44 protein-coding genes and 1 pseudogene (1 of these 45 cut by a window edge) are annotated in these 44,352 nt (G+C 66.0%); 19 read left to right on the top strand and 26 right to left on the bottom strand.

Features of this window, described 5'->3' with window-relative positions; all coding sequences use genetic code 11:
• The 15 genes from HCU76_RS09330 to HCU76_RS09260 all read right to left on the bottom strand — a co-directional run.
• Nucleotides 1–1,230, bottom strand: a 1,230-nt coding sequence (locus tag HCU76_RS09330; protein WP_305729947.1) for a FimV family protein, incomplete at its 3' end; no start/stop codon positions are given.
• 146 nt (nt 1,231–1,376) lie between these two features.
• Nucleotides 1,377–2,549 carry an aspartate-semialdehyde dehydrogenase gene (gene asd, locus HCU76_RS09325; protein ID WP_213955494.1) on the bottom strand — a complete coding sequence of 391 codons (1,173 nt, stop codon included), beginning with the start codon at nt 2,547–2,549 and terminating at the stop codon, nt 1,377–1,379.
• Between the two features lie 88 nt (nt 2,550–2,637).
• Entirely contained in the window at nt 2,638–3,726 is a 1,089-nt protein-coding gene (leuB, locus tag HCU76_RS09320; protein ID WP_213955495.1) for a 3-isopropylmalate dehydrogenase, read from the bottom strand.
• 30 nt (nt 3,727–3,756) lie between these two features.
• A complete protein-coding gene (locus HCU76_RS09315) occupies nt 3,757–4,038 on the bottom strand; it encodes a hypothetical protein (protein WP_213955496.1) in 282 nt (93 codons plus the stop codon).
• A gap of 13 nt (nt 4,039–4,051) precedes the next feature.
• The gene (gene leuD / locus HCU76_RS09310) at nt 4,052–4,702 is read right to left on the bottom strand and encodes a 3-isopropylmalate dehydratase small subunit (protein WP_213955497.1); all 651 of its coding nucleotides are present in this window, start codon (nt 4,700–4,702) and stop codon (nt 4,052–4,054) included.
• 150 nt (nt 4,703–4,852) lie between these two features.
• The gene (gene leuC, locus HCU76_RS09305; protein ID WP_213955498.1) at nt 4,853–6,274 is read right to left on the bottom strand and encodes a 3-isopropylmalate dehydratase large subunit; all 1,422 of its coding nucleotides are present in this window, start codon (nt 6,272–6,274) and stop codon (nt 4,853–4,855) included.
• A 33-nt stretch (nt 6,275–6,307) separates the two neighbouring features.
• Entirely contained in the window at nt 6,308–7,264 is a 957-nt protein-coding gene (locus tag HCU76_RS09300; protein WP_213955499.1) for a LysR family transcriptional regulator, read from the bottom strand.
• A 163-nt stretch (nt 7,265–7,427) separates the two neighbouring features.
• On the bottom strand, nt 7,428–7,568 hold the full coding sequence (locus HCU76_RS09295) for an entericidin A/B family lipoprotein (protein ID WP_213955500.1): 141 nt from the start codon (nt 7,566–7,568) through the stop codon (nt 7,428–7,430).
• A gap of 162 nt (nt 7,569–7,730) precedes the next feature.
• The gene (gene gltA / locus HCU76_RS09290) at nt 7,731–9,041 is read right to left on the bottom strand and encodes a citrate synthase (protein ID WP_213955501.1); all 1,311 of its coding nucleotides are present in this window, start codon (nt 9,039–9,041) and stop codon (nt 7,731–7,733) included.
• A 47-nt stretch (nt 9,042–9,088) separates the two neighbouring features.
• Nucleotides 9,089–9,367 (bottom strand): succinate dehydrogenase assembly factor 2, encoded by a 279-nt coding sequence (locus tag HCU76_RS09285; RefSeq protein ID WP_213955502.1) that lies wholly within the window; start codon nt 9,365–9,367, stop codon nt 9,089–9,091.
• Nucleotides 9,368–9,378: 11 nt separating this feature from the next.
• On the bottom strand, nt 9,379–10,080 hold the full coding sequence (locus tag HCU76_RS09280; protein ID WP_213955503.1) for a succinate dehydrogenase iron-sulfur subunit: 702 nt from the start codon (nt 10,078–10,080) through the stop codon (nt 9,379–9,381).
• A 24-nt stretch (nt 10,081–10,104) separates the two neighbouring features.
• Entirely contained in the window at nt 10,105–11,913 is a 1,809-nt protein-coding gene (gene sdhA / locus HCU76_RS09275) for a succinate dehydrogenase flavoprotein subunit (protein ID WP_213955504.1), read from the bottom strand.
• A gap of 42 nt (nt 11,914–11,955) precedes the next feature.
• Nucleotides 11,956–12,321: a succinate dehydrogenase, hydrophobic membrane anchor protein gene (gene sdhD / locus HCU76_RS09270; protein ID WP_213955505.1), complete on the bottom strand. Its 366-nt coding sequence runs from the start codon at nt 12,319–12,321 to the stop codon at nt 11,956–11,958.
• Nucleotides 12,322–12,335: 14 nt separating this feature from the next.
• Nucleotides 12,336–12,782 (bottom strand): succinate dehydrogenase, cytochrome b556 subunit, encoded by a 447-nt coding sequence (sdhC, locus tag HCU76_RS09265; RefSeq protein ID WP_213955506.1) that lies wholly within the window; start codon nt 12,780–12,782, stop codon nt 12,336–12,338.
• A gap of 238 nt (nt 12,783–13,020) precedes the next feature.
• Nucleotides 13,021–13,782, bottom strand: coding sequence for a GntR family transcriptional regulator (locus tag HCU76_RS09260; RefSeq protein ID WP_218509064.1), 762 nt, complete (start codon nt 13,780–13,782; stop codon nt 13,021–13,023).
• A 200-nt stretch (nt 13,783–13,982) separates the two neighbouring features.
• Between HCU76_RS09260 and HCU76_RS09255 the strand changes: the two genes are divergently transcribed.
• The 5 genes from HCU76_RS09255 (at nt 13,983) to acnB (ending at nt 20,007) form a co-directional block, all read left to right on the top strand.
• Nucleotides 13,983–14,969 (top strand): malate dehydrogenase, encoded by a 987-nt coding sequence (locus HCU76_RS09255; RefSeq protein ID WP_213955508.1) that lies wholly within the window; start codon nt 13,983–13,985, stop codon nt 14,967–14,969.
• 8 nt (nt 14,970–14,977) lie between these two features.
• Entirely contained in the window at nt 14,978–15,757 is a 780-nt protein-coding gene (gene tam / locus HCU76_RS09250) for a trans-aconitate 2-methyltransferase (protein ID WP_213955509.1), read from the top strand.
• On the top strand, nt 15,754–16,773 hold the full coding sequence (locus HCU76_RS09245) for a CoA ester lyase (RefSeq protein WP_218509063.1): 1,020 nt from the start codon (nt 15,754–15,756) through the stop codon (nt 16,771–16,773). Before tam ends, HCU76_RS09245 begins: the two co-directional genes overlap by 4 nt.
• 34 nt (nt 16,774–16,807) lie before the next feature.
• A complete protein-coding gene (locus HCU76_RS09240; RefSeq protein WP_213955511.1) occupies nt 16,808–17,353 on the top strand; it encodes a hypothetical protein in 546 nt (181 codons plus the stop codon).
• Between the two features lie 68 nt (nt 17,354–17,421).
• Nucleotides 17,422–20,007: a bifunctional aconitate hydratase 2/2-methylisocitrate dehydratase gene (acnB, locus tag HCU76_RS09235; protein ID WP_218509062.1), complete on the top strand. Its 2,586-nt coding sequence runs from the start codon at nt 17,422–17,424 to the stop codon at nt 20,005–20,007.
• A 63-nt stretch (nt 20,008–20,070) separates the two neighbouring features.
• Here acnB and HCU76_RS09230 read toward each other — a convergent pair whose 3' ends face one another.
• Nucleotides 20,071–20,577, bottom strand: coding sequence for a pyridoxamine 5'-phosphate oxidase family protein (locus HCU76_RS09230; RefSeq protein WP_213955513.1), 507 nt, complete (start codon nt 20,575–20,577; stop codon nt 20,071–20,073).
• A 108-nt stretch (nt 20,578–20,685) separates the two neighbouring features.
• Entirely contained in the window at nt 20,686–20,913 is a 228-nt protein-coding gene (locus HCU76_RS09225; RefSeq protein WP_371319783.1) for a DUF2827 family protein, read from the bottom strand.
• 4 nt (nt 20,914–20,917) lie between these two features.
• On the opposite strand from HCU76_RS09225, the pseudogene HCU76_RS09220 reads away from it, so the two are divergent.
• The 7 genes and pseudogenes from HCU76_RS09220 to HCU76_RS09190 form a co-directional block, all read left to right on the top strand.
• Nucleotides 20,918–21,151: pseudogene (locus HCU76_RS09220) on the top strand (DUF2827 family protein); the annotation flags it as partial.
• Complete coding sequence (locus HCU76_RS09215) at nt 21,148–21,729, top strand: hypothetical protein (protein ID WP_218509060.1); 582 nt, start codon at nt 21,148–21,150, stop codon at nt 21,727–21,729. The pseudogene HCU76_RS09220 and the gene HCU76_RS09215, both read left to right, overlap by 4 nt.
• A gap of 23 nt (nt 21,730–21,752) precedes the next feature.
• Nucleotides 21,753–22,841, top strand: coding sequence for a mandelate racemase/muconate lactonizing enzyme family protein (locus HCU76_RS09210; RefSeq protein ID WP_218509059.1), 1,089 nt, complete (start codon nt 21,753–21,755; stop codon nt 22,839–22,841).
• A 135-nt stretch (nt 22,842–22,976) separates the two neighbouring features.
• Nucleotides 22,977–24,476 (top strand): DUF4331 domain-containing protein, encoded by a 1,500-nt coding sequence (locus HCU76_RS09205; RefSeq protein WP_213955518.1) that lies wholly within the window; start codon nt 22,977–22,979, stop codon nt 24,474–24,476.
• A 13-nt stretch (nt 24,477–24,489) separates the two neighbouring features.
• Entirely contained in the window at nt 24,490–24,777 is a 288-nt protein-coding gene (locus HCU76_RS09200; RefSeq protein WP_256354087.1) for a hypothetical protein, read from the top strand.
• A gap of 2 nt (nt 24,778–24,779) precedes the next feature.
• The gene (locus HCU76_RS09195; RefSeq protein WP_371319782.1) at nt 24,780–26,045 is read left to right on the top strand and encodes a hypothetical protein; all 1,266 of its coding nucleotides are present in this window, start codon (nt 24,780–24,782) and stop codon (nt 26,043–26,045) included.
• On the top strand, nt 26,042–27,235 hold the full coding sequence (locus HCU76_RS09190; protein ID WP_345944682.1) for a HupE/UreJ family protein: 1,194 nt from the start codon (nt 26,042–26,044) through the stop codon (nt 27,233–27,235). The genes HCU76_RS09195 and HCU76_RS09190 overlap by 4 nt, the downstream gene beginning before the upstream one ends.
• Here the strand turns inward: HCU76_RS09190 and HCU76_RS09185 are convergent.
• Nucleotides 27,232–28,047 carry a helix-turn-helix domain-containing protein gene (locus HCU76_RS09185; RefSeq protein ID WP_213955519.1) on the bottom strand — a complete coding sequence of 272 codons (816 nt, stop codon included), beginning with the start codon at nt 28,045–28,047 and terminating at the stop codon, nt 27,232–27,234. The two genes, HCU76_RS09190 and HCU76_RS09185, sit on opposite strands and share 4 nt — an antisense overlap.
• Before the next feature lie 135 nt (nt 28,048–28,182).
• Here HCU76_RS09185 and acnA point away from each other — a divergent pair, with 135 nt between their 5' ends.
• The gene (gene acnA / locus HCU76_RS09180; protein WP_213955520.1) at nt 28,183–30,918 is read left to right on the top strand and encodes an aconitate hydratase AcnA; all 2,736 of its coding nucleotides are present in this window, start codon (nt 28,183–28,185) and stop codon (nt 30,916–30,918) included.
• A gap of 56 nt (nt 30,919–30,974) precedes the next feature.
• Here the strand turns inward: acnA and HCU76_RS09175 are convergent, their stop codons facing one another.
• Nucleotides 30,975–32,435 carry a C13 family peptidase gene (locus HCU76_RS09175; RefSeq protein WP_256354086.1) on the bottom strand — a complete coding sequence of 487 codons (1,461 nt, stop codon included), beginning with the start codon at nt 32,433–32,435 and terminating at the stop codon, nt 30,975–30,977.
• A 131-nt stretch (nt 32,436–32,566) separates the two neighbouring features.
• Here HCU76_RS09175 and HCU76_RS09170 point away from each other — a divergent pair, with 131 nt between their 5' ends.
• The 4 genes from HCU76_RS09170 to HCU76_RS09155 are packed head-to-tail and all read left to right on the top strand — an operon-like array spanning nt 32,567 to nt 36,174.
• Nucleotides 32,567–32,824 (top strand): FeoA family protein, encoded by a 258-nt coding sequence (locus HCU76_RS09170; RefSeq protein WP_256734953.1) that lies wholly within the window; start codon nt 32,567–32,569, stop codon nt 32,822–32,824.
• The gene (locus HCU76_RS09165) at nt 32,817–34,718 is read left to right on the top strand and encodes a ferrous iron transporter B (RefSeq protein ID WP_213955522.1); all 1,902 of its coding nucleotides are present in this window, start codon (nt 32,817–32,819) and stop codon (nt 34,716–34,718) included. The genes HCU76_RS09170 and HCU76_RS09165 overlap by 8 nt, the downstream gene beginning before the upstream one ends.
• A 5-nt stretch (nt 34,719–34,723) precedes the next feature.
• Nucleotides 34,724–34,990 carry a DUF6587 family protein gene (locus HCU76_RS09160; RefSeq protein WP_213955523.1) on the top strand — a complete coding sequence of 89 codons (267 nt, stop codon included), beginning with the start codon at nt 34,724–34,726 and terminating at the stop codon, nt 34,988–34,990.
• Nucleotides 34,991–34,995: 5 nt separating this feature from the next.
• Nucleotides 34,996–36,174, top strand: a complete 1,179-nt coding sequence (locus HCU76_RS09155; protein ID WP_213955524.1) for an FAD-dependent monooxygenase — start codon at nt 34,996–34,998, stop codon at nt 36,172–36,174.
• Nucleotides 36,175–36,181: 7 nt separating this feature from the next.
• On the opposite strand, the gene kynA is transcribed toward HCU76_RS09155, so the two are convergent.
• From kynA to HCU76_RS09125, 6 genes are all read right to left on the bottom strand, one after another.
• Nucleotides 36,182–37,018, bottom strand: a complete 837-nt coding sequence (gene kynA, locus HCU76_RS09150) for a tryptophan 2,3-dioxygenase (protein WP_213955525.1) — start codon at nt 37,016–37,018, stop codon at nt 36,182–36,184.
• Nucleotides 37,019–37,026: 8 nt separating this feature from the next.
• Complete coding sequence (gene kynU, locus HCU76_RS09145) at nt 37,027–38,292, bottom strand: kynureninase (RefSeq protein ID WP_218509058.1); 1,266 nt, start codon at nt 38,290–38,292, stop codon at nt 37,027–37,029.
• Between the two features lie 13 nt (nt 38,293–38,305).
• Nucleotides 38,306–38,944, bottom strand: coding sequence for an arylformamidase (gene kynB, locus HCU76_RS09140; protein WP_218509057.1), 639 nt, complete (start codon nt 38,942–38,944; stop codon nt 38,306–38,308).
• 108 nt (nt 38,945–39,052) lie between these two features.
• Nucleotides 39,053–39,775, bottom strand: coding sequence for a DUF899 domain-containing protein (locus HCU76_RS09135; RefSeq protein WP_218509056.1), 723 nt, complete (start codon nt 39,773–39,775; stop codon nt 39,053–39,055).
• 145 nt (nt 39,776–39,920) lie between these two features.
• On the bottom strand, nt 39,921–40,841 hold the full coding sequence (gene argF, locus HCU76_RS09130) for an ornithine carbamoyltransferase (protein ID WP_213955529.1): 921 nt from the start codon (nt 40,839–40,841) through the stop codon (nt 39,921–39,923).
• Nucleotides 40,838–42,043 (bottom strand): aspartate aminotransferase family protein, encoded by a 1,206-nt coding sequence (locus HCU76_RS09125; protein ID WP_218509055.1) that lies wholly within the window; start codon nt 42,041–42,043, stop codon nt 40,838–40,840. Before HCU76_RS09125 ends, argF begins: the two co-directional genes overlap by 4 nt.
• A 163-nt stretch (nt 42,044–42,206) precedes the next feature.
• Between HCU76_RS09125 and HCU76_RS09120 the strand changes: the two genes are divergently transcribed.
• On the top strand, nt 42,207–42,512 hold the full coding sequence (locus HCU76_RS09120) for a DUF3579 domain-containing protein (protein WP_218509054.1): 306 nt from the start codon (nt 42,207–42,209) through the stop codon (nt 42,510–42,512).
• 125 nt (nt 42,513–42,637) lie between these two features.
• Here the strand turns inward: HCU76_RS09120 and rpsT are convergent, their stop codons facing one another.
• Nucleotides 42,638–42,949 carry a 30S ribosomal protein S20 gene (gene rpsT, locus HCU76_RS09115; protein ID WP_213955532.1) on the bottom strand — a complete coding sequence of 104 codons (312 nt, stop codon included), beginning with the start codon at nt 42,947–42,949 and terminating at the stop codon, nt 42,638–42,640.
• A gap of 220 nt (nt 42,950–43,169) precedes the next feature.
• Here rpsT and murJ point away from each other — a divergent pair, with 220 nt between their 5' ends.
• Nucleotides 43,170–44,352: the 5' portion of a murein biosynthesis integral membrane protein MurJ gene (gene murJ, locus HCU76_RS09110; protein WP_213955533.1), read on the top strand. The gene runs 380 nt beyond the window's last position; 1,183 of the gene's 1,563 nt are visible here — the first part of the coding sequence; the start codon lies at nt 43,170–43,172; its stop codon lies beyond the right edge, outside the window.

The following is a 44,352-nucleotide window of genomic DNA, read 5'->3' as shown; positions in this document are numbered from 1 at the left end:
TGTAGAGGGTGCAACGGCCGATGCAGCGGGCGCAGTGGCGGCAGGCGCGGTCGCGCTCTGCAGCTTGTTCAATTCCGAAATGTTCTTCGACAGCTCCGCCACGCGGGTGCTGGTGTCCTTGGCCTGGCGTTCCGCCGCCAGCTTTTCGTCGGCGGCCGTGGTCGACGTGCCTGGCGAAATGGTGAGCTTGTCGGGCGATGCTGCGGCGGCATTTCGGTCCTGGACATTGGTCTGGACCTTGCCTCCGGCCTGGCGATCCGCGCGAGCCACCCGGGAGGTCGGCGCGTTGCCGGCCAGGCGCTGGCGATAGTCGTTGAAATCACGGCTTTGCGCGGTGACGGTGCGCCGGGCTTCGTCGGGCGGTGTCGCGGTGGCCTGCGCAGCGCTCGGTACGTTGATGACCGCGCCGGCCCTCATGCGGTTGACGTTGCCGCCGAGGAAAGCATCCGGATTGCTCCGCAGCATCGCCACCAGCATCTGGTCGAGCGACACGTCTGCCGGCTTGTAGGCGCCGGCGATCTTGCTGGCAGTGTCGCCGGGGCGCACCGCGACTTGCTGGCCGTCACCGGTGCCGGTGCGCACGGCGCGCTCGGCTGCCGGTGCGGGCGTGGGCGCGGGAACAGGCGCCGGACGTGGACGCGGCGGGGCTGCCTGCGCCACCGGGGGCGCTGCGGGCGGCGTGGCCATGCGCGTCGGCGGGGTGTTGCCGATCTGGATCTGCGGCCCGACCGGGTTGATCGGTGTTGCGGCCGCCTGGCGGCTGCGCGGCGGATCGAGCAGCACGGTGTAGTCGCGCACGACGCGCCCGCCTCCCCAGTTGGCTTCCAGCAGCAGGTCGATGAACGGATCGTTGAGCGAGCGATTGCCGGCCAGGCGCACGACGTAGCGGCCATCGGCGCGGCGTTGCAGCACCATGCGCACGTCGGCGAGGGCGGTGTTGTAGGCGACGCCCGCGGCCTGGAAGGCTTCGGGCGACGCGATGTTGAGCTTCATGCTGTCAGCTTCGGCAGCACTGATCTCGGTGACGTCGATCTCGGCGCGCAGCGGTTCGCCGAGGGCCGATTGCACGTTGAGCCGACCCAGCGCCAGCGCGCTGGCATCCGTGCTCACCACCAATCCCAATGCGAGTGCGATGGCGGCGCTCAGCAGTGAGACTGGACCGCTGCCCGAAGACGTCGGGGTGGGCCGGGTGACCGGGTTCAGGTTCACGTGCAGCGGAGGTCTGGTCATGCTGATAGGGGGCTTCATGGCCCGGAAGTGTAAGAGAACGTTAACACCATCACCCCCTAGTGACAAGGCAACAGCTTAGACCAGACCAGTGCGTGCCAACTTCGGCCGCAAAGTTCCGTGGCTGTTTTGCAACGTCACCCTCTGCTTCAGGCGTCGAGCAGGATTCGCAGCATACGACGCAATGGCTCGGCCGCGCCCCACAGGAGCTGGTCGCCGATTGTGAACGCTCCGACGTATTCCGGACCCATCGCCAGCTTGCGGATGCGGCCGACAGGGATATTCATGGTGCCGGTGACGGCGACGGGCGTCAGGTCCTTGAGCGTGGCTTCACGCGTGTTCGGAACGACCTTGACCCAGGCGTTGTCTGCCGCGATGAGCGCCTCGATGTCCGCCGTCGGCACGTTCTTCTTGAGCTTGAAGGTCAGCGCCTGGCTGTGGCAGCGCATCGCGCCGACCCGCACGCAGAAACCATCGACGGGCGTGGCGGCGGTGCCGAAGCCCGCGCCCTGGCCGAGGATCTTGTTGGTCTCGGCGCCGCCCTTCCACTCTTCCTTGGACAGGCCCCATTCGGCATCGTCGTGCGACGTCTTGCCGATGCCGAGGTCCTTGTCGATCCACGGAATCAGTGAGCCACCCAGCGGTGCGCCGAAGTTGGCCGTTTCCGCGGCCGACAGGTTCTGCTGCTTGTGCAGCACCTTGCGGTCGATTTCCAGGATGGCCGACTTCGGATCGTCCAGCAGCGCCTTCACTTCCGAATTCAGCGTGCCGAACTGCGTCAGCAACTCGCGCATGTGCTGTGCGCCGCCGCCTGATGCGGCCTGGTAGGTCATGCTGGTCATCCACTCGACCAGGCCGGCCTTGTACAGCGCGCCCACGCCCATCAGCATGCAGCTCACGGTGCAGTTGCCGCCGATCCAGTTCCTGCCGCCCTTGCTGAGTGCGGTCTGGATCACGGGCAGGTTCACCGGGTCGAGGACGATGATCGCGTCATCCTTCATGCGCAGCGTCGAGGCGGCATCGATCCAGTGGCCGTTCCAGCCGGCTGCGCGCAGCTTGGGGAAGACTTCGCTCGTGTAGTCGCCGCCTTGGGCGGTGATGACGATGTCGCACTTCTTCAGTGCTTCGATGTCGAACGCATCCTTCAGCGCGGTCTCGTTCTTGGCCATCGACGGGGCCTTGCCGCCGGCGTTGGAAGTCGAGAAGAACATCGGCTCGATGAGGCCGAAGTCGCCTTCGGCCTGCATGCGGTCCATCAGGACCGAGCCGACCATGCCACGCCAGCCCACGAGGCCGACCAGAGGTTGAGATGCGTACGCCATTTTGAAAAGTGCCCTAAGTCAAAAAAGAAAGTGGTTTCTCTTTGCGCCCGACTCGTCGAGCCGGGGGGCGTGACGAAGCGGGCTGCGGTTAGCCGGTAATCGTCTTTTTGGTGATTGCTGCAACAACCGCGTCACCCATTTCGCGGGTGCCGACGCGCTTCGTGCCTTCCGACCAGATGTCGCCGGTGCGAAGGCCTGCGGCCAGCACCTGCTGGACCGCCGACTCGATACGAGCGGCGGCTTCGGGTTGGTTGAGGGAGAAGCGGAGCATCATGGCAGCGGAGAGGATTGTAGCCAATGGATTGGCAACCCCCTTGCCGGCGATGTCGGGCGCGCTGCCATGGCTCGGTTCGTACAGGCCCTGGTTGCTCGCATTCAGCGAGGCCGAGGGCAGCATGCCGATGGAGCCGGTGAGCATCGCGGCCTCGTCCGAGAGGATGTCGCCGAACATGTTGCCGGTGACGACCACGTCGAACTTCTTCGGCGCCTTGACGAGTTGCATGGCCGCGTTGTCGACGTACATGTGGTCGAGTTCGACGTCCGGATATTCCTTGCCGACCTCGGTGACGATGTCCTTCCAGAACTGGAAGGTCTCAAGCACGTTGGCCTTGTCGACGCTGGTCACGCGCTTGCTGCGCTTGCGCGCGGCCTCGAAGGCGACGCGGGCGATGCGCTCGACCTCGGGGCGCGAGTAGCGCATCGTGTCGAAGGCTTCCTCGGCGCCGGGAAAGTGCCCGTCGACGGCGGTGCGGCGGCCGCGCGGTGCGCCGAAGTAGATGTCGCCGGTCAGTTCGCGGATGATGAGGATGTCCAGGCCCGCGATGAGTTCGGGCTTGAGGCTCGATGCGCCGACCAGTTGCTCGTAGCAGATCGCAGGGCGGAAGTTGGCGAACAGGCCAAGGTTCTTGCGCAGGCCCAGGATGGCCTGCTCCGGGCGCAGCGGGCGGTCGAGCTTGTCGTACTTCCAGTCGCCGACGGCGCCGAACAGCACAGCGTCGGATTCCTTGGCGAGCTTGAGCGTCGACTCGGGCAGCGGATGGCCGTGCGCTTCGTAGGCGGCGCCGCCGACCAGGGCGGTTTCCATCTCGAACTTCAGGTCGAGGACGTCGAGCACGCGAACGGCTTCGGCGACGATTTCGGTGCCGATGCCATCACCGGGGAGGACTGCGATTTTCATGAGAGTCGAAGGGTTGTTAATTGTTGGAAGTCAGTGCTCGTCGCCGAGCCAGTGCGACAAGCGATGCTCGCAGGTCTTGAAGATCACGTAGGCCACCATGCTCAGCACGCCGTTCAGCAGCAGATGAAAGAGTTGACCGAGCGCGCCGTCCATGACCGCCTGCCATCCCTGCTCGGCAAGGAAGGCCGCATTGGCCTGGAACAGGTAGATGAGGTTCAACGTGCCCGCGCCGAAAGCAAAGAAGCTCAGGCACAGGACGATGAAGGTCAGCCACAGCCGCGACAACACCCAGCGCTGGAACAGTCGACGCATGGCGGCAATCGCGTCAGCTCACCATCGTGTGGGCGAGCCACGGCTTGGTGGCCAGGCGTTCCTTCTCGAAGGCCTGGATTTTGTCCTTGTGGCGCAGCGTCAGGCCGATGTCGTCGAGGCCGTTGATGAGGCAGTACTTGCGGAAGGCTTGCACGTCGAAGGCGAGTTCGGTGCCATCGGGCTTCACCACCACCTGGCGCCCCAGGTCGATGGTGAGCTGGTAGCCGGGGAATGCGAAGACTTCGTCGAACAGTTTCGCGACCTGCGCCTCGGGCAGCACGATCGGCAGCAAGCCGCTCTTGAAGCTGTTGTTGAAGAAGATGTCGGCGTAGCTCGGCGCGATGATGGCGCGGAAGCCGTACTGGTCGAGTGCCCACGGCGCGTGCTCGCGCGACGAGCCGCAGCCGAAGTTCTGGCGCGCGATCAGGATCGACGCGCCGACATAGCGCGGCTGGTTCAGCACGAAATCGGGGTTCGGCTTGCGGGTGGCAGGGTCTTGCCCCGGTTCGCCGGTGTCGAGGTAGCGCCAGGCGTCGAACAGATTGGGGCCGAAGCCGGTCTTGCGGATCGACTTCAGGAACTGCTTGGGAATGATCGCGTCGGTGTCGACGTTCTCGCGGTCCATCGGGGCGACGAGGCCCTTGTGTACGGTGAATTTCTGCATGGTGAGGACTCCAGATTCAAAAGCGGACTGCCGGACGCAGAGGACGCGAAGATTGCGCGAAGGACGCGAAAGAACAGCCAAAATTCATGGGGTTTCTTTCGCGTTCTTCGCGTAGTTTTTCGCGTCCTTCGCGGCCGGCTGTTCTTGTATTCAGGCGAAGGTGCGCACGTCGACGAAGTGCCCGTGCACCGCGGCGGCAGCGGCCATCGCGGGGCTCACGAGGTGGGTTCGGCCACCGGCGCCCTGGCGGCCTTCGAAGTTGCGGTTGCTTGTGGAGGCGCAGCGCTCGCCGGGTTCGAGGCGGTCGGCGTTCATCGCCAGGCACATCGAGCAACCGGGCTCGCGCCATTCGAATCCTGCGGCCTTGAAGATCACGTCGAGGCCCTCGCGCTCGGCCTGTTCCTTCACCAGGCCGGAGCCGGGCACGACCATCGCGAGCTTGACGTTCTTCGCGACCTTCTGGCCCAGCTTCTTCACGACGGCAGCGGCTTCGCGCATGTCCTCGATGCGGCTGTTCGTGCACGAGCCGATGAACACCTTGTCGACGAAGATGTCGTTCATCGCCTTGTTCGGCTCCAGTCCCATGTAGGTCAGCGCGCGTTCGATGGCGCCGCGCTTGTTGGCGTCCTTTTCCTTGTCGGGATCGGGCACGCGGCCGTTAATCTCCGTGACCATCTCGGGCGAGGTGCCCCAGGTGACCTGCGGCGGGATCTTTGTGGCGTCGAGTTCGACGACGAGATCGAAGTGCGCAGTGGGGTCGGATTGCAGCGTCTTCCAGTAGCTGACAGCCTGGTCCCATTCCACGCCGGTGGGTGCGAGCGGGCGGCCCTTGACGTAGCTGATCGTCTTTTCATCGACCGCCACGAGGCCAGCGCGCGCGCCGGCTTCGATGGCCATGTTGCAGACCGTCATGCGGCCTTCCATGCTCAGGTCGCGGATCGCCGAGCCCGCGAATTCGATGGTGTAGCCGGTGCCGCCAGCGGTGCCGATCTTGCCGATGATCGCGAGCACGATGTCCTTGGCGGTGCAGCCGAGCGGCAGCTTGCCTTCGACCTTGACCAGCATGTTCTTCGCCTTCTTGCCGAGCAGCGTCTGCGTCGCCATCACATGCTCGACCTCGCTGGTGCCGATGCCGTGCGCGAGCGCGCCGAATGCGCCGTGCGTGGAGGTGTGCGAGTCGCCGCAGACGACCGTCATGCCCGGCAGCGTCGCGCCCGATTCCGGGCCGATCACGTGCACGATGCCCTGGCGCTTGTTCAGGAACGGGAAGAACGCGGCCGCGCCGAATTCGGCGATGTTGTGGTCGAGCGTCGTGATCTGCTCCTTGCTGGTCGGGTCGGCAATGCCTTCGTAGCCGCGCTCCCATCCGGTGGTCGGCGTGTTGTGGTCGGCCGTGGCCACGACCGAGCTGATGCGCCACAGCTTGCGGCCGGCCTCGCGCAGGCCCTCGAAGGCTTGCGGGCTGGTGACTTCGTGCACCAGGTGGCGGTCGATGTAGAGGATCGCGGTGCCGTCTTCCTCGGTGTGGACGACGTGTTCGTCCCAGATCTTGTCGTAGAGCGTGCGTGCCATGTCAGTCTTCTTTCGTGGGGTGATCGTTGTGTTTCAGGCGGCCAGTTCGGCCGGTTCGCGGGCGGCTGCTTCGCCGGAGGCTTGGAGGTGCTGGACGAGCGTGCGGGCGGCGACCGGCAGTGTGGAAAAGTCGCGCGCGACCAGGCGGATTTCGCGCTGCGCCCAGGCGTCCTTGAGTGCCACGCTGGTGAGCCGCCGGCCGACACCGCCGCGCATCAAGTCGAATGCCTGGCCCGGCATCACGCCGATGCCGAGGCCGTTCTCGATCATCCGGCACATGGCGTCCAGGCCGGTGACGTGGATGCGCAGCTTGATGCTGCGACCGGCATCCAGCGCGGCCTGGCGCGTGGCGACATAGATCGAGCTGTTGGTGTGCAGGCCGACGTGGTCATGCTCCAGCGAATCGACGAAATCGATGGGCCCCGCACCCGCGAGCGGATGCCCGGCGGGCACGATCAGCACCAAGTGGTCGTGGCGATAGGGCAGGCTCTGCAATTCGGTGTCGTGGTCGGCCAGATGACAGACGCCGAGGTCCGAAGCGCCTTCCTGGACCGCGCGCAGCACCTCGCTGCTGAGGTGTTCTTCGAGGTCGATCTTGATGGCCTCGTGCGCGCGGCGGAAGGCGCCCAGGTCTTCCGGCAGGAACTGCACGATGGCCGAGATGTTGGCGTGCACGCGCACATGGCCGCGCACCCCGTCGGCGTACTCGCTGAGTTCGCCCTGCATCTTCTCGAGGCTGTAGAGCACCGAGCGGGCGTGGTGCAACAGGCTCTCGCCGGCCGGCGTCAGGTCGACGCCGCGCGTATGGCGGTAGAGCAGGGGGGTGTTGAGCGTGGCTTCGAGGTCCGACAGGCGCTTGCTGACGGCTGACGCCGCGATGAACTCGCGCTCCGCCGCGCGGCCGATGCTGCCCAACTCGCATACAGCCACGAAGAGCTGCAGGGAGGTCAGGTCGATCCGGCGGGCAAAGCTGCGTTCAGAGGTGTTCACGGTGCGCTGGCTGCCATCGCGGGAGGCGATGAAGCGGAGCGCTATTTTGCTAGGGAATTGACCCTTCCGTCATCGTGAAACACGATGACACCGTTGCTGCCTCAAGATGAAAAAAAGCGGGCGCTCGGCCCGCTGCTTCCAGTGGTGGCGGCAAGGCGCCAGGTCACTTGTTCTTGTCGGCGGAGCTTTCCAGCTTCTGGCCGGCCTTCTCCATGTCCTGGCCTGCGCCCTTCATGGTGTTGCAGCCGGCCAGCGGAATGGCGAATGCGAACGCGACGGCCATCAATGCAGCGATTTTTCTCATATCAGACTCCTTTGGAGCAGTAGGTTGAATGGAATGCGAGGCGGTTTTCCCTCCGCACCGGCAGATTAGGGAAATGCACGGGGCCGTCTTGTCAGCCAAAACGCAAAAAGGCTGCCCGAAGGCAGCCTTTCAAAAGGTGAGGCGCGAGGCCCCGACGGATGCTCAGCGTGTGGCGATCGGTTGCACGTCGCGCTTGACCGAGCCTTCGAACAGCTGGCGCGGACGACCGATCTTGTACTCGGGGTCGCCGATCATTTCGTTCAGCTGGGCGATCCACCCGACGGTACGGGCCAGCGCGAAGATCGCGGTGAACAGCGGCACCGGGATGCCGATGGCGCGCTGCACGATGCCCGAGTAGAAGTCGACGTTCGGGTAGAGCTTGCGCGAGACGAAGTACTCGTCTTCCAGGGCGATCTTCTCGAGCGCCATGGCCAGCTTGAACAGCGGATCGTTCTCGAGACCCAACTCGTGCAGCACTTCCTTGCAGGTTTCCTGCATCAGCTTGGCGCGTGGGTCGTAGTTCTTGTAGACACGGTGCCCGAAGCCCATCAGCTTGACGTTCGAGTTCTTGTCCTTGACCTGCTTGATGAACTCGCCGATCTTCTCGACGCCGCCAGCCTTCTGGATGTCGTAGAGCATGTTGAGCGCCGCCTCGTTGGCGCCACCGTGGGCGGGGCCCCAGAGGCAGGCCACGCCGGCTGCGATCGCCGCGAACGGGTTGGTGCCCGACGAGCCGCACAGGCGGACGGTCGAGGTCGAAGCGTTCTGCTCGTGGTCTGCGTGCAGGATGAAGATGCGGTCGAGCGCGCGCTCGAGCACCGGGCTCACCTTGTACTCTTCGCACGGCGTGGCGAACATCATGTGCAGGAAGTTGCCGGCATAGCTCAGCTCGTTCTTCGGGTACATGTACGGCTGGCCGATCGTGTACTTGTAGGCCATGGCGACCAGCGTCGGCATCTTCGCGATGAGGCGGATGGCGGCGATCTCGCGGTGCTTCGGATTGTTGATGTCCGTGCTGTCGTGATAGAAGGCCGACAGGGCGCCGACCAGGCCAGTCATGATGGCCATCGGGTGCGCGTCGCGACGGAAGCCGCGCAGGAAGAACTGCATCTGCTCGTTGACCATGGTGTGGTTGGTCACGAGCTTGGTGAAGGTGCCCTTTTGCGCTTCGTTCGGCAGTTCACCGTACAGCAGCAGGTGGCAGGTTTCCATGAAGTCGCAGTTGGTCGCGAGCTGTTCGATGGGGTAGCCGCGGTAGAGCAGTTCGCCCTTGTCGCCGTCGATGTAAGTGATGGCCGACTGGCACGACGCGGTCGACATGAAGCCCGGGTCATAGGTGAACATGCCGGTCTGCGCGTACAGCTTGCGGATGTCGATGACATCCGGGCCGATCGAGCCCTTGTAGATCGGCAGGTCGATGTTGTCGGTGCCGTTGCTGAACGACAGCGTGGCCTTGGTGTCAGAGGCTTTCATTGAGGCTTTCTTTCTTCAAATAAATCTGGAAGGAGGCTTGCGCGCGTTCAGACGCGCAGGAGATGCAACAAATCGACCACGCCCGGCGCCGCCAAGGCAGGCTCCGGCTCTTTTCGCTTGAGCAACAAGTCGAGGAGATCATGGTCCGACAGGTCCATCAGGGCTTCCATTGCCTGTGCCTGTCCGACGGTCAAGCGAGATTCATGCCGCTCGAAGAAGCGGGCGATGAACAAGTCATTTTCGAGCAGGCCGCGCCGGCAACGCCATTTCAGCTTGCTCAGCGCACGGGCGCCGAGGGGCTGGTCGAGGTTGTCGGTGGCTTGCATGGCTGTTCAGGTCAGATGGCGCGGCGGACCATCAATTCCTTGATCTTGCCGATCGCCTTGGTCGGGTTCAAGCCCTTGGGGCACACGTCGACGCAATTCATGATGGTGTGGCAGCGGAACAGGCGGTACGGGTCTTCGAGGTTGTCCAGGCGCTCGGCGGTGGCTTCGTCGCGGCTGTCGGCGATGAAGCGGTAGGCCTGCAGCAAGCCGGCCGGGCCGACGAACTTGTCGGGGTTCCACCAGAAGCTCGGGCAGCTCGTCGAGCAACTCGCGCACAGGATGCACTCGTAGAGACCGTTCAGCTCGTCGCGTTCTTCAGGCGACTGCAGGCGTTCCTTCTCGGGCGGCACGGTGTCGTTCTGCAGGTACGGCTTGATCGAGTTGTACTGCTTGAAGAACTGCGTCATGTCGACGATCAGGTCGCGGATGACCGGCAGGCCAGGCAGCGGCTTCAGCACGACCACGCCCTTGAGCGTGTTCATGTTGGTCAGGCAGGCCAGGCCGTTCTTGCCGTTGATGTTCATTGCGTCGGAGCCGCAGACGCCTTCGCGGCAGGAGCGGCGGAACGACAGCGTGGGATCCTGCGCCTTGAGCTTCATCAGGGCGTCGAGCAGCATGCGTTCGTGGCCGTCGAGTTCGATCTCGATGGTCTGCATGTACGGCTTGGCATCCTTGTCCGGGTCGTAGCGGTAGATCTTGAAAGTGCGCTTCATCGTGGATATTCCTGTTCTTGATCTTCAGAAGGTCCGGACCTTCGGGGGCACCGACGCGACGGTGAGTGGCTGCAGCTTCACCGGCTTGTACGACAGGCGGTTGCCTTCGCTGTACCAGAGCGTGTGCTTCATCCAGTTGGCATCGTCGCGGCCGAGCGGCGAGACCGGATCGTCCGCGGGACGTTCGTAGTCTTCCACCGTGTGGGCGCCGCGGCATTCGCGACGGGCGGCGGCGGAGACCATGGTGGCCTGCGCCACTTCGATCAGGTTGTCGACTTCCAGCGCCTCGATGCGCGCGGTGTTGAAGACGCGCGACTTGTCCTTGAGCGTGACGGCGCGGACGCGCTCGCGCACGGCGGCGATCTTCTCGACGCCTTCGTCCATCGAGGCCTGCTTGCGGAACACGGCTGCATGCTGCTGCATCGTGGCGCGGATCTCGGCTGCCACGTCCTGCGCGTACAGACCGTCGGTGGAGTCTTCCAGTTCGTTCAGTCGGGCCAGCGTGCGGTCGGCGGCGTCTTCCGGCAGCGGCTTGTGTTCCTTGTTCTTGTTGTTGAACTCGACGATGTGGTTGCCGGCCGCACGGCCGAACACCAGCAGGTCGAGCAGCGAATTGGTGCCCAGGCGGTTGGCGCCGTGCACGCTCACGCAGGAGCATTCGCCGACCGCGTAGAGGCCGTTGACCACGGCGCTGTTCTCCTCGCCCTGCTGGATGACGACCTGGCCGTTGATATTGGTCGGGATGCCACCCATCTGGTAATGGATGGTCGGCACGACCGGAATCGGCTCCTTCGTGATGTCGACATTGGCGAAGTTGACGCCGATCTCGTACACCGAGGGCAGGCGCTTGTGGATGGTCTCGGCACCGAGGTGGTCGAGCTTGAGCAGCACGTAGTCCTTGTTCGGTCCGCAGCCGCGGCCTTCCTTGATTTCCTGGTCCATCGAGCGGGACACGAAGTCGCGCGGCGCCAGGTCCTTCAAAGTGGGCGCATAGCGCTCCATGAAGCGTTCGCCGTTGCTGTTGAGCAGGATCGCGCCTTCGCCGCGGCAGCCTTCGGTCAGCAGCACGCCGGCGCCGGCCACGCCGGTCGGGTGGAACTGCCAGAACTCCATGTCCTGCAGCGGAATGCCCGAGCGCGCCGCCATGCCCAGGCCGTCGCCGGTGTTGATGAAGGCGTTGGTCGACGCGGCAAAGATGCGGCCGGCGCCGCCGGTGGCGAGCAGCACGGTCTTGGCCTGCAGGATGTGCAGGTCGCCGGTTTCCATTTCGAGCGCGGTGACGCCGACGACGTCGCCTTCCTCGTCACGGATCAGGTCGAGCGCCATCCATTCGACGAAGAACTGTGTGCGCGCTTCCACGTTCTTCTGGTAGAGCGTGTGCAGCATCGCGTGGCCGGTGCGGTCGGCCGCGGCGCAGGCGCGTTGCACCGGCTTCTCGCCGTAGTTGGCGGTGTGGCCGCCGAAGGGGCGCTGGTAGATCGTGCCGTCCGGGTTGCGGTCGAAGGGCATGCCGAAGTGTTCGAGCTCGTACACGACCTTCGGTGCTTCGCGGCACATGAATTCGATCGCGTCCTGGTCGCCCAGCCAGTCCGAACCCTTGATGGTGTCGTAGAAGTGGTAGTGCCAGTTGTCCTCGCTCATGTTGCCGAGCGATGCACCGACGCCGCCTTGTGCGGCGACGGTGTGCGAGCGGGTCGGGAACACCTTGGAGAGCACGGCCACGTTGAGGCCGGCGCGAGCGAGTTGCAGCGAGGCGCGCATGCCGGAGCCGCCGGCGCCGACGATGACGACGTCGAACTTGCGCTTGGTGATTTGGTCTTTGGTGTAGGTCATGGGGTCAGGCGGCGATGGGGTGGGACGAAGAGAGTGAGGGCATCACACTCTCCAGAGCACTTGAATGGCCCAACCCGCGCAACCGACAAGCCAGACGAGCGTGAAGATCTGCAGCAGCAGGCGGATGCTGACGGGCTGGATGTAGTCCATCCAGATGTCGCGCATGCCGACCCACACGTGGTACAGCAGCGAGACGATGACCGCGAATGTCAGCACCTTCATCCACTGCTGCGAGAAGATGCCGGACCACTTCTCGTAGCCGATGGGGCCGACGCTGAAAAGCACTTGGCCGAGCAGGATGATCGTGAAGAGCGCCATCAGGCCGCCCGTGATGCGCTGGCTGAGCCAGTCGCGAAGTCCGTAGTGCGCGCCGACGACGATGCGCTTGGAGCCGTAGTTCACTGCCATTTTTGTGCTCCCGATCAGTAGAGGCCGAACAGCTTGGCGCCGAGCACGACGGTGAGCGCAATGCTCAGGAACAGCGTGATCATGGCTGAACTCTTGCCGAATTCCTTGCTCACGGCCGAATGGCTCACGTCCATCCAGAGGTGGCGCAGGCCCGCGATGAAGTGGTGCAGGTAGGCCCAGATGAGTGCGAGCGCCACCAGCTTGATCAGCACGCCCGGAACGTAACCAAGGCCGCTGTTGAAGGCGGCCTTGAATTTTTCGAAGGAGAGCTCTGAACTGATCGAGGTGTCGAACATCCAGATGATGAACGGCAGCAGCAGGAACATCAGGAAGCCGCTGACGCGGTGCAGGATCGAGACGATGCCGGCTGGCGGCAGGCGGTACGTCCGGAGATCGGTGAATGCGTTGATGTTGCGGAATTCGCGGCGCGGTGGCCGGGGGGTGGAGGCAAGCTCAGTCATGGGAGGCTTTCGTTGCTTTTCGTGGGGACGGCTTGTTTCGTGAAGGCAAATGCAAACAACGAAAAATTGTATTGCAATGCACCATGACGCATCGTTGCGTCGTGCATCGACACAGTGCGTAACTCGGGCTCTCGGGCCCGAATCCGGGAAGGTATCGCTCGCTGGCAGCCCTGTTTGCGCAAAAAGCAGCGGCCACCGGCCTTGCGGCGGGCGCAGCGACTGGGCGCGGAGCAGCAGATCATCCGAGTTCGTTCCGGTAGTGGTGCGTGTCGGTGCGGTACAGGCCGCGTCGAAGCTCCATGGGGGTGTCGTGGTAGGTGTAGGCCACGCGCTCGACGCTCAGGAGCGGGGTTGCGTGGGTGACGGCGAGCAATTCGGCCTGTGCGGCATCGGGCAGCACCGCGCGGATTTTCTCCTCTGCGCGGATCATGTGCACGCCGAATTCGGCTTCGAAGAGCGAATACATGGGTCCGCGCCACGCTGTGAGACGCTCCGCGGTCAGGCCCTTGAACGGTACGCCGGGGAGCCACAGGTCTTCCAGGATGGTCGCCACGCCGCCGTAGGCCAGCACCCGGCGCACCTGCAGCACCGCGTCACCGGTGCGCAAGGACAGGGCGCGCGCCACGTCGGCGGCGGCGCGCAGGCGCTTGCAGTCCACGATGGTGCGCTCGGCCGGGCCTTCGGTGTTGAGGTCGCCGCTGTCGGGCACGAGCTTGAGGAAGCGGTACTGGACGTGGTGCTCGGTGTGCGTCGCGACGAAGGTGCCCTTGCCCTGGCGGCGTACGAGCAGGTTCTCAGCGGCCAGTTCGTCGATGGCCTTGCGTACCGTGCCCTGGCTCACCCGAAAACGCGCGGCCAGGTCCATTTCGCTCGGAATGGGCTCGCCGGGCTTCCATTCGCCGGCCTTCAGGTTCTGCAGGATCAGGGCCTTGATTTGCTGATACAGCGGGCTGAACGCGGGCGTCGGCGTATCTGGCAGGGCGGAAAGGGGCGTGTTCATGGCGTGGGCAAGCGCGGCGAGGGCGCCGGAATGGCCCCTATCTTATATAAGACATAAGACATGCGCCATGAAACTGCGGTTTGGGGCCTAAAATGCCGGCCGGTTTTGCGCGCGGGCCCCGGGTCCGGCGATGCCCGCGACGTCTGCGGGGGAGTCGCGGTGCGAATCCTCTCTCTTTCACCACCTTCTGGAGTCTTCCCATGAGCAAAAAACCCGTCCGCGTTGCCGTCACCGGCGCCGCCGGCCAAATCGGCTACGCCCTGCTGTTCCGCATCGCCTCCGGCGAAATGCTGGGCAAGGACCAGCCGGTCATCCTGAATTTGCTCGAAGTGCCGGTCGAAGGTCCGCAGAAGGCGCTCAAGGGCGTGATGATGGAACTCGACGACTGCGCCTTCCCGCTGCTGGTCGGCATGGAAGCCCACAGTGACCCAATGACGGCGTTCAAGGACGCCGACTACGCGCTGCTGGTCGGCTCGCGTCCGCGCGGCCCCGGCATGGAACGTGCCGAGCTGCTGGCCGTCAACGGCGCTATCTTCACGGCCCAAGGCAAGGCGCTCGACGCCGTCGCCAGCCGCAACGTCAAGGTGCTGGTGGTCGGCAACCCCGCCAACACCAACGCCTACATCGCCATGAAGAGCGCGCCCGGCCTGCCCCGCAAGAACTTCACCGCCATGCTCCGCCTGGATCACAACCGCGCTGCCAGCCAGATCGCTGCCAAGACCGGCAAGGCCGTGGCCGACATCGAGAAGCTGACCGTCTGGGGCAACCACTCGCCCACGATGTACGCCGACTACCGCTTCGCCACCATCAGCGGCGAAAGCGTTGCCAAGATGATCAACGACCAGGAATGGAACGCCAACACCTTCCTGCCGACCGTCGGCAAGCGCGGCGCCGCCATCATCGAGGCGCGTGGCTCGTCGTCGGCTGCATCGGCCGCCAACGCCGCCATCGACCACATGCGCGACTGGGCCCTGGGCACCAACGGCAAGTGGGTCACGATGGGCATCCCGTCGGACGGCCAGTACGGCATTCCGAAGGATGTCATGTTCGGTTTCCCGGTCACCTGCGAAAACGGTGAATACAAGCTGGTCGAGGGCCTCGAGATCGACGCCTTCAGCCGGGAACGCATCAACAAGACCCTGGAAGAGCTGCAGGGCGAACAAGCTGGCGTGGCCCACCTGGTCTAAACCGCGGCATGCTCGACTGGAACCCCGCGCTCTATTCCCGTTTCGAGGACGAGCGCACTCGCCCGGCGCGCGACCTGCTCGCCCGAGTGGCGATGGATCCGGCGGGCGTCGCCAGCGTGGTCGACCTGGGCTGCGGCCCGGGCAACTCGACCGAACTGCTGGTCGAACGCTTTCCGCAGGCGTTCGTGACCGGCACGGACAACTCCGAACCGATGCTGGTCAAGGCGCGGGAGCGCCTGCCGGCGGCGAAGTTCGAACTCAGCGACATCTGGACCTGGCAGCCTGAAGTACCGCCCGACCTGATCTACGCCAATGCCTCGCTGCAATGGGTGCCGGGTCATGAGACCCTGTTCCCGCGACTGCTGGAGGCGCTTGCGCCCGGCGGCACGCTCGCCATCCAGATGCCGGACAACCGCGACGAACCCACGCACCGCCTGATGCGCGAACTCGCGGCCAAGGCGCCGTGGGCCAAGGCGATCGGCGATTTCTCGCGCTTTCGCACCGAACTGCTGCCGCTCGACGGCTACTACGACCTGCTCGCGCCCCTGGCGGAGAGCATCGACGTCTGGCGCACGGCGTACCAGCACCCGATGGAATCGCCCGCCGCGATCGTCGACTGGGTCCGCGGCACCGGGCTGAAGCCCTTCGTCGACCGCCTGTCGCCAGAGCTGCAGGAAAGCTACCTGGCCGCCTACGAGCGGCGCATCGACCAGGCTTACCCCGAACGTGCCGACGAGAAGCGCCTGCTGGCGTTTCCGCGCATGTTCATCGTGGCGCGGAAGGCATGACCACCACCACCCCGGATACACCCACCCTTCGCCCCGGCGACGTACTGCGCGCCGCACAGGCCGGCTCCGTCGTGCTCCCGGTGTGCGACCACTACAGCGGCGTCGAGGCGCGCATGAAGAAGAGCCTCGCGCTCCAGGCCGAGATGGCCGAGGAGTTCGGCGCCTGCGTGTTCGACGTCACGCTCGATTGCGAGGACGGCGCCCCGGTCGGCGGCGAGTCCGAGCATGCCGCGCTCGTCACCGAACTCGCGCTGGCCGCGGCGCCCGGCATGCGCGTTGGTGTGCGCGTGCATCCGGTGGACCACGCGGCCTTCGATGCCGACGTGGCCACGATCGCCGGGCGAGCCGGCCACAAGCTCAGCCACATCATGGTGCCGAAGGTCGAGTCGCTGGCCGACGTGGTGCGAGCCGCCGCCGCGCTCGACGCGGCCGGGGCGCAGGGCTTGCCGCTGCAGGTGCTGATCGAATCGCCGCTGGCGGTGCACAACGCCTTCGACATTGCCTCGCATCCGCGTGTGCAGTCGCTGAGCTTCGGCCTGATGGACTTCGTTTCCGCGCATGCGGGCGCGATTCCGGCCGAGGGCATGGCGGCGGCTGGGCAGTTCACGCATCCGCTGGTGGTGCGGGCCAAGCTCGAGATCGCCTCCGCCGCGCATGCACACGGCAAGGTGCCGTCTCATTGTGTTGTCACCGAATTCAACGATATTGACGCGATGCGCGCCGCTGCCAGGCGCGCGGCCAACGAATTCGGCTACACGCGCATGTGGAGCATCCATCCCAACCAGATCCGCCCCATCCTCGATGCCTTCGCACCGGGCGAGAGGCAGATCGAAACGGCGGCGAAGATCGTCGCCGCCGCCGAGGCCGCCAACTGGGCGCCCGTGAGTTTCGAAGGCGTGCTGCACGACCGCGCGAGCTACCGCCTGTATTGGCAGGTGCTCGAGCGCGCGCACGCCACCGGCCGTGCCTTGCCTTCCGGGGCCAAGGCATGGTTTGGCGTTCCCGCCACATCCTGATCTGCTCCAAAAACACTCTCAGAAGGAATCCACCATGAAGAAGATTGCACTCATCGCGGCACTGGCCCTGGCACTGCCTCTTGCCGCCTCGGCGCAAGATGCGGCCAAGGCCAAGCCCCTGTCGACCGGCAAGAAGGTCACGCAGAAGGTGGTCCCGAAGAAGATCATCAAGAAGGTCGAGGAAGCCCAGCCGATTTCCGATGAGACCAAGATCGTGCTGACGCCCGAAGACATGGCCGTGGCCCAGCGCGTGGCGACCGGCAACATCAAGTGCGAACTCGGCGCCAGCGTGGACATCGAGGCCGACCCGCAGAAGCCGGGCTTCTTCAACCTCACCCACAACAAGGTGAAGTACCGCCTGCACCCGGTGGAAAGCCGCACCGGCGCCATCCGCCTGGAAGACCCGCGCCTGGAAGCCATGTGGCTGCAGCTCGGCAACAAGTCGATGCTGATGAGCCAGAAGCAGGGTCTGCGCCTGGCCGACGAGTGCCAGGCCGCCGCGCAGGCCGAGTTCGCCGAGAGCATGAAGAAGAACCCGCCGAAGGACCTTTTCGAAGGTGCCGACGCACCGAAAAAGTAAATCCCCGCGGCGCGGCTCTTGCTTGAAACCTGCGCCGCCTGCAGTTCCCACGTCACACGGAGAGAAAAATGTTGCAAGCCTACGTTGAACACGTTGCCGAACGCGCCGCGCTCGGCATCCCCCCGCTGCCGCTGTCTGCCAAGCAGACCAGCGAGCTGATCGAGCTGCTGAAGGTCGCCACCCAGAACGATGGCGAATTCCTGCTCAACCTGATCACGCACCGCGTGCCCGCCGGCGTGGACGATGCGGCCAAGGTCAAGGCCAGCTACCTCGCGGCCGTGGCGCACGGCACCGAGAAGAGCCTGCTGATCTCGCGCGCACACGCCACCGAGCTGCTCGGCACCATGCTGGGCGGCTACAACATCAGCCCGCTGATCGACCTGCTGGACGACGCCGAAGTCGGCGGCGTGGCCGCGGAGGCGCTCAAGAAGACGCTGCTGATGTTCGACCAGTTCCATGACGTCAAGGAGAAGGCCGACGCGGGCAATGCCCACGCCAAGGCCGTGCTGCAAAGCTGGGCCGATGCCGAATGGTTCACCAGCCGCCCGGAAGTGCCGCAGAGCATGACGCTCACCGTGTTCAAGGTGACCGGCGAGACCAACACCGACGACCTGTCGCCCGCGCCTGACGCGACGACCCGCCCCGACATCCCGATGCACGCGCTGGCGATGCTCAAGAATGCACGCCCCGGCATCACGCCGGAAGAAGACGGCAAGCGCGGCCCGGTCAAGTTCATCGAATCGCTGAAGGAAAAGGGCCACCTGGTCGCCTACGTGGGCGACGTGGTGGGCACGGGCTCCTCGCGCAAGTCGGCGACCAACAGCGTGCTGTGGTTCACCGGCCAGGACATCCCCTTCATCCCGAACAAGCGCTTCGGCGGCGTGTGCCTGGGCGCCAAGATCGCCCCGATCTTCTACAACACGATGGAAGACGCCGGCGCGCTGCCGATCGAACTCGACGTCAACAACATGAACATGGGCGATGTGATCGAACTGCGCCCCTACGAAGGCAAGGCGCTGAAGGAAGGCCAGGTCATCGCCGAGTTCACCGTGAAGAGCGACGTGCTGTTCGACGAAGTGCGCGCCGGTGGCCGCATTCCGCTGATCATCGGCCGCGGCCTGACGACTAAGGCGCGTGAAGCGCTGGGCCTGCCGGCCTCGACGCTATTCCGCCTGCCGCAAGCGCCTGTGGACACCAAGAAGGGCTTCTCGCTCGCGCAAAAGATGGTCGGCCGCGCCTGCGGTTTGCCGGAAGGCCAAGGCGTTCGCCCTGGAACGTACTGCGAGCCCAAGATGACCTCGGTCGGCTCGCAGGACACCACCGGCCCGATGACCCGCGACGAGCTGAAGGACCTGGCCTGCCTGGGCTTCTCGGCCGACCTGGTCATGCAGTCGTTCTGCCACACGGCGGCCTATCCGAAGAAGGTCGACGTGAAGATGCACCACGAGCTGCCGGACTTCATCAGCACCCGCGGCGGCGTTTCGCTGCGCCCGGGCGACGGCGTGATCCACAGCTGGCTCAATCGCCTGCTGACGCCCGACACCGTGGGCACGGGCGGCGACAGCCACACCCGCTTCCCGATCGGCATCAGCTTCCCGGCCGGCTCCGGCCTCGTGGCCTTTGCTGCGGCCACGGGCGTGATGCCGCTGGACATGCCGGAATCGGTTCTGGTGCGTTTCAAGGGCAAGATGCAACCGGGCGTCACGTTGCGTGACCTGGTGAACGCGATTCCGCTGTACGCCATCAAGGCCGGCCTGCTGACGGTCGAGAAGAAGGGCAAGAAGAACATCTTCTCGGGTCGCATCCTCGAAATCGAAGGCCTGCCGGACCTGAAAGTCGAGCAAGCCTTCGAATTGAGCGACGCTTCGGCTGAACGCTCGGCCGCCGGCTGCACCGTGCACCTGGACAAGGCCCCGATCATCGAATACATCAACAGCAACATCACGCTGATGCGCTGGATGATCTCGGAAGGCTATGCCGACGCCCGTACGCTGGGGCGCCGCATCGCCGCGCAGGAAGCCTGGCTGAAGGACCCGCAGCTGCTGCAACCCGACGCCGACGCAGAATACGCTGCCGTGATCGACATCGACCTGGCCGACATCCACGAGCCGATCCTGGCCTGCCCCAACGACCCGGACGACGTGAAGACGCTGTCCGACGTCTCCGGCGTCAAGATCGACGAGGTGTTCATCGGTTCGTGCATGACCAATATCGGCCACTTCCGTGCAGCCTCCAAGCTGCTCGAAGGCAAGCGCGACATCCCGGTCAAGCTGTGGATCGCGCCGCCGACCAAGATGGACGCCAATCAACTGACGGAAGAAGGCCATTACGGCGTGTTCGGCAACGCGGGTGCGCGCACCGAAATGCCAGGCTGCTCGCTGTGCATGGGCAACCAGGCACAGGTGCGCGAAGGCGCGACGGTGGTGTCCACCAGCACGCGCAACTTCCCGAACCGCCTGGGCAAGAACACCAACGTGTACCTGAGCAGCGCCGAACTCGCGTCGATCGCTTCCACGCTCGGCCGCATCCCGACGAAGGAAGAGTACATGGCCGGCATGGGCGTGCTCACCGCTGCGAGCGACCAGGTCTACCAGTACCTGAACTTCGACAAGATCGATGAGTTCACCGAGGCGGCAGCGACGGTTCACGCCTGACCTGAGCGGCCATCCAGGGAAGCCCGCTTCGAAAGAGGCGGGCTTTTTTGTATTTGCGGGCCTTCAATTCATGACCACGCGCCCATGCTCGCCGATGTCGGTGGGCGGCTTGCCGGTGACGGCCGAGGTCAGCATGCGGAACAGTTGCGTGGCCTTCGTCTCGTCGACGTCCCAGTAGTCGGCGCTGCTGATCTCGACGGCGAGCAGGCCGAGGTTTGGATCCTTGGCGCCTTCCGGAAACCAGGCCTTGGCCATGGTGGTGAAGAGCGATTCCTTCAGCGCCTGGTCCTCGATGAGCTTGGCGTGGCCGGTGACCGAGACATAGGTGTCGTCGTCGGTGTTGGCATAGGCGACGTTCACCGAGGCGTCGTGCACCAGGTGGCGTGCGATCTCGCCGTTCTTCGGGACAAAGAAGTAGAGCCTGCCATCGGCGTCGAGGGTCTTGTTCTGCGTGGTCAGAGGGTGGCTGTGCAGGCCATCTTCGTGGCGGTGCGTGAGCATGCCGAAGCGGGTGCCCTTGATCAGGTCCCAGAGCTTGCCCGGGTCGTTGGCGGTCGCGGTTTGGGTCATGTTGATGATCTCCTTCGGTGTGACTGGACGCCAACCGTAGGCCGCGACCGGCAGCCCTCACGCGGATCAAACGCGCATGCGCATGTCGTCCAACGCCGACGCAGGGCTTCATCTCGCGGGCCGCGCCACCAGTTCGTCGAGCAGTTCGGCGTAGCGCATGACGAGCGTGGCGTTGTCGGGGAGGTAGCGGGTAATCAGGGCGCGCTGCCGTGCCCGGTAACCCGCATGGTCCGCGTCATGCCCGTCGATGACCTCGCGCAGGCGCGCGGCACCGGCATTGACGTCGTTGCCCTTGTAGTAGTAGCCCAGGTCCGGACAAAGCGCAGCGTTATGCACGAGCGGGTTCCCGCTGGTCCACAACTCGCATTTGCTGGGCGGGTGCGGCTATCGCTACCACGGCTTCGACTGCGAGGAGGGCGGCCAGGCGCTGCGGCGCGCCTTCGCGGAACACGATGCCAACCTGCCTGCGTATCGGGCGCAAGCGCGCCAGTTCCTGGCCTTGCTCGATCCCGAACACGAGGCCAACGTCCGCACCTACACTGGCGCGATCGAGGCGCTCTTCAACCGCACATGACGAACCCCCGCCTGCTGTCGTCCATTGCCGCGGCTTTGAGCCTCGCGGGCAGCCTCGCGTGTGCGCAGGGCGTGCTCGCGCCGCCGCCGGCCGCGCCGCAAGACAAGCTCAGCATTGCCGCCAGTAGCGTGGGCATCAAGCGCTGCCTCCCCGCCATTCAGCGCCTGTCGGCATTGAGCCTGCAAGGCGCGCGTTCGCATGACCTGCTGCTCGACTGGGACCGCAAGCGCCCCGACGGCGGGGCGACCTTTGCCATGCTCGGCATCGAATACCCCAACGCCGGCGTGGCCGCGTCGATCACGACCTTGCCGGAGGCCGATGGCAGCTGCACCGTCGCCGCGGAGCGCATCTCCGTCGCGCCTTTCACCTGCGCCAGCATTGCGCAGCAGGAGCTGGGCGGCTACCAGATGACGAAGCTGTTGGCGATCTACACGGTCTACGTGGACCCGAAGGAGCCCAACTCCTCGGTGTCGCTGATCGACTCGCCGCCCGGCTGCCTGGTCATCCGCAGGTTCGTCGAATATTCGTGGAAGAACCCTGGCGCACCAGCCGCGGCTACGCCGCCGCCAAAGCGTTGAAGGCAAGAAGAATCGGAACAAAGTTGACCCGCATCCAGACCATCGAGACCCTGCATTGCCGGCTTGCACTGCCCGTCACCCTCTCCGATTCGATGCATGGCGACATGCGCGCCTTCGAACTCAACCTCGTGCGACTGCGTGATTCGGAGGGCGCGGAAGGCACTGGCTACACCTACACCTGCGGCCGCAACGGCGCCGCCATCGAAGCCGTGCTGACGAAGGACTTCACCGAGTTGCTGGTGGGCGAGGACGGCGACCGCATCGAACACCTCTGGAACAAGCTGTGGTGGGCCTCGCACTATGGCGGCCGTGGCGGCCCGACCGTGCTGGCGCTCTCCGCCGTCGACATGGCGCTGTGGGACCTGAAGGCCCGGCGCCTTGGCCAGCCGCTGTGGAAGCTGCTCGGCGGCAACGACCCGCGCGTGCCCTGCTATGCCGGCGGTATCGACCTGCAGTTGCCGCTCGACGAACTGCTGGCGCAGACCGACGGCAACCTGGCCAAGGGCTTCCGCGCCATCAAGATGAAGGTCGGGCGCGAGAAGCTGTCCGAGGACGTGGCCCGCGTCGCGGCGATGCGCCAGCACCTCGGCGATGGCTTTCCACTGATGGTCGACGCCAACATGCGCTGGAGCGCCGACGAGGCCATCCGCGCGGCACACGCGTTCCGCCCGTTCGACCTGACGTGGCTGGAGGAGCCGCTCATTCCCGATGACGTCGCCGGGCAGGCGCGCGTGGTGCGCGAGGGCGGCATCCCGATCGCCTCGGGCGAGAACCTGCGCACGCTGTGGGAGTTCAAGCAACTGATAGCAGCCGGCGGCGTAACTTTTCCGGAGCCCGACGTGACCAACTGCGGCGGCATCACGCCCTTCATGAAGATCGCCCACCTGGCCGAGGCCTTCAACCTGCCCGTCACCACGCATGGCGCGCATGACGTGACGGTGCATCTGCTGGGCGCGGTGCCCAACCGTTCATATCTGGAGGCGCACGGGTTCGGGCTGGATGCCTACATCGCCGAGCCGCTGCAGATCCGGGACGGCTTTGCCACCGCGCCCGACCGGCCGGGCCACGGCATCGTGTTCGACGGGAAGGGCCTCGAAGCCATCCGCGCCTGAGCTACCAGCTACCGTCCGTCGGTTGCTGCATTCAGTAGCAACTTCATTGAATCCATGGGAAGCGTCGCCGCGTAGGTGCAGTACTTCGCTCTTTTCGGGCGGAGATCACTCACTCCACTCTTCGAGGTGACGCCCATGAGACTTTCCAGGTTCCCCGTCAGGCCCTGCGTGGCTGCGCTCTGCGCGGTCGTCGCGGGCGGTGCCTTCGCATCGAGCCACAGGGAGGCGCCGTCGATTGCCGGCATGCCCAAGCTCGACGCGACGGACTTCTACATGTTCCGCAGCTACGACCCGGCCCGTGCCGACTACACCACGCTGATCGCCGACTACCAGCCCGACCAGAGCCCCGCCGGCGGCCCGAACTTCTTCGCGATGGACCCGAACGGGCTCTACGAGATCCACATCGACAACAACGGCGACGGCCGCGAAGACATCACCTTCCAGTTCCGCTTCAAGAACACGCTGCGCGACATCGCGCTGCCGATCGGAGGCAAGTCCACGTCGATCCCGCTGGTGCAGGCCGGCGGCATCACCGCACCCAACCAGGCCACCAGCAACCTGCGCGAGACCTACACCGTGAGCGTGGTGCGCGGCGACCGGCGCGGCAGCCAGGGCAGCCTGGTGACGAAGTCCGACGGCAGCTCCGAGTTCGACAAGCCCACCGACAACATCGGCGAGAAGACCTTCGGCACCGGCGGCGCCTACGCCGCCTATGCCGCCCAGCACATCTACGACGTGAACATCCCCGGCTGCGGTGCGCCGGCCAAGGTCTTCGTCGGCCAGCGCAAGGACCCGTTCGTGGTCGCGCTCGGCCCGATCTTCGACCTGATCAACCTGGATCCGCTCGGCAACACCGACGTGCCCGGCGCCGACTCGCTGGCCGGCAAGAACGTCACCTCGCTCGAACTCGAAGTGCCGACCGCCTGCCTCACGACCGGCGGCAGCACCATCATCGGCGGCTGGACCACCTCCAGCGTGCGCCAGGGGCGGCTCATCGCCAGCCCGCCCAAGAGCGGCTACCAGACCGCCGCGCTCAACGGAGGCCCGTGGGCGCAGGTGTCGCGACTCGGCATGCCGCTGGTCAACGAAGTGGTGATCGGCCTGAAGGACAAGGACAGGTTCAACAACTCGCAGCCGAAGAACGACACGCAGTTCCTGAGCTACGTGACCAACCCGGCATTGCCGGCGCTGATCGAGAAGCTGTTCCCGTCCGCCAAGGCGCCGACCAACTTCCCGCGCACCGACCTCGTGGCCGCGTTCCTGACCGGCATCGAGGGCCTGAACAAGCCGGCCAATGGCACGCCATCGGAAATGCTTCGGCTGGAGACCAAGATCCCGCCGACAACGAAGGACAAGCAGAGCAACTTCGGCGTGGCCGGCGGCGACCTGGCGGGCTTCCCGAACGGCCGCCGTCCGGGCGACGACGTCGTCGACATCGAGCTGCGCGTGGCCATGGGCGCGCTGTGCGTGCTGACCGGCACGGAGGACAAGTTCAAGGTCGGCTGCAGGCCATCGGATGCACCCGCGGGCGCCGCGCCGCTGACCGATGGCGCGCTGCAAAGCCCGGCGCAGTTCCCGGCTGCGTTCCCGTACCTCAACACGCCGCTGCCGGGCGCCGTGTCGGCGGCACCGTGAGGAGCGAATCATCATGAAAGACACATCCTTTCATTGGGCCCTTCCGGTGGCCGTGTCGCTGACGACCGTGTTGCTGCTTTCGGCCTGCGGTGGTGGCGGAGGCAACGGGAGCTTCTTCCCGCCGACGGCGAGCACCGGCAATGGTGGCGGCGACACGGGCGCGGCCGATCCCTACGCGGGCTTCATCTCTTACGTGATGTCCCTGCTTGGCATGGCGCCGGAGACGGCTGAGGCGGCCGACGTGTCGAAGTTCGATCCGCCGGCCACGTCGGACACCAAAGAAGCAGTCGCGACGCCCTGATCGTGACCACGATTCGCACCGGCCTCATGGCCCGCCGCTGTTTCGGTCGCTTTGTCGGTCGCCTTGCCGGTGCGATCTCCTTCCTGGTGCTGGCCATGCTCGTGGCCAGCCCTTCGGCGCGTGCCGTTCCGCGCGTGCCCGCCAACGACAGCGAGATCGTCGAAACGCTGCCCGCCGTGGCCGGATGGTCGCGCGAGGAACGGCGCCTTCGCCGTGAACTCGTCGCACGGCCACGCGACGAGGGCGTGGCGCTGGCCGCCGCGCAGTCGTATCTCGACCTCGCCCGCTCGCAAGGCGATGCGCGCTACGCCGGCCATGCGCTGGGCGTGCTGCAGGCATGGCAGCCGCTCACTGCCAGCACCCCGAATGCGATCCTTGTCATGCATGCGACGGTGGCGCAGTTTCTCCATGATTTCGATGGTGCGGAGCGCACCTTGCGCATGGCGCTCGCCAGCCATCCCGACGACGCGCAAGGCTGGCTGACGCTGGCGACCATCCTGCGCGTGCGCGGTCGCTACGACGAATCCGACACCGCCTGCCGCTCGCTGGTGCGCCTGCGCCAGAACGTCTTTGCGTTGGCATGCCTCGCAGAGAACAACGGCCTGCGTGGCGACCACCCGGCCGCGCAGCAATCCCTGCAGGCCCTGCTCGAGAACCCCTTACTGCAGGAGAAGCGGCAAGCCTCGACGCGGCAATGGCTGCTGACGACCGAGGCCGAGATCGCCGAACTCGCCGGCCGCGATGCCCAGGCAGACGCGGCCTATCGGCAAGCCCTCGGCGCTGGCGCTGGCGGCTATGTCGCGCTGGCCTACAGCGACTTCCTGCTGCAGCGCAATCGAGCGGCCGAGGTGTTGCCCTTGCTGAGGGGCGAGGTGCGCAGCGATGCCGTGTTGCTGCGCATCGTGATGGCGCAGAAGCGGTTGGCGGCGCAGGGCAAGCTTCCAGCGCCGCTGCATGAGGCCGCGCAGCGCGATGCCGCCGAACTGGCCGCACGCTTCGACGCGGCAGCACTGCGTCCCGGCAGCGCGCAACTGCATGCGCGGGAGCACGCGATGTTCGCGCTCGACGTGCAGGGCGATGCGGCGCAGGCGTTGGCGCTGGCACGGCTGAACGTGCAGTTGCAGCGGGAGCCGATCGACCTGCTGGTGTTCGCGCGCGCCGCCGCGGCCGCGCGCGACGACGGCGCTCGCGATGAGGTCAGGGCGCTGATGCAGCAGATCGGCCTGCGCGATGCGCGTGTCGACGCGGTGCTCGGGGGTGCGTCGTGAAGCGCCTCCTCACCTTGTTGATGGCGGCGATGGCAATGGTCGCCATGCCCGCGCTGGCGCACAAGGCCAGCGACGCCTACCTCCAGTTGAGCCGCGCCGACGGCATCGTGCACCTGCGCTGGGACGTGTCGCTGCGCGATCTCGATGCGGTGCTCGACCTCGACCAGGACGAAGACCAGAAGCTGAGCTGGGGTGAAGTCCGCAGCCGCATGGACGACATTCGCGCCTATGCGCTGGCGCATCTGCGCCTGCAGGATGGCCGTTGCACACTCGGCGAGGCGCAGCCGCCCGCCCTGGAAAAGCGCGTCGACGGAAGCTATCTCGTGCTTCGGTTGCAGGGCGCGTGCGACGTGGCTGGCGGGCTGCGCATCGACTACAGCCTGTTCCGCGAAGTCGACCCGACGCATCGCGGTCTGTTGCGCGTCGACGCGGGCGAGGGCCAGCCGCCCGCGTTGCAGTCGCTCGACCCGGCGGCCGGGGCGGTGTCGGTCGCGATGCCGCCGGGCGGCGCCGGTGCGGCTTCGGGCGAGGTGGGGCCGGATGCACCCGGCACGGCACCGACCGTGAACGCAGCCACCACCGGCGGCGCGACTTTCTTCCTGGACGGCATCCACCACATCCTCATCGGCTACGACCACATTCTGTTCCTCATCAGCTTGCTGTTGCCGGCCGTGCTGGTGCGTAGCAACGGCAAGTGGCGGCCAGTGGCGCGATGGCAGCAGGCGGTGTGGCCGATCGTCTCGACGGTCACGATGTTCACGCTGGGGCATTCGATCACCCTGGCGCTCGCGGGGTTGAAGATCGTGTCGCTGTCGCCGCGTCTCATCGAGCCCGCCATCGCGCTCACGATCATCGTGGCGGCGGTCGACAACATCGTGCCGCTGCTGCGCGGACGGCGCCGCATCTTCACTTTCCTGTTCGGCCTGATCCACGGCTTCGGCTTCGCCAACGTGCTCGCCGAACTCGACCTGCCGGTGACGAGCTTCGTGAAGGCGTTGCTGGAATTCAACCTGGGCGTCGAGGCCGGCCAGCTCATCGTGGTGTCGATCGCGCTGAGCGTCTTGCTGGCGCTGCGCTGGCAGAGGCGCTACCCGCCGCTGGTGCTGCGTGGCGGGTCGGCGCTGGCGATGGGCATTGCGGCGATCTGGTTCGTCGAGCGGGTGTTCGACTTGAAAGTGCTGCCGGTCTAGGTTTTCAGGGCCGACAGCGCCGCCGCCGTCTGCGCATCGGCCGGAAAGAACGATTCCACTGCCAGCTCCTGCAGCGTCACATCCACTGGCGTGCCGAAGATCGTCGTGGTGCTGATGAAGCTCAGCAACCCATTGGGCGTGACCAACTGAAAGGGCACGACCACGCCGGCCAGTTCGCCGCCCGCCGGGGGCGCGTCATGCCCTGCGACACCGACCGGGTACGCCGCGAGTTCATCGTGCAATGCGGTGAGCGCCGCGTCGCCCGTCGCCGCGATCTGCTGTTGCAAGCGCTCCAGCAGGTGGGCGCGCCATTGCCCCAGGTTGGCGATGCGCGGGGCCAGGCCATCCGGATGCAAGCTCAGCCGCAACACGTTGATCGGCGGCTTCAGCAACTCGGCCGACGCGCCCGCCATCAGCAGCGGCACCACGGCGTTGTGCGCCACCAGGTTCCAGTGCCGGTCCACGGCCAGCGCAGGGAATGGCTCGTGACCCTTGAGCACCAGGTCGACCGCACGCCGCGCCGGCCCGAGCGCCGGGTCGTCGAGCGAACGCTGCCGGTACATCGGCGCGAAGCCGGCCGCAACCAGCAGGGCGTTGCGCTCGCGCAGCGGCACGTCCAGCCGGTCGGCCAGCCGCAGCACCATCTCGCGGCTCGGCGTGGCGCGGCCGGTCTCTACATAGCTGAGGTGGCGGGTCGACACGTCAGCCTCCTGGGCCAGGTCCAGCTGGCTCAGGCGACGGTGCTGGCGCCAGTGGCGCAGGTGGGTGCCGAAGGTGTCGGCGGCAGTCGGCGAGGCGGTGCGGAGTGTCATGGACCGGATGCTAGGTCTTGCACGTCATTTCGAACATGACCCCGCACGTCATGTTCGAAGTGATTGACCGACGACGGCGTTCATGGAACCCTGCTATGTTCACTTTCGCCCACCACGATTTCCACGGAGTTGTTCATGACCAAGGATTCGGCGCACGCCTTTGCCCCCACGCTCAAGACCTTCAAGACCGCGTCCGGCAAGTCGGGCAAGTTCTTCTCGCTGCGCGAACTCGCGAAGCAGTATCCCAACGTCGACAAGCTGCCGGTCTCGATCCGCATCGTGCTGGAGTCGGTGCTGCGCAACTGCGATGGCCAGAAGGTCACGCCGCAGCACATCGAGGAACTGGCCAACTGGGCGCCCAACGCCGAGCGCGTCGATGAGATTCCGTTCGTCGTCACGCGCGTGGTGCTGCAGGACTTCACCGGCGTGCCGCTGCTGGCCGACCTGGCCGCCATGCGATCCGTGGCGGCGTCGCTGGGCAAATCGCCGAAGGCCATCGAGCCGCTGGTGCCGGTCGACCTGGTGGTGGATCACTCGGTGATGGTCGACTACTACGGCACGCCCAAGGCGCTCGACCTCAACATGAAGCTGGAGTTCCAGCGCAACAACGAGCGCTACCAGTTCATGAAGTGGGGCATGCAGGCCTTCGACACCTTCGGCGTTGTGCCGCCGGGCTTCGGCATCGTGCACCAGGTCAACCTCGAATACTTTGCGCGCGGCGTCTACAAGAGCCCCTACGACAAGAGCGACGCGCCGGTCTACTACCCCGACTCGCTGGTCGGCACCGACAGCCACACGACCATGATCAACGGCATCGGCGTGGTCGGCTGGGGCGTGGGCGGCATCGAGGCGGAAGCAGCGATGCTCGGCCAGCCGGTCTACATGCTGACGCCGGACGTGGTCGGCTTCGAACTGACCGGCAAGCTGCGTGAAGGCGTCACCGCGACCGACCTGGTGCTCTACGTCACGGCCATCCTGCGCGGTGAAAAGGTCGTCGGCAAGTTCGTCGAATTCTTCGGCCCCGGCGCGGCGTCCATCGCCGTGCCCGACCGCGCGACCATCGGCAACATGGCGCCCGAATACGGCGCGACCATGGGCTTCTTCCCGGTCGATGAAATGACGGTGGCGTATTTCAAGGGCACCGGCCGTACCGACGCGGAAATCGAACGTTTCGAGGCCTACTACAAGGCGCAGGGCCTGTTCGGCATGCCGGCCGTCGGCGAACTCGACTACACCAAGATCGTCAAGCTGGACCTCGGCACCGTCACGCCCAGCCTGGCCGGCCCCAAGCGCCCGCAAGACCGCATCGACCTCGGCCACCTGTCGACCAAGTTCTCCGAGCTCTACAGCAAGCCGCAGGAGGCCAACGGCTTCAACCAGCCCGTCGAAAAGCTCAAGGAACGCTATCCGCTGAAGGAAGCCGACACCACCATCGGCAATGGCGACGTGCTGATCGCGGCCATCACCTCCTGCACCAACACCTCCAACCCGAGCGTGATGCTGGCGGCCGGCCTGCTCGCCAAGAAGGCCGTCGAGGCGGGGCTCAAGGTCAAGCCGCACGTCAAGACCTCGCTCGCGCCCGGCTCGCGCATCGTCACTGAATACCTCACAAAGGCCGGCCTGCTGCCGTACCTCGAAAAGCTCGGCTTCTACCTCGCCGGCTATGGCTGCACCACCTGCATCGGCAATGCGGGCGACCTCACGGCGGAGATCAACGAGGCGATCACCAAGAACGAACTCGTGGGCGCGGCCGTGCTGTCGGGCAACCGCAATTTCGAGGCGCGCATCCACCCGAACCTCAAGGCCAACTTCCTGGCCTCGCCGCCACTGGTGGTGGCCTTTGCGATCGCCGGCAACGTGATGGTCGACCTCATGACGCAGCCGGTCGGCAAGGGCAAGGGCGGCAAGGACGTCTACCTCGGCGACATCTGGCCGACGCCGAAGGAGATCGACGACAACCTGCGCTTCGCAATGAACGCCAAGGCCTTCCGCGCCAACTACGACAAGGTCAAGACCGAGCCCGGCAAGTTCTGGACGAGCATCAAGGGCACCAAGGGGCAGGTCTACGACTGGCCCCAATCGACCTACATCGCCGAGCCGCCGTTCTTCGAGGGCTTCAAGATGCAGCCGCATGCGACCGATGCGGGCTTCATCAATGCGCGGGTCATGGCGCTGTTCGGCGACTCGATCACCACCGACCACATCTCGCCCGCCGGCGCCATCAAGGAAAGCTCGCCCGCCGGCATCTGGCTCAAGGCGCACGGCGTCGCCAAGGCCGACTTCAACAGCTACGGCTCGCGCCGCGGCCACCACGAGGTGATGATGCGCGGCACCTTCGCCAACGTGCGCATCAAGAACATGATGATCCCGCCGGACGAGAACGGCACGCAGGAGGAGGGCGGCATCACGCGCTTCCAGCCCGGCAACGAGAAGATGTTCATCTACGACGCCGCCCAGAAGTACATGGCGGCCCGCGTGCCGACGGTGATCTTCGGCGGCGAGGAATACGGCACCGGCTCCTCGCGCGACTGGGCCGCCAAGGGCACGCAACTGCTCGGCATCAAGGCCGTGATCGCGCGCAGCTTCGAGCGCATCCACCGCGCCAACCTGGTCGGCATGGGCGTGCTGCCGTTGCAGTTCCGCGGGGCGGACTCATGGCAGACGCTGGGCCTCACCGGCGACGAGGAAGTCGACGTGGTGATCGGCGGCGAGCTCAAGCCGCAGATGGACGTGAAGCTGGTGATCCGCCGCTTCGATGGCGTGCACCAGGAAGTCACCGTGCGGCTGCGCATCGACACGCCGATCGAGGTGGACTACTACAAGCACGGGGGCATCCTGCCGTTCGTGCTGCGGCAGTTGCTCGCGGCTTGACGGTCTTGCCCCCTCTCCCCGCGGGGAGAGGGCTGGGGTGAGGGCTCCCCCTCCCATCAAGGCCCATCCAGCCGTTTCGCCAACCCTTCCAGCACCGGCCGGATCTTTTCCCCCACGCGAATCTGCGGATTCGAGAACCCGTCCTCCTTGCCGGCCTCGATTTCGCGGCGCTGGATCAGCGGCACGGCGGCAGCGAAGGCCTTCTCGAACGAGTGGGTCTTGCGCAATTCCTCGTCGAACATCGCGCGGCCGAAGAAAGTGAGTTCCGACAGCCGGCCGCAACCGTAGGAAGTGTGCGTGGCATCGGCAGCCGTCATCACCAGCGTTTCATCGCTGGCAATGGCATCGATCCATCCGCCCGAGAAACACGCTGAGATCGCGACCACGCGATGCTTCACGCCGGCATCGTCCAGCGCCTTGCGCAAATCCTCGGGCGTGAGCCACGGCACCGTCAGCGGCCAATGCGACGCGGCAAGCTTGTGGTCGCTCGCGCCATGCGAGGTCAGGTAGATGACGAGCACATCTTCTTCGCGGTCCATGCGGTCGGCCAGCGCCGCGATGCCGCGCTTCAGGTTCAGCGGCGTGGCCCACGGCAAGGTGTCGGTGGTGGTCGCATGGTTGACCAGTTGCAGCACACGTCCCTTGGCGTCGAAGCGGTCTTCCAGCAGGTGCGTGACCATGTTGCTCTCGCGCAGGAAGACGTCCTCGGTCGCATAGGGCGCGAACACCAGCGCGTAGACGTTGGAATGACCCGGTCGCCGTTCGGCCAACCCGTCGACGGCGCGTTGCCACAGCGCCTGCTGTTGCTCGAAGGTCTCCTGATCGAGGCGCATGCGGGCAGGCTCGGGCTCGTCGGAGGCGGCGCTGCGGTCCGCTTCCCAGACGTGCGTCTGCTCCTCGAGCGCCTGCCACAACCCGAGGCCCAGGATCATGGCCATGCCCGGCGCGAACAGCGCGAGCCGGACGCGCGACGTCGCGAACCGGGCCATCAGCCGCATCTGCGCCGCCACCGACCAGCCAAGCAGCGCGCCGTAGACCGCCCAGAAGCCCCGCACGCCGGTCAGCGGCTTGGGCAGCCAGCCGCGCACGAAGGCGATCGACAGCAGGACCATCAGCAGGCTGGCCGGAATTCCCGCCCAACTGGCGAGCGCAAGCCAGCGCGGCAAGCGTCCCGCTACGCCTGCTGCCGCACGCCCCGACAGCGTCCACCACCCCAGCCACAGCAGGGCGCTGATTGTCCACAGGTAGTTGAACGCGATCGGCGCATTGAGGACGGCCGGCCCCTTGATCTCGAAGCGTTCGGCGGCCAGCAGCAGCAGGTTGGGCAGCAGCACGATCACCAGCAATTGCCAGGGCGACGGCACCGCCTCGCCGATGCGCGGTGCCAGGAGCAGGGCGCTTCGCAGGCCTTCGGTGATCCATTTCAGGATGCCGGCGCGCATTGGCACCGTCGGTGTTGCGGGTGGCATGGTCAGGCTGGCGTCAGCCAGCGAATTCGCGGAAGGTTCCTCTGTCATGCCGGGATGATGCCTTTGCATAGGGCTGTTTTTGCTTGGGCCTGCCGCATGGCCGAGTTTTCGAGAATAATTCTCATTTTGCAGACTTGGACCCCAGGGTGACCACAATGAATGGAGCGGCCTTGACCGCCATGAGCCTCGACCAGTTGCCCATGAACCAATGGGCCACCGTGGTCGACCTGACGCTGCCTGACGCGGCGGAAGACCGCGAACTGGTGCTGCGCCTCACCGAGATCGGTTTCGTGCCCGGAGAAGCCGTGCGCATCGTGGCCGCCGGCGTGCCGGGGCGCGAACCCATTGCCGTGCGCCTGGGCCATACGACTTTCGCGCTGCGCCGCCACGAGGCGTCCTTCATCCGCGTGATGCCAGGAGTGGTCGGACATGGTTGAAGCCACGCTCAATTTCCAGCCCGGTGCCACCGGCACGGCGACCACGCCGCCTGGCCGCATCGCGCTGCTCGGCAACCCCAACTGCGGCAAGACCGCGCTGTTCAACCTGCTGACCGGCAGCCGCCAGAAGGTCGCCAACTACGCCGGCGTCACCGTCGAGCGCAAGGAAGGCGTCTTGCGCACCGCGGGCGGCCGCCGCGTGTTCGTGCTCGACCTGCCGGGCGCCTACAGCCTCAATGCGCTGTCGGCCGATGAAGCCGTGACGCGCGATGTTGTCACCGGCAAGAGCAAGGAAGCCTTGCCAGACCTGCTGGTGTGCGTCACCGACGCGACCAACCTGCGCCTGAACCTGCGCCTGGTGCTTGAAGCGCGCGAGCTCGGCTTGCCCATGGTCGTCGCGCTCAACATGACCGACATGGCGAAGAAGCAGGGCATCACGGTCGATGCCGCCGCCTTGTCGCGCGAACTGGGCGTGCCCGTCATCGAAACCGTGGGCGTGCATGCCGGCGGCGCGCAGAGCCTGCTCGAGCAACTCGATGCGCCCGTGGCGAGCGCCTCGCCCGTGCCCTGGCAGGCGCCCGCCATGGCCGACGTGCTAGCCACCCAGCGCGAAGTGCGCCGCATCCTCGGCGTGGCCGTGCGCGAGCCGGTCGGCAGCCTGGCCACCAGCGACAAGATCGACCGCGTGGTGCTGCACCCGTTGTGGGGCATGCTGGTGCTGGGCGTCACGCTGTTCCTGATGTTCCAGGCCGTGTTCAGCTGGGCCACCGTGCCGATGGACGGGATCAAGGCCGGCACCGAAGCCTTCGGCAATCTCATCAAGGCCATCGTGCCCGAGGGCATGCTGCAGAGCCTGCTGGTCGATGGCATCGTGGCGGGCGTGGGCGGCGTGATCGTCTTCCTGCCGCAGATCCTGATCCTGTTCTTCTTCATCCTCGCGCTGGAAGATTCGGGCTACCTGCCGCGTGCGGCGTTCCTGCTCGACCGCGTGATGGGGACGGTGGGCTTGTCGGGGCGCTCGTTCATCCCTCTGCTGTCGAGCTTTGCCTGCGCCATTCCGGGCGTGATGGCGACGCGCACCATCAGCAACTGGCGCGACCGGCTCACCACGATCATGATCGCGCCGCTGATGACCTGTTCGGCGCGGCTGCCCGTCTATGCCTTGCTGATCGCCGCCTTCATTCCCGAGAAGACGATTGGCGGCCTGTTCAACCTGCAAGGCATCGTGCTGTTCGGGCTGTATGCCTTCGGGATCGTTTCAGCGATGGCGGTGGCGTGGGTCATGAAGCGCTTCCGGGACAACCAGTCGCATTCGCCGCTACTGATGGAATTGCCCGCCTACCGCTGGCCCAATCCGCGCAACCTGGCGCTCGGCCTCTACGAGCGGGCCTGGATCTTCCTGCAGCGCGTGGGCACCATCATCCTCACGCTCACGATCCTGCTGTGGTTCCTCTCGACCTTCCCGTCGCCGCCCGAAGGCGCGACCGGCCCGGCCATCCAGTACAGCCTCGCCGGCATGCTGGGGCGCGGGCTGGAACACATCTTCGCGCCGATCGGTTTCAACTGGCAGATCTCCATTGCGCTGGTGCCGGGCATGGCCGCACGTGAAGTGGCCGTCGGTGCTCTGGGCACCGTATATGCGCTCTCGGCCACCGGCGAGGAAGTCGCCGGCCAGTTGCAGCCATTGATCGCCCAGAGCTGGTCGTTGGCCACGGCGCTGTCGCTGCTGGTCTGGTACGTGTTCGCGCCGCAATGCATCTCGACGCTGGCGGCCGTGAAGCGCGAGACCAATTCATGGAAGTACGTCTGGATCATGGCGGGCTACCTGTTCGGCCTGGCGTACCTGGCCTGCTTCGTCACCTACCGGATTGCCCTCGCGCTGGGCTGGGGTTGAAGACCATGACGCAACAAATCATCGTCGGGCTGATCGTCGCCGCTGCCGCCATCTATGCCGCCTGGCGCTGGATGCCGGCTGGCTGGAGACGCGGTGCCGCGCAGAAGCTGGCCGCCGGCGGACAGCGCGCCGGACTGGTCGACGAGGAGCGGGCCAGGCAGCTTGCCGCGTCGCTTTCGAAGTCCTCGGGCTGCGGCGCGTGCGACAGCTGCGGCGCCTGCAGCACCGGTGACGCCAAGCCCGCCGACAAGAGCGCCAAGCCCGTACACTGAGCCGCATGGCGGCCAACATCATCGTTGCCGGTGGCGGCATCGGCGGACTCGCGACCGCGCTTGCGTTGGCCCTCCAGGGGCATCGCATCGAGCTGCTCGAGCAGGCGCCCGCGTTCACTGAAATCGGCGCCGGCGTACAACTGGGTCCCAATGCAACGCGCCGGCTGCTGGCGCTGGGGCTCGGCAAGCCGCTGGCCGCGATCGCCGCCAAGCCCGACGCACTCACAGTGCGCAGCGCCGCGAGCAACGCGGTGCTGGGCCGCATGCCACTGGGCAGCGCGGTCGAGCATCGCTACCGCGCGCCGTACTACTGCGTGCATCGCGCCGACCTGCATGCGCTGTTGCTGAAGGCCGTGCGCGCCCGCAAGCAGGTGACGCTGAGCACCGGCGCACGCATCGTCGATGTCCGTCGCGACGACAACTTCGTCTGCGTCGCCAGCGCCGACGCGCGCGCCTGGGAAGGCGATGCGCTCGTCGGCGCCGACGGTCTGTGGAGCCTCGTGCGCCATCAGGTGATCGAGGCGGATGCGCCGCCGCGCGCGACCGGCCACATGGCCTGGCGCGCCACCGTTGCGCAGCAAGCGCTGCCGGTGGCCTTGCGCTGCCATGGCGTCGAGGTCTGGCTCGGCCCCAGGCTGCATGCCGTCGCCTATCCGGTGCGCGGCGGCCGGTTGCTCAATGTGGTCGTCATCGCGGAGTCGATACCGACTGGTGATGTCCGCGACTGGGACCAGGCCGGCAGCCTCGCCGCGCTGCAACAGGCCACCGGCCGCAGCGGTGCCGGCTTGCAGGCGCTGCTCGAAGCGATGCCCGCCTGGCGCACCTGGACGCTGAGCGATCGCCCACCACTGAAGAGCGCCGACCAGATGGCCAGCGGCCGCATCGCCCTGCTGGGCGACGCCGCGCATCCCATGCTGCCGTACCTCGCCCAAGGAGCAGGCATGGCCATCGAGGATGCGGTGGCGCTTGCGCAGGCGCTGGGCAGCACCGACGCTGCCGGCGTGCCTCAGGCCTTCGCACGCTACGCCGCCGAGCGCTGGCAGCGCAATGCGCGCGTGCAGTCGCGGGCGCAGCGCAACGGCACGATCTTTCACGCGACCGGGCCGGTGCGGGTGGGTCGGGACGTTGCGATGCGGATGCTGGGGAAGGTGTTGCTGGATCAGCCCTGGTTGTACAAGGGCTGAGGGCAGCTCAGAGATCCGTGCGCAGCTTCCAGATCTCCGGAAACAACACCACATCGAGCATCTTGCGCAGATAACTCACGCCGCCAGTGCCACCCGTGCCTCGCTTGAAGCCGATCACACGCTCGACCGTCGTCACATGGCGGAAGCGCCAGAGGCGGAAGGCGTCCTCGATGTCGGTGAGTTTCTCGCCCAACTGATAGACGTCCCAGTACTTGTGCGGATCGCGGTAGGCCACCAGCCAGGCTTGCTCGACCGCATCGCTGGCTTCGTAGGGCAAGGTCCAGTCGCGATCGAGCCGATCGGCAGGCACGTCCAACCCGCGCCGCGCGAGCAGCCGCAGGGCCTCGTCATAGAGCGATGGCGCCTTGTACGCCGCCTCGACGCGCGCGAGCAGGTCGGGGCGATGCGCATGCGGTTGCAGCATGGCCGCGTTCTTGTTGCCGAGCGCGAATTCGATGCAGCGGTACTGCGCACTCTGGAAGCCGCTCGACTTGGCGAGGTACGGCCGCATGGCGCTGTATTCGGGCGGCGTCATCGTCGCCAGCACGGTCCAGGCGCCGACCAGCTGTTCCATGATCCGCGTCACGCGCGCCAGCATCTTGAAGGCATCGGGCAACTGCTCGTTGGCGACGCAGCGAATGGCGGCATGCAGCTCGTGCAGCAGCAGCTTCATCCACAGCTCGCTGGTCTGGTGCTGCACGATGAACAGCATCTCGTCGTGCGCGGGGGAGAGTGGATGCTGGGCGTTCAGGACTTCGTCGAGGTGCAGGTAGTCGCCATAGCTCATCGACTCGCTGAAGTCGAGCTGGGCCTTTTCTTCGTGGACGATCTTTTCGGTGCTCATGGGGCCGCTCACGTCACTGCATTCTTCGCATTGAACTCGGGGCGTTGCCACTCGTGGCTTTCGAGGACTTGCAAAAGGTGCTCCACCGAATTCCACACATCCTCGAATCCCAGGTACAGCGGCGTGAGGCCGAAGCGCAGGATGTCCGGCATCTGGTCGTCGCCCGCGCGGTAGTCGCCGATCACGCCGCGCGCGATCAACGCCTGCACGATGGCGTAGGCACCTTCTTCGCGGCTCAGGCACACCTGCGAGCCGCGGCCGGCATGCGCGCGCGGCGTGACGAGCGACAGGCCATGGCCGGCACAGCGCTCTTCGACGAGCCGGATGAAGAGGTCCGTGAGGGCGAGCGACTTGGTTCGCAGTGCCGCCATGCCACCATGCGGTTCAGCTGCCAGCACCGTGTCGAGCCCGCATTCGAGGCCGGCCAGCGCCACGATGGGCTGCGTGCCGCACAGGTAGCGCGCGACGCCCGACGCAGGGCGGTAGTGCGGCGTGAACTCGAAGGGCGCGGCATGGCCCCACCAGCCGGACAGCGGCTGCACGAACTTGTCAGCATGCCGCGCATGGATCCAGGCGAACGCGGGCGCGCCGGGGCCGCCGTTGAGGTACTTGTAGCCGCAGCCGATGGCGTAGTCTGCCTTGCTTTCGTTGAGCGCCACCGGCACTGCGCCGGCGCTGTGCGCGAGGTCCCACACGGTGATCACGCCCGCCGCATGCGCGGCGGCGGTGATAGCCTTCATGTCGTGCATCGCGCCGGTGCGGTAGTTGACGTGCGTGAGCATCAGCACCGCCACTTCATCGGTCAGCACGGCCGGCAATTCGCTGGCGTCGATCAGCTTCAGCGTGAAGCCGCGCTCGCGGCACATCGACTCGGCGATGTAGAGATCGGTCGGGAAGTTGCTGCGTTCGCTGATCACGAGCTTGCGGTCCGTGCCGGCCTGCTGCGACAAGGCCGAGAACAGCACCTTGTACAGGTTGATCGACGTGCTGTCGGTGCACACCACTTCGCCCGGCGCGGCGCCGACGAGGCGTGCGACCTTGTCGCCGAGGCGTTGCGGCAGGTCGAACCAGCCGGCGGTGTTCCACGAGCGGATCAGGCCTTCGCCCCATTCCTTGGCCACCACTTCGGCAATGCGCGCGGGTGCGGCCTTGGGCAGCACGCCCAGTGAATTGCCGTCGAGGTAGATCACGCCTTCCGGCAGCATGAATTGGTCGCGCAGCGCGCGCAGCGGGTCTTGCGCATCGAGTGCGCGGCAGTCGTCGAGGGTGGTCATTTGAGTTGGGGGGTCAGGTTCCGCGCAGGATCGCGCGGACGGGGGAGGCATCGGCGCTGACCAGCTTGAGCGGCAGCGCGATGAGTTCGTAATCGCCTTCGGGCACGTCGTCGAGCACCAGGTTCTCGAGCACGCGCAGGCCGAGGCGGCGGATGACCTGGTGGCTGTCGAGCGTCTTGCTGTCGGCCGGGTCGATGCTGGCGGTGTCGATGCCGACCAGCTTCACGCCGAGCGCGGCGAGGCGCTCGATGGTCGAAGGCGCGTAGGCGGCAAGGGCGCCGTCCCATCGATGGACGGGCGCGTGCTCGTACGTGCGCACCAGCACGCGCGGCGGCAGGTCGGCGACGGCGTGCTCGATGTGCGCCCACTCGATCAAGGGACCGCGCGCGATCGCATGGATGACGCGGCAAGGGCCGAGGTATGGCGACAGGTCCACGTCGCCGATCGTCGCGCCGGCCGGGTCATAGTGCAGCGGCGCATCCGCATGCGCGCCGACGTGCGGCGACAGCGTGATCTCGCTGACGTTCACCGGGCAGCCGGGCCCGATGCTCGCGGCCCAGCGCTGCTGGTAGGGCGTGTCGCCGGGGAACACCGGTGCGCCGACGTACACGGGCGGCGAGATGTCCCAGATGCGGGGGGCGGGAAATGTCATGGGCGCAAAGGTAGCGCCGCTCGCGGCCTCGTGGTGTCGGTTATTTCCAACGTCGAGGTGACGAATGAAGACAATCCACATTGCAGCGAAGCTCGCCGCAGGGTCGCGTCACCCGGGGACGACGTGCGGTGCGAGATCCCCTTGACGGCGAGCGACCGGGTCGTCGGGGTATTCATCGTGCAGACGCAGCCAGCCGTAGGTCGGCTCCTGCGGCCAGCCGGGTGGCGACTGCTCCCAGGCTTCCTGGCGTCCCCATGGCGTGAGATCGAGCAGGCCGAAGGTGTTGCTGCCCTGTTCCACGCCGCGCCCCGAGGTGAACCAGCTCTGGAACACGCGGTCGCCCTGGCGCATGAACACCGACAGGCCGAACGACGCGTTGTCCTGCGCCGTGACCATCTCTTCATGGAAGCTCGTGCCGTGGCAGGACACCCACGGAAAGGTCCAGCCCATGCGCGCCTTCACCCGCTCGATCTGCGGCACCTTCGCGCGCGACACCATCGTGAAGGACGTGCGCCGCGCATGCAGGTGGGCGAAGTTGTTCATGAGGTTGTCGCTGTACTTGGAGCAGCCCGGGCAGATGTGGTCCGAGCCGTGGTTCAGCATGTTGTGATAGATGATGAGCTGGTCGCGGCCCTCGAACAGGTCGACGAGGCGCAGGTCGTTGCGCGTGGGCGACGCGAAGCGGTAGTCGCGCACGATCTCGGTCATGGGCAGGCGGCGGCGCCGTGCGTTCAGCGCGTCGTGGGCGCGCATGAGTTCCTTTTCTGCCTTGAGCAGGTCGTCGCGGGCGGCTTGCCACTCGGGGCGCGACACGATGGCGGGGTAGTTCAAGCGGCACCTCCTTGGAGACATGTGAACACTGTACACATCGTCGATGAAGGCGTAAAGCGTGCGCGCGCAGGCCCTTCGGCCGTCGCGGTCATCCGGCGTCGCGCACGTCCAGCCACGCTGCTGGCGCTGCCGCGCCACCGGCTCGCTACGCGATCCGACCGAGCAAAAGGAACTCCATGAGTGCCTTTTGCGCGTGCATCCTGTTTTCCGCCTCGTCCCAGACGACCGACTGCGGGCCGTCGATCACATCCGCCTCGACCTCCTCGCCACGGTGCGCGGGCAGGCAGTGCATGAAGAGCGCGTCGGGCTGGGCCACGGCCATCATCTCGGAGTCCACGCACCAGTCGGCGAAGGCCTTGCGCCGCGCTTCGTTCTCGGCCTCGTAGCCCATGCTGGTCCAGACGTCGGTGGTCACCAGGTCGGCGCCGCGGCAGGCTTCCATCGGGTCCTTGAAGACCTTGTAGCTGTCGTTCGAGCGGATGCCCGCCACCGACTGGTCGACTTCGTAGCCGCTCGGCGTGCTCAGGTGCACCTTGAAGCCGAGGATCTCGCTGGCCTGAAGCCAGGTGTTGGCCATGTTGTTGCCGTCGCCGACCCAGGCCACCGTCTTGCCGGCGATCGAGCCGCGATGCTCGATGTAGGTGAAGATGTCCGCCAGGATCTGGCAGGGATGGAACTCGTTGGTCAGCCCGTTGATGACCGGCACGCGCGAATGCTCGGCGAACTTCTCGATCTTGGTCTGCTCGAAGGTGCGGATCATCACCAGGTCGACCATGCGGCTGATGACCTTGGCGCTGTCGTCGATGGGCTCGGCACGGCCCAGCTGGCTGTCCCCTGTGGTCAGGTGCACCACGCTGCCGCCGAGCTGGTACATGCCGGCCTCGAAGCTCACGCGCGTGCGCGTCGAGGCCTTCTCGAAAATCATCGCCAGCGTGCGGTCGACCAGCGGCTGGTGGCGCTCGTAGGCCTTGAACTTCTTCTTGATGAAGGCGGCGCGTGCGAACACGTGCGCGTATTCGTCGGCGCTGAAGTCGGAGAACTGCAGGTAGTGGCGGACCTCCGTCATGCCTGCGGCTCCGCCAGGAAGGCTTTCACGACCGGCGCGAGGATGGCCACGATCTCGTCAGCTTCGGCGATGGTCAGGATCAGCGGCGGCACCAGGCGGATCACGCTGTCGGCTGTCACGCTGAGCAGCAGGCCGGCCTCGGCCGCGCGGTTGAGGATGACGCCGCACGGACGATCCAGCTCGATGCCCAGCATCAGCCCCTGGCCGCGCACTTCCTTCACGCCCGACATGCGCGAGAACTCGCGCTCCAGTGCCGACTTGAGGTGCGCGCCGACGGTGGCCGCGTTCTCGAGCAGCTTCTGCTCTTCCATGATCCGGATGGTCTCGATGCCCGCACGCATTGCCAGCGGATTGCCGCCAAAGGTCGTGCCGTGGTTGCCCGGCTGGAACAGCTTGGCCGCCTTCGGTCCCGCGACCACCGCGCCGATCGGCACGCCCGAGCCCAGGCCCTTGGCCAGCGGCATCACGTCCGGCTTGATGCCGGCCCACTGGTGCGCGAACCACTTGCCGGTGCGGCCCATGCCGCACTGCACCTCGTCGATCATCATGAGCCAGTCCTTCTGGTCGCAAAGGGCGCGCACCTGCTTCAGGTAGTCCCAGCGCATCGGGTTGATGCCACCTTCGCCCTGGATGGTCTCGAAGAACACCGCGACCACGTTCGGATTGCCCTCGGTGGCCTTCTTGAGTGCGTCGATGTCGTTCAGCGGCACGCGGATGAAGCCTTCGACCAGCGGGCCGAAACCGGCCTGGATCTTCGGGTTGCCCGTGGCCGACAAGGTGGCGATCGAGCGGCCATGGAATGCCTTCTCGTAGACCACGATCTCGGGCTTCTCGATGCCCTTCTCATGGCCGAACTTGCGTGCCAGCTTGAGCGCGGCCTCGTTCGCTTCCAGTCCGGTGCAGCAGAAGAAGGCATTGGTCAGGCCCGAGAGCTCGGTCAGCTTGGCCGCCAGCGTTTCCTGGCCCGGCACGTAGTAGTAGTTGGAGCTGTGGATCAGCTTGGTCAGCTGGTCCTGCAGGGCAGGCACCAATTCGGGGTGGTTGTGGCCGAGCGTGTTCACCGCAATGCCGCCCAAGCCATCGAGATAGGCCTTGCCGTTGGTATCCCAGACTCGGCAGCCTTGCCCGTGCGACATCGCGATCGGCAGGCGACCGTAGGTGCTCATGACGTGGGGCTCGGTGGGCTGGGGAATGGCGCTCATTGTTCAATCTCCGAAAAGGGAAGCGAATTCTAGGGCGGCCACCCTCGTGCTTTGCTGAGGATTGCGCATCACAGCAATGCCCTCTGGCACGGCGCATGCGAGGCTGCCGGTAAAATCATTGTGCGCCGCAGCACAACGCTCTTGCCGGCCGCCCACCCGCCCCATGGACATTCCCAGCACCAAGAAATTTTTCATCCAGGGCGTCACCCACGACGGCCGGACCTTTCGTCCGAGCGACTGGGCCGAGCGCCTGGCCGGCGTGATGAGTTCGTTTCGCCCCGGCGGCGCAACGCCCGACAGCTACCTGAGCTACTCGCCCTGGTGCGTGCCCACGACCATCAACAACGTCAAGTGCGTGATCGTCAGTCCCGAGTTGCGCGACCACGAAGTGATGGCCTGGGACTTCGTCATGAATTTCGCCCGCGACAACGACCTCACTGTGGCCGAGGCCTGCATGCTGCCCGAATAGGACAAGGCGAAACACCCATGAAAAAACCGCCCGAAGGCGGTTTTTTACTTTTGCTGCAGCGCACCCCTGTCAAACGGCGGATGAAAGCGCTGTGGCGATCATCCGGGCTTGGCCCGACGAAAGTGTCAGGCGGCGGCTGCGGGGGCCAGGGCGAGCGCCTTGACCTTGGCCGACAGGCGGCTCTTGTCGCGAGCTGCCTTGTTCTTGTGGAAGATGCCCTTGTCGGCCACGAGGTCGACAATGCTCTGTGCCTTGGCGAACAGATCCTTCGCCTTGGTCACGTCGCCGGCCAGCACGGCCTTTTCGACGTTCTTCACAGCGGTACGGTATTTGGAGCGCAGCGAGGTGTTCGCAGCGTTGAGCTTGACGTCCTGGCGGACGCGCTTGCGGCCCGACGCGAGGCGCGGGTTCTTTTTCTTCGGCTTGGCGGATGCCATGATTTAGTTCCTTGGTGTCTGGGGATGTTGCAGCAAAGCCGAAGATTATAGCCCGAGACCTGTCGCTCACCCCCAGGTCGCCGCGTGGCGGCTCTCACCCCCTACCGCGGGCAACACCAATGGCCCGGCGAAGTCGGATCCATGGTGTTTCACGAACGGCCTTTGCGGCGCTTGCCTGCAACAGGGTGCGTCGGGTAGGTGCACCTACACTCCCCGCGCCGTGTCCCTATTCAAATCCGCCTCCACCGTCTCCCTGCTGACGCTCGCTTCGCGCATCACCGGTCTCATCCGCGATGTGCTTTTCAGCTCCGTATTCGGCGTCAACGCCCTCACGGATGCTTACTACGTCGCCTTTCGCATACCCAACCTGTTTCGTCGGGTATTGGGGGAGGGCGCTTTCAGCCAAGCCTTCGTGCCGGTGCTGGCGGCCTGCAAGACGGAGGAGGGCGAGGCCGGGGCGAAGAAGCTGGTGGACCATGTCGGCACGCTGCTGACCTGGACGCTGGTGGTGCTGTGCATTGCCGGCGTGATCGGCGCGCCGCTCATGGTGTGGGCGATGGCGAGCGGGCTGCAGAAATCCGGCGGCTTCGACGGCGCCGTGATCATGACGCGCTGGATGTTCCCGTACATCGGCTTCATGTCGCTGGTGGCGCTGGCGGGCGGCATCCTGAACACCTGGCGCAAGTTCGTGGTGCCGGCGGCGTCGCCGGTGCTGCTCAACATCGCGCTCATCACGTCGATCGTGGTGGGTGCGCCGCTGTTCACACGCTGGGGCATCGAGCCGATCTACGCGCAGTGCGTGGGGGTCATGGTGGGCGGTGTGCTGCAACTGGCGCTGCAATTGCCGGCGCTGAAAAAGATCGGCATGCTGCCGCGCATCGGCGTGCGCATCTCGGCCATTCGCGAGGCATGGGCTGACCCGGGCACGCGCAAGATCCTGCGGCTGATGCTGCCAGCGCTCATCGGTGTGAGCGGCGCGCAGATTTCGTTGCTGATCAATACCCAGATCGCCTCGCACCTTGCCGAGGGCAGCGTCACCTGGATCACCGCCGCCGACCGCCTGATGGAATTCCCCAGCGCCATGCTGGGCGTGGCGCTGGGTGTGGTGCTGATGCCGCAACTCGCCAGCGCACGCGCCGCCAAGGACGACCAGCGCTTCTCCGCCATGCTCGACTGGGGCCTGCGCCTCATCGTGCTGCTGGCGGTGCCCTGCGCGCTGGCCTTGCTGGTGTTCGCAAAGCCCCTGGTGGCGGTGCTGTTTCACAACGGCGCCTTCGATGACGCCAGCGTGCTGCGCACGGCCGAAGCGCTGATGGGCTATGGCACCGGGCTCCTGGGCATCGTCTCGATCAAGGTGCTGGCGGCGGGTTTCTACGCGCGCCACGACATGCGCACGCCAATGC

It is taken from the genome of Variovorax sp. dw_308, assembly GCF_019207085.1.
Lineage (GTDB): Bacteria > Pseudomonadota > Gammaproteobacteria > Burkholderiales > Burkholderiaceae_C > Variovorax.
Note: the sequence above shows the minus strand (reverse complement) of the source record. Positions and strands in the feature narration are given on the sequence as shown.

Coding starts and splice junctions, on each gene's coding strand:
- kynA (WP_213955525.1), bottom strand. CDS start 37,018: ATGAGCACCGAAAAGATCGTCCACGAAGAAAAGGCCCAGCTCGACTTC.
- HCU76_RS09200 (WP_256354087.1), top strand. CDS start 24,490: ATGAAAGACACATCCTTTCATTGGGCCCTTCCGGTGGCCGTGTCGCTG.
- HCU76_RS09120 (WP_218509054.1), top strand. CDS start 42,207: ATGGACATTCCCAGCACCAAGAAATTTTTCATCCAGGGCGTCACCCAC.
- kynB (WP_218509057.1), bottom strand. CDS start 38,944: ATGACATTTCCCGCCCCCCGCATCTGGGACATCTCGCCGCCCGTGTAC.
- leuC (WP_213955498.1), bottom strand. CDS start 6,274: ATGGCACGCACGCTCTACGACAAGATCTGGGACGAACACGTCGTCCAC.
- HCU76_RS09170 (WP_256734953.1), top strand. CDS start 32,567: ATGAGCCTCGACCAGTTGCCCATGAACCAATGGGCCACCGTGGTCGAC.
- asd (WP_213955494.1), bottom strand. CDS start 2,549: ATGGCGTACGCATCTCAACCTCTGGTCGGCCTCGTGGGCTGGCGTGGC.
- HCU76_RS09205 (WP_213955518.1), top strand. CDS start 22,977: ATGAGACTTTCCAGGTTCCCCGTCAGGCCCTGCGTGGCTGCGCTCTGC.
- HCU76_RS09165 (WP_213955522.1), top strand. CDS start 32,817: ATGGTTGAAGCCACGCTCAATTTCCAGCCCGGTGCCACCGGCACGGCG.
- HCU76_RS09315 (WP_213955496.1), bottom strand. CDS start 4,038: ATGCGTCGACTGTTCCAGCGCTGGGTGTTGTCGCGGCTGTGGCTGACC.
- HCU76_RS09295 (WP_213955500.1), bottom strand. CDS start 7,568: ATGAGAAAAATCGCTGCATTGATGGCCGTCGCGTTCGCATTCGCCATT.
- HCU76_RS09230 (WP_213955513.1), bottom strand. CDS start 20,577: ATGACCCAAACCGCGACCGCCAACGACCCGGGCAAGCTCTGGGACCTG.
- HCU76_RS09185 (WP_213955519.1), bottom strand. CDS start 28,047: ATGACACTCCGCACCGCCTCGCCGACTGCCGCCGACACCTTCGGCACC.
- HCU76_RS09175 (WP_256354086.1), bottom strand. CDS start 32,435: ATGACAGAGGAACCTTCCGCGAATTCGCTGGCTGACGCCAGCCTGACC.
- kynU (WP_218509058.1), bottom strand. CDS start 38,292: ATGACCACCCTCGACGACTGCCGCGCACTCGATGCGCAAGACCCGCTG.
- argF (WP_213955529.1), bottom strand. CDS start 40,841: ATGACGGAGGTCCGCCACTACCTGCAGTTCTCCGACTTCAGCGCCGAC.
- HCU76_RS09245 (WP_218509063.1), top strand. CDS start 15,754: ATGACCACCACCACCCCGGATACACCCACCCTTCGCCCCGGCGACGTA.
- HCU76_RS09260 (WP_218509064.1), bottom strand. CDS start 13,782: ATGAACACGCCCCTTTCCGCCCTGCCAGATACGCCGACGCCCGCGTTC.
- tam (WP_213955509.1), top strand. CDS start 14,978: ATGCTCGACTGGAACCCCGCGCTCTATTCCCGTTTCGAGGACGAGCGC.
- gltA (WP_213955501.1), bottom strand. CDS start 9,041: ATGAAAGCCTCTGACACCAAGGCCACGCTGTCGTTCAGCAACGGCACC.
- HCU76_RS09240 (WP_213955511.1), top strand. CDS start 16,808: ATGAAGAAGATTGCACTCATCGCGGCACTGGCCCTGGCACTGCCTCTT.
- sdhD (WP_213955505.1), bottom strand. CDS start 12,321: ATGGCAGTGAACTACGGCTCCAAGCGCATCGTCGTCGGCGCGCACTAC.
- sdhC (WP_213955506.1), bottom strand. CDS start 12,782: ATGACTGAGCTTGCCTCCACCCCCCGGCCACCGCGCCGCGAATTCCGC.
- HCU76_RS09160 (WP_213955523.1), top strand. CDS start 34,724: ATGACGCAACAAATCATCGTCGGGCTGATCGTCGCCGCTGCCGCCATC.
- HCU76_RS09125 (WP_218509055.1), bottom strand. CDS start 42,043: ATGAGCGCCATTCCCCAGCCCACCGAGCCCCACGTCATGAGCACCTAC.
- HCU76_RS09255 (WP_213955508.1), top strand. CDS start 13,983: ATGAGCAAAAAACCCGTCCGCGTTGCCGTCACCGGCGCCGCCGGCCAA.
- acnA (WP_213955520.1), top strand. CDS start 28,183: ATGACCAAGGATTCGGCGCACGCCTTTGCCCCCACGCTCAAGACCTTC.
- HCU76_RS09215 (WP_218509060.1), top strand. CDS start 21,148: ATGACGAACCCCCGCCTGCTGTCGTCCATTGCCGCGGCTTTGAGCCTC.
- rpsT (WP_213955532.1), bottom strand. CDS start 42,949: ATGGCATCCGCCAAGCCGAAGAAAAAGAACCCGCGCCTCGCGTCGGGC.
- HCU76_RS09285 (WP_213955502.1), bottom strand. CDS start 9,367: ATGCAAGCCACCGACAACCTCGACCAGCCCCTCGGCGCCCGTGCGCTG.
- acnB (WP_218509062.1), top strand. CDS start 17,422: ATGTTGCAAGCCTACGTTGAACACGTTGCCGAACGCGCCGCGCTCGGC.
- HCU76_RS09280 (WP_213955503.1), bottom strand. CDS start 10,080: ATGAAGCGCACTTTCAAGATCTACCGCTACGACCCGGACAAGGATGCC.
- leuD (WP_213955497.1), bottom strand. CDS start 4,702: ATGCAGAAATTCACCGTACACAAGGGCCTCGTCGCCCCGATGGACCGC.
- leuB (WP_213955495.1), bottom strand. CDS start 3,726: ATGAAAATCGCAGTCCTCCCCGGTGATGGCATCGGCACCGAAATCGTC.
- HCU76_RS09155 (WP_213955524.1), top strand. CDS start 34,996: ATGGCGGCCAACATCATCGTTGCCGGTGGCGGCATCGGCGGACTCGCG.
- sdhA (WP_213955504.1), bottom strand. CDS start 11,913: ATGACCTACACCAAAGACCAAATCACCAAGCGCAAGTTCGACGTCGTC.